We start from the raw sequence: 55,692 nt of genomic DNA on the forward strand, positions 1-55,692 counted from the left end.
TGCGTCTCGAACCACGGCCAGTCACAGAGCGACGGCACACGGTAGAAAGATCGGACTCGTTCTGCCCGACTCTGGTACGGCAATCGTTCAACTGCTACCAGTCGAGACTTCCGCCGCTCTGGTACTCCGTCACCTGGGTCTCGAAGAAGTTCTTCTCCTTGTTCAGATCGACCTGCTCGGACATCCACGGGAACGGGTTTGCTGTCCCGTACTGTTCCGGTAAGTCGAGTTGCTCGAGTCGACGGTCGGCGATGTGTTCGACGTATTCGGCGAACTGCTCGGCACTCATTCCGAGGATCTCGTCGGGGCACGCCTCGTAGGCGTAGATTTTCTCTAATTCGACAGCCTCGGTTATCAGGTCGACCACTTCGTCCCCGAACTCGTCTGTCCACGCGCCGGAATTCTCCGCCCGGATCTGGTTGATGAGATCGACCCCGAACCCGAGGTGAAGCGACTCATCGCGCATGATGTACTCGAACTGTTGACCGACGCCGACCATCTTGTTCTGGCGTTTCAGTCCGAGCATCATCGCAAACCCGGCGTAGAAGAAGATCCCTTCCATGATGACGTAGAAGCCGACGAGGTCACGGAGGAAGTTCCGCAGATCCTCGTCGGTCTCGATGGTGAACCCGCCTTTGTCGATCACCCGAGTAAGGTCGACCACGAATTCGTCTTTCTCCTCGATGGACGGGACGCGGTCGTACATTCCGTAGAGGTACTCCGGATCGAATCCGAGCGAGTCACAGCAGTAGATGAACGTGTCGGTGTGAATCGCTTCCTCGTAGGCCTGACGGAGCAGGTACTGGCGACACTCCGGTGCAGTGACGTGATCGTACACTGCCAGGACGATGTTGTTGGCGGTCAGCGACTCGGCCGTCGAGAAGAACCCGAGGTTCCACTCGACGAGCTGTCGCTCTGCCTCCGAGAGGGCGTCACCGTTCCACTGGGTGACGTCGTCTTGCATCGGGATTTCCTCGGGCACCCAGTTGTTGTTGACTCCTGCTTCGTAGTACTCTCGAGCCCAGTCGTAGTCGATCGGCAGTATCTTGTTCGGGTCGTGTTCGGCGTTGGTGTTGATGATCGGCATCGTCGTAGTGATTATGAGCGGGATTGGCTGTGTGGGTTATTGACAGGCATCGCACGTCGGATCCGCGACTTTGCAAAGGTCATCATCGTCGTCGGAACGACCGCCGTCGGTCTCGGCATTCGCCGACGAGGAATCACTCCGGTGTTGGGTCTTCCCGTACTCGGACAGATCGAGCGTCGACTTCTCGATCTGTGACGCTCCGAGGGTACGGAGATAGTACGTCGTCTTCAGGCCCAGCTCCCACGCGGTCTCGTAGACGTCCGTCAGAAGGGAGCCGTCGGTCGACGGGAAGAAGACGTTGTGCGAGACGGACTGGTCGATCCACGTCTGTCGGTGTGCAGTCAGTCGAATCTGGTGACGCGGGTCGATTTCGAACGCGCCGCGGTAGCGGTGTTTCAACTCGTCCGGGATGGCGTCGATCTCCTGAATCGACCCGTCGTGGTACTTGATCCGGTCGACCATCTTCTCGTTCCAGCAGTCCCGTTCTTGCAGTTCTTCGACGAGCTGATCGTTGATGATCGTGAAATCACCCGACATATTCGACTTCACGTACAGGTTCGAGTACAGCGGTTCGATAGACGGCGTCGTCCCGTTGATCGTGGAGACGGTCGCCGTCGGTGCGATGGCCATCGTGTTCGAATTCCGCATCCCGTGCTCTTCGACGTGTTCTCGAACGACGTACCAGTCGAGGGTTTCGTCGCGGTCGGTCGGAATATCTCGGCCACGTTCGTCCTCGAGGAGATCGACGGTATCCTGTGGGAAGAGGCCGCGGTCCCACTTCGAACCCTCGTAGGAGGGGTACGACCCCCGTTCCGCCGCGAGCTTAGAGGAGTTGAGAATCGCGTGGTAGGAGACGAACTCCTGCCAGCGGTTGGTTTTCTCCACCGCCGTTTCGGAGTCCATCGGAACCTCCAGTTGCATCAGGGCGTCGTGAAAGCCCATCGTACCGAGTCCCACGGGTCGGTGCTGCATGTTCGAGTGTTCGGCCTCGTCGGTCGGGTAGAAACAGAGATCGACGACGTTGTCGAGCATCCGCATCGCCGTCTCGATGGTGTCTGCGAGGTGCTCGCGGTCGAGCCCCGCAGCCGAATCCTCCCGCTCGGTCTCCGCAGAACTGCGTTCTGTCTCCCCGTCCTCCGAGACGTGGGTGGCGAGGTTCACACTTCCCAGGTTACAAACGGCGTGCTCGTCCGCACTCGTGTTGAGCGTGATCTCCGTACAGAGATTCGAGGAGTGGACCGTCCCGACGTGGTCTTGAGGAGACCGAACGTTACAGGGGTCTTTGAACGTGAGCCACGGATGGCCCGTCTCGAACAGCCGCGTGAGCATCTTTCGCCAGAGTTCCTCGGCGTCGATACGTTCGTACTGTCTGAGTTCGCCCTCGTCGGCCAGCTGTTCGTATTCGCGGTAACGCTCTTCGAACGCCCGGCCCGAGAGGTCGTGGAGGTCAGGAACGTCGTCGGGGCTAAACAGCGTCCACTGCTCGTCGTTTTCGACGCGTTTCATGAAGAGATCCGGGATCCACGCGGCCGTGTTCATATCCGGCGTGCGACGACGCTCGTCGCCGGTGTTTCGCTTGAGGTCGGTAAAGGCAGGGAAATCGAGGTGCCAACAGGCCAGGTACGCACACGCGGCACCGCGTCGTTTGCCAGATCGGTTGATGGCTGCCGTGACGTCGTTGCTGATCCGGAGGAACGGAACGACGCCGGTCGACTCTACACCCGTGCTCTCGATGAGTGCACCCGCCGACCTGATGTTCGTCCAGTCGTTGCCGAGCCCACCGCTCCACTTCGAGAGCTGTGCGTGATGTTTGTACGAGTCGAAGATGTTCTCGAGGTCGTCCTGTACCGTCGTCAGGTAACACGAGGACAGTTGGGGATGGGTCGAGCCGCTGTGGAACAGCGTCGGCGTCGAGGGAGTGAACTCCAGGTTCGAGAGGACGTCGTAGAACTCCTTGGCTCGCTCCTGTGGGTCGTCCTCCTCGATCGCCAGCCCCATCGCGACCCGCATCCAGAACGCTTGCGGGAGTTCGAGATGGTCGCCGTTCTGTTCGGTTTTGAGGAAGTACCGCTGGTACAGCGTCTCCATCGCCATGTACTCGAACTTCCGGTCGCGCTCGAGTTCGAGGTAGGCGGCGAGATCGTCCAGGTCGAATCGGTCGGTGAGGCGCTCGTCGAGGAGCTCGAGATCGACGGCTCGTCGGAGGTTTTCGACGAACGTTTCACGGTATGCGTCGTCGAGTTCGAATCCGGTCACGTCCTCGCCGAGTATCTCGCGATAGTATCGCTGGCGAAAGACCGCGGCTGCGACGTGTTTGAGCTTCGGCTCGCTCTCTATGCGCGCAGTCAACGCCTGGATGACTGCCTGGTATACCTCGTCGGGGGATGCATCTTCGTAGAGGTTGCGCTCGATCTCGGTAACGAGGTCGTCCCAGTCTGCTGTGCTAAGAGTCGTCTCGATGTCCGTACGTGCCCGGTCGACGATCGACCGGATGTTGGGGGTCGTTGTGGTGGATTGCTGGCTCATGTGTTAGGCGATCGGTCGTCTGCTGTCGCTGGGTCGGAGTCTTCGACTTCGGCATCGAGGACTGCATCGAGTTCCCGGAGGAACGCTTCGGGTTCGGAGAAGGCTCTGTAGACCGAGACGAATCGAATGTACGCGACCGTGTCGATATCGCGTAACCGCTCGGAAACGAGTTCGCCGACGAGACTCGACGAGACGATACGTGTCTCTCGATCCTGTAGTGCGCTTTCGATACCATCGACGAGACTCGTCACTGTCTCTTCGGAGACGTCTCGCTTCTCCACTGCTCGTTCGATACCTGCACGAAGTTTCCTCCGGTCGAACGGTTCGATGGCTCCGTCCCGTTTTTTCCACCTGGAGGGAGTCCCATTCCGGACGTTCGTCGGTCGTAAAACGAAACGAACACCGTCGACACTCGCGGCGTCGTCGAACCGAGGTCCCGTTAGCGCTGCTCTCGGTATCGATGACGCGTGTTCGACCGTCACCGCAGTCCGGGAAGTTCATAGTTGTCACTAGTCGTCCCTCCGGCGTTGTGGCCTCATAGGGTGTCAGTCTCGACCGCAACATATGCTGTCAGAGCCAGCTACATAAATTCTCCCAAACTAAATTGTAGTAGTACAACTAAACTTTCCTTCGGTCGGGTGGTCGGTCGGTGAACTACACACGTCGGGTGTCACAGAGTGAGGATGTCGCAATTGGTCCGCTGTTGGGTCGACGGCGTCTCGAGCGCGAGGGATGCCCGTCTTTTACGGACCACACTCGAACGTTCGCCGCCAAAGCTAGCTCGTCGTCGCTGCCGATCAGTCGCCGTCGACGCCGTCAGGTGGGCGGTCGAACACCTCGAGCACCGGCCCGGTTTCGCACAATCCCGGAAGCCGCCGGTCGTGTTCTGAGTCGGGGAGTTCGACGATCACGGTCGACGTCTCGAGCCAGTCGCGTTCGACGCGGACACCGCTCTCGTCCCACGCCTCGACGCGCCACAGCGGCGTCCGGAACAGCCGATCGTAGGCGACGATGGCGTCGTCGTCGACCCGATACTCGACGCCCACATACCGTAGCCAGTAGTCGACGTGGACCAACACGAGGGGAACGGCGACGGCGACGATCACGAGCGCGACCGCACCCGACCAAACGCCGCCGATCGCGAACAGGAGCGCGAAGACGGCGGGAAACATCCCGACGAACAACGTTGTGGGGTGGCGTTTGGCGTGAGACGTGGTCGCGAGCAGCCGGCCGCCGGCGGACGGGCGCACCCGTCGATGGTCGTCCGCCAGGGACGTATCGACCGCTTCGTGCGTCGGCGGTTCGATCGTCGACTCGAGGCCGACGCCGATCGACTCGCCGAACGCCGCCAGTCGGTCGCGATAGCTGCCGACGAGGTCGAACCCGAACTTGGCGAGGACGATGCCGACCAGCAACAGCGCGCTGGCGATCGTCGGATCGGCGTCGCTGATCGGCTCGTCGCTGGCGACCGACGGATCGGCCACCGCGGCGAAAACCGAGCAGCACAGTCCGACGAAAAACAACACCGCGCCGCGCCAGAACACGCCGTGGATCGCCGTCTGAGCGCTGTGCTCGCGATAGCCCTGCCGGTAGAAGTACTCGAGGGCCGTCCGGCCGCCCTCGCCGAGGAAGATCGCGAAGACGGCGAACGTCACCGCGTCGATGGCGTCGCCCTCGAGCGCCTGGGAGCCGACGACGCCGACGGTCAAGGTTCCCACGACGAACCAGACGACCGCGAGCATCGGAGCCAGGAGGGCGATCACCGGAAGCGTCGAGAGCTGTATCCCGACGCCGGTGAGGGGGATCGGGATCGCGGCGGTTCGGTCCGCGAGCGCGCCGACGATCAGCATCTCCGAGTCGAACTCCGAGGGACGACCGGCGAAGACGGCCCGGACGACCGCCCAGAAACTCAAGACGGCGAGTTCGAACCAGTAGATGGCCACGAGCGTCGCCGCGTTCCAGCCGAAGACGAGGACGCCGACCAGCGGAACGAGGTTCACGACGAGGACGGCGGACGCCTCCGCCGTGATTCCGCCGCGCACACGATCGATGACACTCATTTACGGATCGTTCGTAATGGTCAGCGTGTGGCGGAGGTGCTACGACTCATCGTCACCGATCAGCGTCACGTCCAGGCCGTCGACGCGCTCGAAGTGGTCGTCGCGTGTGACGACGGTTCCACCGGCATCACGAACGACGCCCGCGATGAGGGTATCGAGCGGCCCGATCGGTTCCCCGGCGCTGTGGAGTTCCCCGTCGATTTTCGCGGCCTCTGCGGCTCCGTCGATCGTCAACTCGATCGGTTCGACCCAGTCGAGATCGGAGCGGGCTTTCTCGAGGCCGTCGTCGCCGCGGGTTCGAACCGCGCCGATGAACGTCTCGTGTAACGCCGGGGTCGGCGCGAAGAGCGGCGTGTGTTCGTTCGACGCGAGGAACTCGCCGACGTACGCCTCACCCTCCAGATAGTCGATCAAGACGTTCGTGTCAAGACAGTTCATCGGCACGCTCCTCGAGGTCCCGGGTGTACTCCTCGCGGTACGATTCGACCTCGTCGCGAAGGCCGGTGTTTTCCCACGAACCGAACCCTTTCATCACGTTTCGGTTCTCTCCCGTGATTCGGAGAATCGTCTCCGTAAAACTTTCACCCTCCCGTTTGTGCTCTTTGAGGCGGTCGTACGCCTCCTCCGTGACGGTGATCGTCTTCGTCCCCATACACGTACTTGTACACGTAGAAAGTTATAGCTGGCGTCGGACGAGTGGACGAGCGGACTCGCCGTCTCGAGCGGACGGCGACCTTCTTCCGACTATCACCAGCAATTATATTATCCTACAGGACGACTGTCACGATGGAAGCCACGCGCTCCAAATTGGACGCGGGGGCATGCGTACGAAATGCCCCGGGTGCTAAGGACACCCGAGACGTGTGGCTTCCAAGCGTCCGCTTGGTTGCCATGTTTCCATTACTGGTACCGAGACAAAAAGGTCTCGCACGACAGTGTCGTATCGTCTCCGAACAGCCCGCGGTTCGCGATAGGGTCCGTGTTACTGGCGCATACACGGCTCGAGAGTGCCGTCCGTGGCGATTCCATAGGCAATGGCAGCGTCCGTGGACCTCGAGTCGACGCCACCGGGGGCGACGCCGATGAGTTCGAAGCGCGACGCGGCTCGCGTCGACCACTCCGGCGCGAGCGTCTGCGACCGGTGTGACGAGCCGGTCCGTGACGATCGGGTGATTCGCCTCTCCGCGAAGCCCTGTCCCGAACTCGCCGATCGGTACGAATCCGTGAGGCAGGTATACTGTCCCGACTGCGTCGCCGCGGTCGGCATGCTCGAGTTTGCGGCTGGAGCGCGGGCAGTATCGTCGACGAAGCCGAGCTAAGTCGCTCGAGTAGCGCCATGTGACTCGAGAGCAATCAGATACCCTGAACGTACCCAAACCGTCAAACGCCACACTCGAGAAGACGCGACACGGGTGAACCACCGGTGACCGGTTCCGACCGCGGTCCGACGCGTCGAACGCTTCTGCGAAGTGGCGTCGCGGTCGGCGCACTCGCGACCGCCGGCTGCGTCGGCTCCCTTCGCGGCCCGTCGGAGTCCGACGAGTTCGACGTCGAGACCGTTACCGAGGGGCTGAACCAGCCCTGGGGGCTCGCGTTCCTCCCGGAGGACCCCCGGCTGCTCGTCACCGAACTCGAGGGGCGGCTCTCGCTCGTGGACCGCGAGGACGGCTCGCGCGAGGAAATCGACGGGACGCCAGCGGTCCACGACGCCGGACAGGGCGGCCTGCTCGACGTCGCTCTCCATCCCGAGTTTCCGGACGAACGGTGGCTCTACCTGACCTACGCCGCGACGACCGACGCCGACGGCGACGAGTCGACGACCCACCTCGGTCGGGGACGACTCGAGCCAGAGGCAGCCACCCTCGAGGAGTTCGAGGTACTGTACGCGGCCGAGCCGTTCGTCGGGTCGAACGCCCACTACGGCTCCCGGGTCGTCTTCGGCCCAGAAGACAGGCTCTACGTCACCGTCGGCGACCGCCAGTTCGACGAGTTCGGCCCGGATCACGTCTCCCAGGACCCGACGAATGACCTCGGAACCACGCTTCGGCTCGAGGCCGACGGCTCGATCCCCGAGGAGAACCCGTTCGTCGACGACGAGGGCGGAGACGCGGTCTTCAGCTACGGCCACCGGAACGTCCAGGGGATGACGGTCCATCCCGAGACGGGCGAGATCTGGCAGAGCGAACACGGCGAGGAGGACGGCGACGAGATCAACGTCCTCGAGGCGGGCGGCAACTACGGCTGGCCCGTCGCGGGCTACGACTGCGAGTACGGGACGGACGAACCGGTCGGCGACGACCCCCGCGAGCGCGAGGACGTGATCGACCCGGTCTACTACTGGGAGTGCAACACGGGTGGGTTTCCACCCGCCGGCGCAACCGTTTACGACGGTGACGCGTTCCCCGACTGGCAGGGCGACCTGTTCGTCGGCAACCTCGCCGGCGAGTACCTCGGCCGCTTTGCCGTCGACGGCACGGACGTCGAGGAACTCGAGGCGCTCCTCGCCGACCGCGGGTGGCGGATCCGTGACGTCGCGGTCGCCCCCGATACAGAGTCACTCTACGTCGCGGTCGACGACAGTGACGCGCCGGTGGTTCGGCTCGTTCCACCGGAAACCGACGAGTGATACTCGAGGACGAGTCGTGACGATACCCGAGGGGAAGGCGGCCGCGTAGTCGACGGATCCGCTCGCTCGAGCGACAAGAACGACCATAAAACGTTTTCTTACCGGGGTGTCGACAGTGTGGGTATGAGTACACAGGAGCAGTCGGGCGCGGCCGCCTCGAGTGGAACGCGATCGCCCGACGCGGTCGTCGTCGGTGCCGGAACCGCCGGCTGTTACGCCGCGGCGACCGTCGCACGGGAAGGGTACGACGTCGTCGTCCTCGAGCGGAAATCCGAGGAGGAAGCGGGCCACATCGCCTGCGGGGACGCCCTGAAGGGTGCGGACGCGTTTCCGGAGTCAATTCCGAAGTCGCAGATCGAACCCGCGTTTACGAACACGGACGTCGACCACGGCCGCTTCGAGATCCCCCAGGAGGATACGGTCCTCGAGATTCCGGTTCCCGGCGAGTTGGCGGTTATCGACCGCTGGGAGTACGGGAAGCGGATCATCGAGGGCGCGGCGGATGTCGGTGCCGAATTCCACTACGACACCGTCGTCACGGCCGTCCGCCAGGCCGAGGACGGCCGCGTCACCGGCGTCGAGGCGATCCGGAAGGGAGAGCCGTTGACCTACGAGGCCGACGTCGTCGTCGACGCCGCGGGCTCGCTTTCAGTTCTGCAAGACGAGGTCGACTTCGGCGACTCGACGTTCGATACGAACGTCGACTACTCGCACTTCTGTTCTGCCTATCGCGAGATCGTCCACGTCGAGGAGCCGGTCGAGTGGTCCGACGCCCTCGTCTTCAAGCCGACCGAGCGCGCGGCGGGTTACCTCTGGTACTTCCCCCGCACAGAGACCGAGATCAACGCCGGACTGGGCTTCCAGATGACCGAGGAGCCGATGCAACTCGTCGAGGATCTCAAACGCGACCTCGAGGACCGGACGGAGTTCCGGGGCGCGGACGTCGAAGACAAACTCGGCGCGGCGTTGCCCACCCGCCGGCCGTACGACTCCGCGGTCCACCCCGGCTACGTCGCCGTCGGCGACGCCGCGGGACACGTCAACCCGACGACCGGCGGCGGCATCGCCGGCGCGGCCTACGCCGGCAAGTACGCCGCCGATCGGATCGTCGAAGCCCTCGAGACCGGCGATCCGAGCGAGGAGACGCTCTGGGCGTACAACGAGCACGTGATGGACCACTTCGGGGCACGGTACGCCGCGCTCGACGTCTACAACATCCTTTCGACGGCGATCGACGTCGACGATCTGATGGGGCTGCTCGCCGCGATGCCCGGCGAAAAGCTTGCAGAAGCGCTCTACTCGGGGAGTACGGACATCGGAACGAAGCTCAAACTCGAGGCGCTGCTCAAGAGCCGCGGCCACTGGGGAACGATCTGGAACCTCTACCAGACGAAACGCTGTGCCGACGACCTCCTCGCACACTACGAGAACTATCCCTCGAGTCCGGACGGCCTCGCCGCCTGGCAGGACCGACGCGACGAGTTGATGGACGCCGTCTACGAGACGACCGGGGCGGACCCGAAGTACTGACCTCGTGTCCTCGAGCTAGCGATGCCGATCTTTCCACCCGAACGCCGACCGACCGTGGACATCGTTACTCTCGGCGACGTCTCTGGAACGACGATCTCGACCGCCCGCCAGACGCTCGAGGGGACGTTCGGAATCGTCGCCAGACGTCGCCGTGGTCCGGATCCGGACCGCGTGTTCGATTCCGAGCCGTCGCCGCACACCGACGACGACCTCTTCGAGAGCGAAGCGCTTCTCGATGCGATCGACGACGCAAGCGAGGCCGATCTCGCGATCGGACTGACGGCCGTCGGCATTCGTCACGAGCGCCAAGAGCGGCTGTTCGGGCTGGGGTTGGTCGGCGGTCCGTGTGCGATCATCTCGACTTACTGCTTCGAGGAGAGCGAGAATCTGTTCGCCGAGCGCATCGAAAAGCAGGTGCGCAAACAGATGGGACGGCTGCTCGGACTCGATACCACGCACGGGGGCTGCGTGCTCGAGCGTGCGTCGTTTCTGGGCGCGCTCGACGAGACGGACTCGGAGTTCTGTTCGGAGTGTCGAGCGCGGCTGACCAACCCGGAGACCGCACCTGCCCCGCCGCTGTGGATCGTCGGCGACTCACCGGTGCTCGCGGAGAATTTCGACGCAGATGTCGAAGAGTCGAACGACGCGAGCGCCGCAGGCTCGCGAACCGACGACTCGGGGCTCGAACTTTCGCTTCGGACGCTCCCGCTCGTTCCGATCGGATTCGTCGCCATGGCGCTGTCACCGTTCGCACGCGGCGTGTCCCGATTCGCGGCGTGGGAGTCGACGCTCCCGCCGGAGACGCGACGGGTACTCCACGGCGGCTACCGGATCGTCCGGTTCTGGACGTTTGCCGCCCTGTTCGTCCTGCTCGCAGTTCTGACCCTGTACGCGGAACTCAGCCTCTACGCGCGAGTGCTGGGGACCAGCCCGGGGGCGGCAATCGTCTGGGGGATGATCGTCGTCGCCATCGGGCTGGGATTCTACGGCCAGTTGCTCGTTCGCTCGATGGTTGCCGGGGCGTACGAGGGACTCCTTCGCGGCTCGCAGTCGCCCGAAACGCGGAGACGCTGACCAGTCTGATGTGATACGCCGACTATTTGCGATGTGAGACGTTGATTAGTTTCGACTCGAGTCGCCGCCACTACAACAAAAATAGCGGCGCGATCCCGGAGAGCCAGAAGAAGACGACGAGTGAGACGGTCGCGACTACGAGACCCTTACAGACCGACCACGCGAGCGTGAATCGGCGTTCCCGAAGGAGCTTCGCCGGCGGTTTATCGGAGAAAAACGGCGTGACGTCGCCGTCGCGGAGGATCGTTCCCTTCGAACCGGCCGTCCCGCCGTCCGTCTCGAGACCGGTGTTCGCGTCGACGCGGCCGAACGCGTAGAGCTCGTCTCCCGGTTCGATCCACGCGAGGTCGAACGTTCGGTCGTACTGCATCCCTCGTTCCGGGAGGGTCCGCGTTCGCTCGAACGAGACGACCTGCTCCGGCGGGTTCTCGTAGCTCTCGACGGTTCGCTCCGCTCGTCGCTCCTCGGAGAGGTCGAACTCGGCGGCCTCGAGGGCCTCCGGCGAGACCTCGATCCGTCCCGATTCCGTCTCGAGGGAAAACGACGCGGCTCGCCGCTCGGAAAGCGGCCGGCGGCTCGAGCCGTACCCCGAGTCTCGAACGGACAGGTCGTAGGCGACGCAATCGCCGCCGATGACCGGCACCGCAAGTGGCGAGCCGGTCGAAACCGTTCCGGAGACGGCCGCCGGCCCGACGGCGACGGCATCGGGCGAAGACAGCGGCGTGTCGGTGATCGTCACCGCCTGGCGGTAGCGGGCGAACCCCTTCGCGACGGTCACCACGCCGACCACGATCCCGGAAGCAGACGCGATGAGGATGGCCGCGTAGAGAAAGACGGCGAGGATCACGCGTCGACCTCACTCAGGGGCGGCCCCGAAGCCAGCGGTTCCGTTTCGTTCGTCGCCTCCATCACCGCTCGATCCCGTTCCCGGCGGATCGTCGTCCCCGTCATCGCCCGGCGGATCGTCGCCCCCGTCCTCGCTCGAGCCGCCGACATTCGAACTCCCGTCGGAGTCGCTGGCGTCCGAACCCCCGCCAATCCCGCCGAACCGATCGCGAACATCGATTCCCTCGTGAGCGGTTGCCGAGGCACGAAACGGCTCGCGGCGCTCGAGTCCGTGTCTGGTCGCGACGAGTCGTTCGGGAAACCGCTGGATCCGGACGTTGTAGGCCGCGACGGCCTCGTTGTAGTACTCGCGACGGCTCTCCAGACGCCCTTCGATCGTCGTGAGGCTGTCCCGGACGTCGTCGAAACGGTCGGCCGACTGCAGCGCGGGCACGTCGTCGGCGACTGCGTAGAGGTCGTCGATCGCCTCCCGGATCTCGACGCTCGCCGCCGCGGCCTCGGCCGGTTGCTGGGCCTCGATCGCCCGCTCGCGGGCGTCGAGTAGCTCTTGGAGAACGTCCCGTTCGTGTTCGACGTGCTCGACCGCGAGGTCGATCAGCGCCCCGACCTCGTCGTGGCGTCGCTCGAGCAGAACCTCGACGTTCGCCCAGGCGCGGTCACAGCGCTCGCTGGCCTCGAGAATCGTCGTCTCGAGTCGGCCGACGTATCTGAGACCGCTGTAGCCGGCGATCGTGGCAGCGAATCCGAGGACGACCGTCGCAAACCAGACCATTTCGATAGTAATTCGACAGCTAGTACTTGAATTTTCTCGAAGTATTCGGGAGGGTATCGGTCGGCGTCGTCGACGGCTCGGTGTTCGCTCTGAAAGAGGCACATCGAGCCAACGGGTCGTCAGAGTCGAGCCCGCAGCCGGTCGATCCGTTTCTCCGTCGACGGGTGGGTGCCGAAGATCGTCCGCGAGACGAACCGCCGCGTTCGGTCGAAAAAGCGGTGTTCCTCCCACGGCGGCGGAACGATCGAGAACGCGCTCGCGAACTCGCGGGCCCGGAGATCCTCACGCGGCCGGCGCTCGAGATCACGATCGAGCGCCTCGAGCGCGCTCGCGAGGCCTGCTGGATCGCCGGTGATCGCGACCGCGCCGTCGTCGGCGGCGTACTCGCGTGCGCGGGCGACGACGCCGACGGCGAGGCGACTCGCCGCGCCCACGAGCAACGCGAACGGTTCGACGACCGGATTGAAGCCGTACCGACTGCTGGCTACGCGTGCGACCGCGCCCGGGGCTGCGAGCGCCGACAACACCGCCGCGTCTCGGTTCGCGACGTGGGCGAGTTCGTGGGCCAGCACCGCCTCGAGTTCCCGGTCGTCGAGGGACTCACACAGCCCGCGACTGAGAACGATCGTGGACGACGACGGCCGGTAACCGACGGAGAGCGCCGCCGGCGCAGCGGTCCCGGCGATGCGAACGTCGGGGGCCGGCAGGTCGGCCTGGCCGGCGAGTCGGGCGATCGTCATCTGCAAATCGCCGCGTTCGTCGTCGGCTGACCCATCGGCGAGGCGCTCGAGGTCGACGCGGTCTGCGAGATCACGGAGGACGGCGGTGTCGCCAGCGAACTCGTCGCGGACGGCGTTCCCAAGGTGGACGCCGACGAACGCCAGCGCACACACCGCGGCAAGGCCGACGGCGATCGTTCCTGTCGCCAGGACCGTCGCCGCAGCGTAGCTACCGGTCAGGCCCACGATAGCGATGCCGACGGCGACGGCGGATGGACGAGGGCCCGGCGCGGCCTCGAGACGAGCGACGAACCGCTGTGTTTCGTCGGCGAGCCCGTACCAGTCGCGCTCGCGGTCGTCGTCGGCCTCCGGCGCGAGTTCGACGAGCCGGTTACGGAGGGACTCCAGCAGACCGGGGGCGACGACCGCGGCGATACCGACGCCGACGACCGCGACCACGAGGACGGCGGCGAACAGCTCGGAGATGGCGAACGAGAGGTAGCCGACGACGAAGACGCCGAGGACGAGCCAGTCGCCCGTCTCGCTCCGATCGTCGAGTTTGTTCCCGTCGGTTCGAGATCGAACCCACGCGCGGGCGGCCCAGACGTACGAGATCGTGATCAGGTAGAAGAACCCGAGGACGATCAGCAGGGCGAAGACTGGTGCCGGAAGCACCGCTCCAACTACGGGCGCGGCGGCGAGAGCGATCACGAGCGACGAGAGCAACAGGGTGTACGCTGCCAGTTCGACGACGCCCTGCGTGATCGGACCGACGCTCACGGCGTCGTCGGCTCGAGCCCGCCGGATCGCGCGGAGGGAGAGCTCGATACAACACAGGGAGACGGCGGCGGCGGTGACCGCGACGACGGTGGCGACCGGAGTAGGAACGATCCCTTCGAGCACCGCAATCGTGTACCACACGAGGCCGTAGACTGGTACGCCGACGAGCGCGAGCGCGACAGCCACGACCGCGCCCAGAAGGGCGAGACAGAGTACCCCCGCGAGAGCCATTCGAAACCAGAGGCCCACACGGAGACGGCTCGAGCGGGTCACGAGTAGATCACCACCGGGCGGAGCGGGAGGCGATACGACGAGCAGGGGGACCAACAGGGGGCTCGCATCGTCCCGATATAGGCTCGCATCGCTCCCATATGTTTCGTCTCGAGGACGGTATATGCTGACGATCGAGGGGATGGGATAGCGGTTGAGAGACTGCGCTGTCGATCGAGGAACGATGGTAGCGACCGAGAGACTGTGCTGGCACTCGAGGATCCAAACTACGTCCGATTGGTGCCGATCCGCTCGATCGCACCGGTGAGGACGTCGATCCCGTGGCCGATACTCGGTTCGTCGACGTCGAACGTCGAGGTGTGGTGGCCGCCGGGGTGGTCGGTGCCGACGCCGACGTAAGCGGCTGCGCCGCCGTTTTGTTGCACCTCGCACATCAGGAACGTCGCGTCCTCGCTGCCGCCGAGTTCGTCGCGCTCGAGGACGGAGTCGACGCCGTTGATCCCCGCCGCGACGTCGGCGACGATCGAGACGAGTTCCTCGTCGCTCGTCGCGCTCGGCGCTTCGGCTCCGAGATCGATCTCGAGGTCACAGCCGTGCATCTCCGCGGCGCTCCGGAGGACCTGGCGGGCGTTCGATCGCACGTACTCCATCAACTCGGTCGTCTCGCCACGGACTTCGGCGACGATCCGGGCCTCCTCTGGGACGATGTTCGCCGCGCTCCCACCCTCGACGACGCCGGCGTTGATCCGGGTCGCACCGTCGCTGTGTCTGGGGATGCCGTACAGGTTCTGGACGGCCGTCGCCATCGCCTGGACGGCGTTTCGCCCCCGCTCGGGGTGGCCGCCGGCGTGTGCCGGTTCGCCGGTGAACGTCGCCTCGAGGTGCGAGACGGCGAGAAAGCCGTCGACACCCGCGACGACCTCGCCGGTTGGATGGTCGAGTCCGATGTGGACCGCGAGCAGGGCGTCGACGTCCTCGACGTGCTCACTTTTGGCCATCGATTTGCCGCCGCCGATGACTTCCTCAGCGGGCTGGAAGAACACCTTCAGCGTGCCCGAAAACTCACTTTCGGCGATCCGCTCTATCACGCCGATGCCGATCGTCGCGTGAGCGTCGTGGCCACAGGCGTGCATCGCACCGTCGTTCTCCGAGCGGAACCCCTCGGCGGCCGGCAGGTGGTCGGCGTCGTCGGACTCCTCGCGCGGGAGGCCGTCGATGTCGACGCGCAGTCCGACGGTCGGCCCATCTCCCTTCTCGAGGACGGCGACCGCGCCCGTGTAGCCGCCCTCGAGGCGCTCGAGGATTGCCCCGTCCGTGCCGGCCGCACGGGCCCGTTCGTACCACGCGGTGAGTTCGGCGTCGTCCGGAACGGCGAGTCGGTGATCGCCCGCGATGGCGTCTGGACCGACGTGGAGTTCGTCGAGGTCGACTCTGGACTCGAGTTCCTCGACGATCCGCGCCGTCGTGTAGAACTCCCGCCAGGCGGGTTCGGGCTTCCGGTGGAGGTCTCGCCGAAGCGAGACGAGGTCGTCTGCGGTCATAGCGGACCCAACGAATGCTTGGGGCATAAATGCCGTCGTCTCGAGAAACCATGGCGGCGGCCCTCGAAGTGTCGCGTCTGCGAGCGTCGCTCAGTTTCCGCGACCCGCGCCGTGGATCTGTTCGACTTCGGCCTCGATGTGTACCGAATCCGGAAAGTTCTGTGAGGCGATGTTCCGCGCGAGGTTGTCGTGGCCGTGGATCTCGAGTTCGCGGGTGAAGATCGTATACTCCCAGGCGGAAAAGCGCCGGTCGTCGTCGGCGTGAAGACGGCTGTGCTGGGGAACCGACCGCGTCTCGGGGGGGTGTGAGTGGGGTCCTTTCAGCGCTGCACCCTTTCGTTCCGCGGTCGATTTGATGTCGTCGACGATGCCGTCAAGTGCCGCGCGATCGCCGCTTTGAAGCGTGAGACGGGTGACGAAGGTCATGGTTACGGTGTCGAATCGTCCACGGCCGGCGCGTAAAAATCTGCTGTGATCGGGTCCGTCGTGTCAATCTTCGACCACTGGTGTATCCGAACGACGAACGGTCCGATATTCTCTTAACGTCGTGTCTATTAGTCTTGTCAATGGCAGTCGAAGCTACGAGCGCAGGCGCGATCCTCTTCCGCGACACGCGGGGCCGGCGCGAGTATCTTCTACTCAAGAGCCGCCCGGGCGACTGGGAGTTTCCGAAGGGCGGTGTCGAAGGAGGCGAAGAGCTACAACAGACGGCTATCCGCGAGGTAAAGGAAGAGGCAGGCATCGAGGAGTTCCGGCTCCTCGACGGCTTTCGCGAGGACTACGACTACGTGTTCGAGGCGAACGGCACGACGATTCACAAGACCGTTCACCTCTTCATCGCGAAGTCGTTCGAGGCGAGTGCGGAACTCTCGAACGAACATCGCGACCTGCAGTGGCGCGATTACGAACAGGCAGTGAACACCGTTACCCAGGACGGCCCCCGCGAGATCTTAGAACAGGCAGACGAGTTCCTCGACGAACACGAGGACGACGAAGAGTAAGAACCGACTCGAAGCGCGGTCGACGCGCGTCGGAAGACGCGTCTCCGGACGTTACCGCTGTTTGACGACGACCGTATCCGCAACCAGGTCGCCGACGCGCTGGTTCTCGTCAGTGACGAAGATCAGCACGATGCCGGCGATGTACATAAACGGCAGGTTGTCGACGATCAGCGCCAGGTTTCGCAGGACTGACGCACCGATCGTACAGTCTGAGCCGTCCGATTTGACGACGACGAGCCCCATCAGATACTTTCCGGGTGTATACCCGTACAACCCCTCGAGCAACAACCCGTAGACGATCACGGCGATCACCGCGACGAGCGCCAGCACCAGTCCGACCACGTCGTGGATCGCGAATCCGATGACCGGGAGAGCTACCGCCAGGAGCGTCATGATGATGCTGTCGATGATGAACGCGAGCATTCTGGGCCCGATTACGTCTCCGTTGGTTCCCATCCGCGGTGTTGGATGTTTTTCCATGTCTCAGCTATTTTATTCAAATAGTATATAATTTTATATCCCGTGGTGTTTGTTGTGTCCTCAGAGTACGGACGGATTGCCGCGACAGGTTACTGGAGGAGACCACGAGGCGAGAGCAGTCACACCGGTATGCCCTCTACAGATCCTCTCATACGGTTTACTGTACGTCATTTCCGGCGCAACCGCGACCCGGGCGGCGGTTGCAACGGTGGACTCGCTACACTCCTCCACCGAGACTCGTCTCACACGGTTCGACTCACCGCCGGTAAATCGGTACAGGAATCCGTATCAGACATCACTCGAGCATCGTGCGCTCGAAGAACGCGCGTACGTCGGCGGCGATCGATTGGCGCTGACCGACGAAGAAGTGATCGGCCGGGATCGCCGTCACCTCGTCGGTCCGGTCCGTCGCCCGCTCGACGACGGGTTCCCACTCCACCGTCGTATCCCGCTCGCCGTAGAGGATCTGGACCGGGATCGAAAGCGACTCGAGTGCGGGAACCGCCTCGAGGTCGTCCGCGAGCCGGGCAGCCGGTGCGAGCGCCGAAACCGCGTCCACGGCGTCGACGTCGGTGGACGCGAGCAAGGCTTGCGTCGCGCCGAAGCTGTAGCCGAAGACGCCGACCTGGTCGTACCGGTCGGCGGCCCACCGGACGGCGTTTCGGACATCCTCGCGCTCGCCGTAGCCGTCGTCCCAGGCCCCGTAGTCGAATCGGAGACAGGCGATCCCCGACTCACGAAGGGTGTCGCCGATTGCGACGAGTCGGCCGTCGCTTCGCGACCCGCCGTGTTCGGGATGTGGCGGACAGGCGACGACGATCGCCTCGGTGTCGGTCACCGGTTCCTCGAGCGTGGCGCGGACGTCTCGGCCGCCAGGGATCAGTACGTCCGTCATCGTCTGCCGTTGAACGCGGGTCGTAATCAAAGCCCGCAAACCGGAGCCGGTCGGGAGATCCTCCGTGAAGCAGAGCTGGCCGAGACATTACTTGCCACCTGTGCTCGAGGGACGATCGTACGGTCAGCTGTCCCGATTTCCCGGTGCAACCGCGAGCAGTCGAGCAGTCCTGTGATTGCACCGTTACTGACGTACAGTCGTCCGCATCAGTCGGTTCCGCAGGTGTCGATTCCGAACACCGCATTGACCGGGCACCGCTGGATGACCGCCGTCGCGAAGAGGTCACTCCCGCAGAGAAACGCGATGGTTCCGATCGTCCGATCCCGGTTTCGGTATCCGAACGCGAGCAACGTTACACCGATGACGAACCGAAGCAATCGCGCTGGCCCGCCGACGTTCTTGTCCATACCCTCGGTTCGTCCTCGAGAGCCGTAGTGGTTGTCCCGTCGATCACTGATTGCAACTGATCGACGGCCTCGAGCGTGTTTCAGGACAGATCGCCGCTCGACGAACTCCCATCCGAGAGGTTCGAGAGGCCGTCGTCTCGGTCGCACTCGAGTGCGGGCGCCGTGTCGTGGTGCTCGGAGTAGCCGTCGAACCAGCGGACGATCCGCTCGATCCGGTCGACGAGGTGTGCCGGTTCACCCGATCGGGAGAGTTCGTGGCCCTCCCGCGGATAGCGGACGAGCCGGGTGTCGACGCCGTGTTTCTGCAAGCCGAGGTAGAACAGTTCCGCGGTGTTCGCGGGCGTCCGGTAGTCCCGATCCGAGTGCATCACGAGCGTCGGCGTCTCCACGTCGGGGACGTTCGACACCGGCGATTGCTCCCAGAGGAATTCGGGTTCCTCCCAGGGGGTCGTATCGAAATCACCCTCGAGGAGGTGGAACGCGTCCGTCGAGCCGTAAAAGCCCGTGAGATCGTAGACGCCACGCTGGGCGGCCGCGGCTCGGAAGCGGTCGGTGTGGCCGACCGCCCACGCGGTCATGAACCCGCCGAAGCTACCGCCGGTGACGAACACCTCGGAGTCGTCGACGTACTCCCGCTCGCAAACGGTCTCGACGCCAGCGAGGACGTCCGCCAGGGTGACCCGACCCCAGTCGCGGTCGATCGCGGTCGCGTGGGCCTCACCGTAGCCCGTCGATCCCCGTGGGTTACACCAGAAGACGACGTACCCCCGCGCGGCGAGCGTCTGGAACTCGTGCCACATCGTCCCCGCCGTCGTCCACTGGGCGTGGGGCCCGCCGTGGATCTCGACGACCAACGGGTACGTCTCGCCGGGCGAGGCGTCGGCGTCGAACGACGGCGGCGTGAGGATCCACCCCTGAACCCGGTTGTCGTCCTCCTCGCGTCGGGTCCCGTCGCCGTCTCGTTCACTACTCTCGAGAGCAGTCGACTCCTCGCCACCCTCGTCGCCGACGTCGAACCACACCCCCTCGGGTCGACGAACCGCCCGGCCGTCGAGGTAGTCACCGTTCACTCGAGTCAGTCGGTGGGTCTCGGCGCCGCGGCGAGTCGTCACGAAGACGTCGCCGGGGTGGTCCCACTCGCTCTGGACGACCGCGACGGCGTCGCGGCCGACCGAAAAGTCCTCGACGGTGACGCCCTCGCCGTAGATCCGGGTCGGTTTCTCGCTCGCGTCTCCTGGCACCGACCACAACACCCGCGAACCCGTATCGGGCGTCGTGAAGTAGAGGGTCTCCCCGTCGGGAGCCCACTCAAACCGACAGCGGTGGCCGACCGTCCGATCTAGCGGCTCGGTCGGCGTCGTCTCCGTCCCACTCTCGCGGTCGTGAACGCGGATCTCCGTCTGGCGCATCGACGCCCGCTCTTCGGGGGTGTACTCGAAGGCGACCAGACCGTCGGTCGTCGCCTCGAGGCCCGAGAGCCAGCCGGTCGTCCGGGTGAACGCGTCCGTTTCGTCGCGCTCGACGTCGTGTTCGGCGAGTTCGTACGTCAACGAGTCGTCCGGCCGTTCGCCGACCTTGCTCGCGTAGTAGACCGTCCGGTCGTCCCCCCAGGTAGGGAGGACGTAATCGGCGTCGCCGTCGGTCAGACGGGTGATCGCGCCGTCACCGTTACTGTCGTCCCCGTCGCTATCGGCGTCCTCGCCGGTTCCGTCTCCGTCGTCACGGACCGTTCCCACGCCGGTCGAACTGCGCTCGGCCTCGAGCGCCCGCTCGACGTCGAGGATGTAGACGTGGCGGCGCCGGCCGTCGGCGTACTCGGTGTCGGCGCGGTAGATCATTCGGTCGATCACGCGGGGGTCCGGCGGCTCGAACTCGTAGTCGGGATCGACCGCGTGGTCCCTGCCAGTCTCGCGGTCGTCTGCCGTCACGCGCTGGGAGAACAGCAGACGAGAGCCGTCCGGACTCCACTCGAGGTCGTCCACGCCGCCGACGACCGCCGTCACTCGTCGCGCTTCGCCGCCGTCGGTGGGGAGAAGCCAGATCTGCTGGCGGTCGTTCTCGCCGCGCGTACTGACAAACGCTAGCCGCTCGCCGTCTGGACTCCACCGCGGCCGACTGTCGACGCCGTCCGTGGCGGTGAACTGGGTCGCCTCGTCGCCGCCGACCGGAACGACGTGGATCGTCGCGGCCGTCGTCGAGGCGTCCTCGGCTTCTCGCCGAACGAACGCGAACCGTTCGCCGTTCGGGGAGAGCTGGGGGTCGTCGGGGTGTACGATCTCGAGGGCGTCGATCGCCCGAATTCCGTTCATACCGACACACACCGTGGGTCGTCCGAAAGCGTTTTCGACGATCGTTCGCCGAAGACGGTGGCCCCGTGGCCATCACTGCCGGTTGACGATGCCGACGTTGAGTGCCGCGTTCGAGCACGAGAAGTGCCGGAGGGTCCCGGAATACCACAGGGTCCGCGACTCCCCACCCGGAACGTAGACGTCTGCACTCGAGGGAAGTCCGATCGGACTCGAAACGTACCGCTGGTCGGAGACCTGTCCGCTGACCTCGACGGTCACGCGACCGCCCGATCCCGGACACGCGCGTACCGTTACCGCGCCGGTCGACCAGTCGTCTGGTGTCAATTCCGCATCGCTGCAGCCTCGCGTCTGGACGGTACCGTCGTCCTGTGCCGAGGCCGTTCCCGCGAGTCCGACCGCACCCGCGAGCGCCCCGAGCAACGCGCGGCGGGGCGTGTTCGGTCCACCAGCCGCTCGGAAGTGATCTAGCGCGTTCATTGCTAGCACCACTCGAAGCTCCGACACCGAGGACCAAGTATTCCGGTTCCGATTTCTCGAACCGGTCTCACGACGAACGAATGTCGGTCGGTACCGGACCTCGAGGAGGGTTTTTTACGCGACCGTCCGAGAAGGGAATATGAACGTACGAGAGTTGACGGAACCGGACGAGCGCCGCGAGGCGATTCCGATCCTTCGACAGCTGTAAGCCGACCGGACGCCGGAGGACGTTCTCGAGTGGACCGGCGAGGAAGAGTACCGGCTGTTCGGGGGCTTCTTCGAGGGCGAGTTGATCGCCGTCGCCAGCGTCGTCGTCACGGACGTCCTCCACCACACCACTCACGCCTGGCTTTACGACCTCGTGATCGACGAACCACATCGTGGCGAGGGTCACGGAGCCGACCTCGTCTCCCACCTCGAGGTGTGGGCCGCCGACCGGGACCGCACTCACCTGACGCTCGCCTGCCCACTCGAGAAAACGGAGACGCACCGATTCTACGAGAAACAGGGGTACGAGAAGTGGGGGTACGTCATCGAGACCGAGCTGTGATCGCTCGCGTTCGGCCGAAGAATCGCTCTCGAGCGTGCCGTGAGCCGCGGGTTTAAGTCGGATCGAGCGGCCAGGCCGGCTATGGTCGAACTGGAGACGGAGACGGATCGCCGCGACGGCGTCACGCTCGTCAGGGGCCTCGTCACGAACACGCGAACGACGAGACAGCTGATTCGGCTCTCGAGCCGCCTCGACGGACCGACGTGGCCGCCACGGCGAGACGGAGCCAGGCCGGCGGAGTGGACCGACGGATGCTGGGAAGGCGTCGTCGAGCCGGGCCGGCGTCGCGGGTTCGGGTTCGCGACGCCGGCCGAGCCGATTCCGGAGCCGGTCGAACTCGTCACTGCGAGACGACCGGACGACGGCGAGCGCCGAGCGCCGGAAGCGGTGCTCGCCGATCTCGAGGATCACGCGCCGTCTCGACGGACCGTCGGCACCCCCACCGACAGATGATCGTCGCGGTCGCTGGCGGCAAGGGCGGCGTCGGCAAGACGACGGTCGCACTCAACCTCGCCCGCGAACTCGAGGCGGTCGCCGTCGACGCCGACCTCTCGACGGCGGACCTCCCACAGGGCGACGGACCGGGACTCCACGAGGTGCTCGCCGGGCGGGTCGATCCGATCGACGCGGTCGAACCGGTCGGGTCGACACGAGTCATCTCGTGCGGACGAACGCTCGTCGGCGCGCGGGCCGCCGACGTCTCCGAACTGGTACCGGCGGTCCGTCGACTCGAACGCAAGTCCGACCACGTCGTCGTCGACTGTCCGGCCGGCCTCGCACGGGACGTCGGCACCGTCCTCCACTGTGCCGACCTCACAGTCCTCGTGACGACTCCGGACCGATCGGCGCTGATCGACGCGTTCCGGACCCGAAAGCTCGCACTCGACCTCGAGACGCCGGTCGCCGCCGTCGTCCTCAATCGCTCGAGCGCCGAGAGCGAACGGATCACAGACCGCGTCGAGGCGACGTTCCAGGCACCGGTGATCGTTCTGGCGGAGCGATCGTCGATCGAAGACGCCCGGCGCGTCGGAAAACCCGTCCGGGACGTTCGCCCGAACGCGGCGGTACTCGAGGCGTTCGAGCGCGTCGCACGGACGATCGAGCGGTGTGACCGATCGGGGATCGGGTTCGGTCGGCGCTGACGTCGTGACCGCGTTCGATCGGTTCTCTCGTCGCTACCGGATCTCGCCCGGCTCGATTCGAGCGTCCGTCGCGGACCGCCCGAGATCGAGGTCCACCGTCTCGGTAAAGCGCCGCTCTCGTAGCTTCGGAAGCGAGAGCGCGTGTTCGACGCCGCCAGTGGTGGCGCCGGTAAAGGTTCGCAGCGTCGCAACGATGTCGACCAGCTGCATCGTCGTCGACCGATGGTCGGGAACGGGATCGTCCGACAGACAGTGGAGCACGGCGAGGCCGCCGGAGTCAGCGATTTCGTCGACGAGCGTGTTCAGAAACTCGAGGTAGGCCTCGTGGTCCGTTCGTTCGAGGGGATCCATCGAATCGACGACGAGGTTCGCGCCGTCGGGAAGCTTCGCGATCAGCTCCGTGGCGTCCTCGAGTCGGTTCTCACCCGTAATGCGTCGAACCGTCGGTGTGGCGCCATCAAGCGTCGGCTCGAGCGCTCGTCTGACGTTCCGTTTCGACCGGTTCGTCGTCAGATAGAGCGTTCCTCGCGTCTTCGCGACGTCCGCGAGGAGGTGTTCGGACTGGCTCGCCGGATCGGCGGTCAACGCGACGACCGAGCCGGCGGAGACGCCGCCGGCGAGTGCCGTATCGAGCGGACGGATCCCGGTCGGAAGCCGATCACCGTCGGATTCGACGTCGTGGCGGGAAATTTCTGCGGGTTCGTCACCGCGCAGTGTACCGGCGACGGCGTCGAACGCCTCACGAACTCCATCGGCCGCGAGGGGATCGTCGCGTTCGGGAATCGTCCCGAGGACGGGAACGCCGAGGCTCGACTCGACCGCGCCAGTCACGCCGTCGCTTCTCGTCACGACGGCGCCAGCGACGGGGATCTCGAGACGACGAGCCATCTCGATCGTTCGCCGCGATGCCCGTCGGCTGCGCTCGGTGTTCGTCGTTACGACGACGACCCGGTCGGCCGCACAGAGCGGGTCGGTGACGTCCGGTCCCGCACCGGACGGACAGTCGAGGAGGACGCGTGCGTCCACGCGAGCGAGGCGATCGAACGCTGCCTCGAGGTCGACCCGATCCGACGATTTCGGGGCGGTGAGGACGCTGGCGTCGACCTCCCCGGGCAGGGGGTGAGTTGCAGAGCTAACGTCGGAGCCGACGGCGTCCGCGATCGTCGGCGTTCGATCGACGTCGGCGACGACGTGGAGGTTCGGGAGCTGGCGATCCGCGTCGACGGCGATCGTCGGTTCCCCCGCGCGGGCGAACGCCTCGGCGAGGCCGGCCGTCACCGTCGTCTTTCCACATCCACCTTTCGCACCGGCGATGGCGATCATGCCGCCACTGGCCGCCCCTTCCCATTTGAATGTGCGGCCGCGTTTCGGAGTTGGTTCGACTGTCGTCGGCCGTTCGGTTCCGACGTGGCTCGTGTCCGCCCAACCGTTATGAACGAGGTCGTGGTCGATCGGGGTATGTCCCAGGAACTCAGGCAGGCCCGGACCGAACTCGAGAGCGCGGTCGAACGAGCGGACGACGACGTACGCGAGGATCTGCGCGAGACGGCCGCCGCGTTCGCCGAGTACGCGTCCGACGACGCCGATCCGGATCACGCCGTGTTCGACGAGCACCTTAACACGCTTCGGCAAGCCCGCAGACGAGCCACCGGTGACGTAGAAACCCAACTAGACCGGGCGCTCGAGCGAGCCGAAGAGTACCGCACGGGACTCGAGCAGGCCTGACGCGCTACTCGAGGCGATCTAAGACGGCATCACGTTCGTACGAAAGCGATAGCGAGCGCGAGCGACCGCGGCCGTCGACCTCCGTGTACTCGGCGTCGATCAGCCCGAGCTGGTCGAGTTTGTTGACGATTTCGGAGTAGCGCGTGTAGCCGAGGTCGGTCCGCTCGTGGAACCGTTCGTAGACGTCACCGGCCTGATCGCCGTCGTGGTGGGCGATCACCTCGAGCAGCGTGCGTTCGGTGTCGGCGAGTCCCGACAGCGACCGCGAGAGGTTGATGTACTTCGACTTCTCGTAGGCGTCCTCGACGTCCTGGCGTTCGACGGTGCGACTCGCGCGCATCTCGGCGTTCAGCCCGGCTCGCCGGAGCAGGTCGATCCCGACCCGGAGGTCGCCGCTGTCGGCGGTGAGGTCGGCGACGTACTCGAGGGTCTCTCGTGAGATGACGCCGTCGTTGAACCCGCGTCGGACCCGCTCGTCGAGGATGTCGACGATCTCGGGGCTGTCGTAGACGGGAAAGTAGACGTCCTCGGGGCGGAAGACGCTCTGGACCCGCGAGTCGAGTTCGTCGATCACGTCGAGTGAGGGATCGGAGGAGACGACGATGACGCCGATCTTCGCGCCGGGGTACTCCTCGTGGGCGCGCAACAGCGAGTACAGCGTATCGGAGGCCTCGTTCTCGTAAAAGAGGTAGTTGACGTCGTCGAGTGCGACGACTAACACCCTGTCCTCCTCGACGAGTTTTTCGGCGATCTGGCCGAACAGCTTCTTGAACGAGATCCCCGACGAGGGCGGCTCGTAGTCGAAGGTCCCCTCGAACAGCCGTGAGAACACCGAGTACCGCGTGGCGTTGACCTGACAGTTGACGCGAATGGTTCGGATCTCGCTGGTCTGGGCACCGATTTCGTCGAACAGTTTCTGAATCGAGGTGGTTTTTCCGGTCCCCGGCGGCCCCCGGACCATCACGTTCAACGGCCGCGAGCCCCGAACGGCCGGACGAAGCGCGTACGTCAGGCTCTCGGTCTGGCTCTCGCGGTGTTTGAACGTCTCGGGGACGTAATCGATCTCGAAGACGTGCTCGTTTCTGAACACGGACTCGTCCCACGACAACATCCCCCCCTCGGGGTCGTCTGCCATCACTTTCACCACGCTGTCGAAGCTACTTAGTTGTTCGCAGGGGACACGTCTTCGGCGAGTTCGACCCGGCGGTTCCGCGCTCGAGTTGGCCGGGTCGAACTGTCCGACGTGAACCGCCGTCGTAAACGGTCCGATATGTGCACGGCGAACTATCTCACAGCCACTTCCGTTCGAGTCGACGGCAACTCACTCGAACTTCTCGAGCAGCCGGTCGTAGAACTGCGGTGGCGACTCACCGGGAATCTCGCCGCCGTTGGCCGCGACGGACTCGCCGGCTTCGGTCGCCAACTTCTCGACGATCAACTCGGGCGTCGACCGGGCGAGGTGGTCTTTGACCGGCGAGCGATTCACCTCGAGTTCGCCGTCGACCAGCCCGACCGCTTCGATGCCGTCGACGGCTACGTCGAAGCCGGCCATCTCGCGGATCTCGCCCGCGAGGTGGGAGACGAACACCGCCGTCGCGCCGTTCTCCGCCAGGGCCTCGAGGATACCAGCGATGATCTTTGCCGACGCGCCGGGTTCGGTGATGCTCTCGAGTTCGTCGACGAGGACGAGCGAGCCCGCGCCGCGTTCGGCGAGCGTGGCGAACTCCCTGACCGTCGACTCGAACGCGCCGGCATCGAGCGTCCCCTGGGTCTTCGCGTGGTAGTGCAGCGCGTCGAACCGGCGCAACCGCACCCGGTCGGCCGGAACGGGGAGACCCATGTGCGCGAGGACGACGACGCTCGCGACCAGATCCAGCGTCGAGGTCTTCCCGCCGCTGTTGACCCCCGACAGTAGGGTGACCCCCGAGACGTCGTAGTCGACGGGATCGATCGCCGACCGCGGCTCGTCGAGCAACGGGGATCGACCGCCCTCGATCTCGAATCCAGCGTGGGGAGGGGCCGTATCCGATTCGTCGTCTCGGTCCCAGCCGAACGCCGGCATCGTACAGCCGAAGTCGTCGGCGAAGCGCGCGACCGCGAGTTCGACGTCGAGTTCGAGTGCGTCCCGGACGAGTCGACGCACGGCCCCGCGCTGGTCGGCGAGGTCGGCCGCGAGGTCGCGTTTGAGCCGACCCGCCCGGCGTTCTTTCGCTGCGGTCAGCTCCTCGCGCAGCCGGGAGAGCGGTTCGTCCTCCCGTTCGACCGGAAACGTCGGCTCGTCGCCGAAGATCCGGCGGGCGATCTCGGCTTCGCCCTGATCGAGCGAGAGCGCCTCGATCAGGTGCTCGCGAGCCGCCTCGACGGCTGCCGCGTACTCGTCAGCCAGCTCCCGCGAGAGCAGCGAGTCGATGCCCGCGCCGCGTTCGACCAGCGAGAGCAGGTCCGAGCCCTCGATCGTCACGTCCTCCTCGCGGATCGCCTCGCGCAGGTGGTCGTTTGCGACGCTCTCGGCCGTGCTGACCGCCGCGTCGAGGTCGTCAACCGCCGTCGCGAGCCGGTCGAGTTCGTCGTCGCCCGCAACCGTACCGTCCGCCTCGAGCCGAGAGAGGGCGTCCTCGAGCGCGGCCAGATCGCAGTCGGTCTCGAGGTTCGCGGCGCGGTGGACGGCGACGGCCGCCGCGATCGGGTCGTGGTTTCGCGCGAAAAAGGCCAGCGGACGCTCTGGGACGATCTCGGCGGGGTTCTCGAGGGCGTCGGGTCTCACCCGGACGTCGCCCTCGACGGTGACGCCGGCGAACGACTCGTCGATGGCGATCACCGTCGAGTACCCCCGGGCGAGTTCGGCCAGCCCCTGGGCGTCCTCGACGACCTCCACGGAGAGTTCCGGAATCGCCTCGCGGGCCTCGCTGTACCGTTCGGCGTCGGTCGTCGCCAGACACCGCTCGCGGACGCGGACGTCGCCCGGCTTCTCGAGCGGTTCGACGCCACGGAGCGCCTCGAGGATCGCGTCGTCGGGGTCGCGCTCGAGCGCCTCGCGGGCGAACTCGCGGACCTCCTCGATTCGCGATCGGCGCGAACTCGGGTAGAACGTCTCGAGGCGCTGGGCGGCGTAGTCGGTGACCGTCCGCTCGGCGAACAACCCGAGCAGATCGCGGTAGATCTCGCGGGCGCGATCAGTCGCGAGAAACCCGCCTGGATCGTCGTGTTCCCGACGAATCGCGCCGCGGGCGATCCTGGCCGCTCGTCCCTGGGGGATTCCCGGCGCGCTCGCGATCGTCGCCACGTCGCCGGTCCGCAGCGCCCGCTCGGGGTCGTCGAGTTCGGCCAGCGCACGGGCCGTCTTCTCGCCGACGCCCGGAATCGACTCGAGGTCCATCTTCTCAGGCAGCGTATCAAACCGAGACGAGAAAAAGCTCCCGCCCCGCTTTTGCCGCTCGAAGTAGTACCGGAAAACGTGTCAACCAACGCACTCGAGTACCACGAACGGACGAAACACTCGCCGAAGAGCGTCCGGTCGGGCGGTCGCGGACTGAACTTCGAGAACAAGCCCACGCCCTACAAGGAGTACGTCGATCGGCCGTCGGTCGCGATGGCCGATCGAATTCGTCCGCCCCAACAGCCGGCGCTCTCGGCGATCGCTGAGCCGACCTCCGACGGCCGCCTCGAGAGTGCCGGGGCGAGCCGGGACGGAACCGAACCCACGAAACCCGACCTCGAGGCGCTCACGACCCTCTATTACTACGCCGCGGGTATCACGAAGACGATCGAGCGCGGCGGCCGCCCGATCCCGTTTCGGGCTGCGGCGACGACGGGAGCGCTCTACCACGTCGACCTCTATGCGGTCTGTACCGACCTCGAGGGGCTCGCGGCCGGCGTCTACCACTTCGATCCTCGGACGCTGTCGCTCGACGTGGTACGCGAGGGCGAGTACCGGGACGTCCTCGCGAGGGCGACGAATCACGAGGGCGTCGCGGACGCCCCGCTGTCGATCGTCGCCACGTCGACGTGGTGGCGAAACGCCTGGAAGTACGGGGATCGAACCTTTCGCCACGCGTTCTGGGACTCGGGAACGACGCTCGCAAATCTGCTTTCCGTCGCCCACGCCCTCGAGTACCGCGCCGAGATCGTTACCGGCTTCGCCGACGAGCCGGTCGCCGACCTGATCGGCGTCGATCCGGCCCGCGAAGCGCCCCTCGAGATCGTCCCGATCGATGCCGGCGATGGCCTCTCCTCGAGCGACGGCGCTCACGGCGTCGATCCGATCGACCCCGAGACCGCCCCGCTCTCGCCGAACGAACGGGAGTTCCCGCTGATCTACGACGCCTGGGCGGCCGGAACGGTCGCAGACGGTGATGACGCCAAATCGTGGCGGTCCGGCCGATCTGCAGATGAAACGGCACCCGTCGGCACGCGAGAACCCGGCGACGGGGAACGGGTTCCGCTCGAGCCGGTCGGCCACGAGACGGCCTCGAGTCGCCCGCTCCACCGGACGATCCGGCGTCGCGGTTCGTGCCGGGAGTACGACCGCGAGCCGATCAGTTTCCGGAAACTGTCGACCGTGCTCGATCGCGCCGTCCGCGGCGTTCCGATGGACGTTCCGCGCGGCGGCCCACTCGGGGACAGTGCCGACGGCGACGGCACGGACGGCGGCAAACCGTCGCTCTCGTTCGTCGACCCCTATCTGATCGTCAACGGCGTCTCCGGACTCGAGTCCGGCAGCTATCGCTACCATCCCGAAGCGGGTGAACTCGAGTTGCTCCAGGAGGGAGAGTTCCGGCGGGAGGCGAGTCACCTCGCGCTCGACCAACGCCTCGGCGGCGACGCGGCCGCCTGCATCTACTTCCTCGCGGATCTCGAGGCGGTCATCGACGCGTTCGGTGACCGGGGGTATCGGGTCGCACAGCTCGAGGCGGCTGTCACGGCGGGTCGGCTCTATCTCGGAACGTACGCCTACCTGGAACTCGGCGGCACCGGCTTGACGTTCTACGACGACGTCGTCGCCGACTTCTTCGCACCCCGGAGCGAGGGACAGACGCCCATGTTTCTCTACACGATCGGGCGGCCAGCCCCATAATTCAGTTACTGAACGACACTTATATTCGGTCAGAAGATATCAGGTTGTATAGGATCTATAGTGAATAAAACCGGTAGCAGTTCCTCGTTGGTCTCGAAATTCGTGCTCTTGGCTATCGAGGTTCTAAGCGTTCTCCCGATCGTGCTCTCTGCTGGTGTTGTCGTATACCTGTCGGCGGACGCTGGAGTTCATCATCTGGACAGGAAGTTTGTTGTCTATGTCATTCTTATTTGGACGGCAATCGGTTCGATCACTATTCTCGTCGTGGGTGGAGTGTCGATGATTCGGCACGTACACGGCGGCTTTACGGTGAGCCAACTCGTCGTCAGGTTGCTGCTCGTATTCATTGGAGGATTCCTGCTCATTGCTCTCGCTGTACAGGGGTACTTCGACCAGAGTACGGTACGGGGCCTGATTTACGCAGGGGGGATTCTGGTTATCGGTTCGTCCATCGGCATCACTGTCCACGTTCTGGTCCAGGCTGTGAGGATGCTCTCAGAATTATGATCGTCGCACCGTCGTTCGACGGATCACCTGCTCATACTGTCGGATACAACGACGTGAAGACGATCGGTCTACTGGGGCCGCCACTACGGGTGATGGCCCCGAATTCACGATCGTCGTCGTACTGACTGCTGTCCAGGAGTATCAGACACTCGTTCGGAGACCGCTCAAGGCATCACGCTGCACCGGTGTACACACCGCACAGCTCACGGGTCACTGCGTTCGCCGTTCCGCGGTTCTCCCTCATGGTTCGAAAATCGAAGATTTTCGTCATCACGAACGACCGCTGGTCGTTCGAACGACTCCGTTCGCTCCGAACCGCGCTCGCTTCGAACCGCGCTTCCATCTGGCGATCAGGTGTGCAATGACGTGGGGTGGCTCCAGCAGCGTCGACAGTCGTCCGCGAGCCCTTGCGCGAGACGGCGGTGGCGTTATCCCGTTGGCTCCGGTAGGACAGGTATGGTACTCAAACGACTACTCGGCTCGAAGGCGACCCGGTCGCTGACCGTCTTCTCGGTGCTCGCGGAGGCGAAACGGGCGTTCGCTCGCGGCCGCCGAACGCGCGGGCTCCTGTTGCTCGGCGTCGCCGTACTCGCCTGGAAGTGGACCGTCGTCGGACTGGTCGCACAGGGGCTGGTAGGCGTGCTCCGTCGGGGTGGCTCGAGCGCCTCGAGTTCGGCGTAGACTCGAGCCAACGGACAACTGACGCACAGATCGAAACCAAAATTCGACACTCGGCCATCGTCGTCCGATCAGCCGCCGTTTTGGCCGCCGAATTCCGCCTCCTCGAACTGCTCGTTCGCCAGTTCGTCGATCACATCATGGCTCTCCGCTTCGTTCTCGCTATTCAGATAACTCGAGTGAGCACCCAGGCTCGCGACCGACACCCAGGACCGCCCGGTAGCGTTTTTCCGCCGGAGACCGTACGACGATCCGATGAGTTCGCCGGCGCTGACCGTCGTCCGCAACGAGGTCGATTCCGACTGCGAGTACCACTGTGACGCCCTCGCGAGCAACGTTTCGGGCGCTCGCGAGGTCGATTACCCCGCGGGCGAGCGGCCGAACCTCAAGGCTGTCGACGGCGTCGTCCTCACCGGAAGCACGGCGGGGGTCTACGAGCGCGACGATCGCCCCTGGATCGACGAACAGGAGGAACTCGTCCGAGAACTCGTCGAACGAGAGATCCCGACGCTGGGCGTCTGTTTCGGCCACCAGATCGTCAATACGGCACTCGGCGGGACCGTCGAACACGTCGGGACAACCTGCCGGCCCGTCGCGGTCGAGTTCGCCGACGACCCGCTGTTCGAGGGTGTCGACCCGGTCGTTCCCGTCGCCCACGGCGATGTCGTGACCGAGCCTGCCGAGGAGATGGCGGTGATCGCCTCGACGGACTACTACCCGGCGTTTGCCACACGTCACCGCGAGGCACCGCTGTGGACCGTCCAGTTCCACCCCGAGTTCACGGCCGACCACCGCGAGCGCCTCGCGTCCGAGTACGATTGGACCGAAGACGAGTACGGGTTCGAGGCGATGAACGCGACGCGCGTCTTCGAGAATTTCGAGCGGATCGTCGCCGAACGGACGGCGACCCCGGAGACGAAACGGTAGCACTCCGTTGGGACGATACTCGCTCGTCGACTACGCCTCCCGATACGTGTGCTCGACCCCACGAACGTCGTCGATCGCCGTCTTCACCGCCCGAAGCGTCGCGTCCTTCGAGAGCGTTCCCGTATCGATCACCAGGTCGTAGACCGAGAGATCGGTAATGTCGATTCCGTAGTACTCTCGATACCGGTCGGCGTCGCTTCGCTCGCGCTCGCGAAGTTCTGCGGGCGTCTCCTCCCGGTCGTCTAGCCTGTCCGCACGAACCTCGAGGGGTGCGTCGAGCCAGACTGAAAGCGTCGCGCGGCCGTCCGCGTGCCAGCCCGCGAGCCGGGATTCGACGACCAGTCCCTCCCCCGCTGGCTCTCGATTCCCCTCGAGGTGGGCGTCGATGGTGGCCTCGAGTCGACGATCCAGTTCGCGGTCGATCGAGGGGTCCGACTCGGCGACGGCGGTGAACTCCGAGGCGGACATGTCGCGCTCGGCGGCGAGTTCTCTGAAGACGTCGCCCCCGTTTATGACCTCGTAGCCGTACGCCATCGAGAGCAGTTCGGAACACGTCGTCGTCCCGGCCGCGGGCGGCCCGGATAGCGTGACCAGTGGCGAGGTACCCATGCTACCAGTACGTGGTCGACGCCGTTATCGTTTCCCTCGGTGACAATCGGTGCCGCGCGGGGGAAGAAAGAACGGCCCGGCTCGCGTTCACTCGTCTTCGATTGTAACCGACTCGTCGACGCGGAGTCGTTTCCCGCGGTCGGTCTCTGGAGTCCGCGCGATGATCATCAGCGTGTAGTAGTGGTCGAAGGCGTCGGCGTCGGCCCACGCCGGAAACGTCTCCCGGCGCTTCTCGACGAATCGCTCCTGAAACGCCTCGATCGGGTCGCCCGTCTCCGGATCGCGGGCGGGAACGACGCAACGACCACAGGGCGTCACACCCTCGAGTCGAACGTCGCCGGCCTCGAGCGCCGGTGCGTCGTCGCCGACGATCCGATCCTCCCAGAACGCCGGCACGTCCGAAATCTCGACGTTCGCGCGGAGCCGTCGCCGTGCGCCGTCGACGGACATCCCGTCGAACCACGAGGCGACCTCGCGGAGGGAGGCGGTGCTGATCACCGACGGTCCCATCTCCCGGCGGTCGACGAAGCCCAGCGAGCGATCGCGCTCGAGCGTCAGGTCCTCGTCGACGTAGTCGCCGAACCAGACTTCAGCCCGCTCGCGGTCGGCGTCCGACTCGAGGTTGAACCGCCGAGTGTCGCCGCCGGGTGCCTCGACGACGAGTTCGCGGGTATCGGGGTCGAAGTCCGTCGAGAGTTCGTGGATTTGCGGTGTTCGCTTGCCGTTGATCACCCCGCCCTCGCCGTCGAACAGGGCGAACTCGCGGTCGTACGAAAGCGTCCCGCCCTCGAGGACGGTCGCCGCCTCGAGGTCGATACCGTCGAGTCCCTTGACCGGATAGACGGTGAGCCGGTCGATTCGTGCCATCGGCTCTGTCTTTCCCATCAACTCACGTATAGCTACTCGTTCGGATGCAGTTCGTCTCGTACGGACTACGATGCGTCGGTCTCGACCGACCGCGCACCGACGGGCGATCGACCGGTACTCAGTCGCCCCAGACCGTATCAGTACTTGTGTTCGCTAGGAGCGAGCTCGAGGGCGTCGTAGAACGCCCGGTCGATTCGGTCGCGATCCGACTGCCACGCGTCGAACGCGGCGCGGTCTGCCGGGTAGGCGTCGTACTGCCGTTCGTACTCGGAGACGTAGCGGCGGGTCGTTCTGACCCCGCGGACGGCGTCGTACAGCTCTCCCGCGCTCACACCGAGTCGGTCCAACGTTCCCTTTCGATACTCCGAGACGAAGTTCTTCAGCACGCCGGTAGCCACGAGCGCCTTGCTCGAGAGGTTATCGACCTCCCTGGCGGTGCCGACGATCTCCCGAAGCTCCGCCTCGGGGAGCAACGCGGTGACGGCCCGGAGGACGCTCACGTCGATCGAACTCGCGGCGACGTTGTAGGCGTCCCACGAGGCGAGTTTCGCCGCCTCTCCGTGCTCGCGGTACAGCCAGCGGTTGTGCTCCCACAGGCCGTCCTCGGAGACGTCGCCGTCCTCGATAGCCTGGACGGCGGCCCGCCCGGCGGAGTAGCCGGAGTAGGCCGCGCCGCGGATGCCTTTGCCCGTGATCGGATGGGTCGTCCCCGCCGCGCCCCCCGCGGCCAGGTAGCCGGGCGCGACCATCGAATCCAGCGGTCGACGGAGCGCGATCGACGATCCGAGTTTGTTCTTCCCGTCGAACTTCTCGGCGACGTCCGCATCCTGAAACTCGGGGCGGTTCTCGACGTCGCGGCGCAGGCGGTCGACGAGCGGAATCGGCTCCTTGTTCATCTGAAACCCCAGGCCGACGTTGATCTGCGTCGGCGTGCGCGGGAAGTACCAGATGTACCCCAGTTCCTCGAGCGGTTTCCCGACGATGGCGTCGTGATACGATACCGGCTCCTCGGTCTCGATGATCTCGCGGTAGGCCGACCCGAAGTGAGTGTAATGGGGCATCTCGAACGTCGAGTCACCGGGCGTATCGAGCCCCTCGAAGTCGACCATATCCTGCAGGATCGACTGTGCGCCCGCGGCGTCGACCACCACGTCACACTCGTAGGTAACCGGCTCGCCCTGTCGAATCGCCTCGACGCCGGTGACCCGACCGTTCTGGAGCACCTCGTTGACAACCGTGTCGTAGTGTTGCTCGACGCCGCAGTCAGCGGCCTGCTCGAGCAGTCGCTGGCCGAACTCGTAGCGGTCGACGACGTTACTGCTCGTCTCGTAGGGCAACACCTTTCGGACGTCGAGTTGTTCGTCCCAGAACTCGATCCGGTCGATGTTGTTGTCGACGAGCACCGACTCGTCGTCGGCGATTGCGTCCATGTCGATCGGCCCCGGATAGTCACTCGGGTTTCTGGGACTTTTGATCGCGTCGCCGCAGGCGATGAATCCGCCTCGTTCACGTGGTTTCCGCTCCAGTTGGACGACGTCGAGTCCTGCGGCCGCTGCGGTTGCCGCCGCGAAACAGCCCGCTATTCCGCCTCCGACGACGACCACGTCGTGTTGGTTGTCCCCCATTGGGTTCCGTCTATGGGTTCGAAAATGGGGAACCTAACTCTTGCTCTTGCGGTGAAGCCGTCGAAGCGATTGCCCGATCGCGTCTGGTCGAGTGGAGCAGATCGCGAGAGTGCGTCGGACGGTCGTCGTCCCCGCTCGACGCGAGAGGAGAATCGGAGTCCCGCCGTATCTCACCAGCGGTGGTGGACGTGCTCGGAGACGAACTCCTCGTAGACGTCCCTGACAGCGCCGTGGACGCGGTTGGAGAGCGGGTCGAGCTCCGACGCCGTCGCGTTGGCCCGGACGTGTTCCGGCGACGTCGTGCCGGGGATAACCGTCGAGACGGCCTCGTGGTCAAGTATCCACCGGAGCGTTAGCTCGGCCATGGTCAGCCTCTCGGGTACGTGGGGCTCGAGCGCCTCGACGGCGTCGTGGCCCGTCTCGTAGGGGACGCCGGCGAACGTCTCGCCGACGTCGAACGCCTCGCCCTCGCGGTTGAAGTTGCGGTGGTCGTCCTCGGGGAACGTCTGGCCGCGCTCGAGGGCACCCGTGAGCAGCCCCGAGGCGTAGGGCACTCGGACGATGACGCCGACGTCTTCCCTGCGAGCGCGCTCGAAGAACAGCTCCTTCGGACGCTGGCGGAACGGGTTGAAGATGATCTGGACGGTGTCGATCACGTCGTACTCGATCGCCTTGAGCGCCTCCTCGACGCGCTCGACGCTCACGCCGGCGTTCGCGATCCGATCCTCCGCGACGAAGCGCTCGAGCGCCTCGAACGTCGAGGGCTGGTAGTAGGCGTCAGTGGGGGGACAGTGCAACTGGAGGAGATCGAGCGTCTCCTGGCTGAGGTACTCGTGGCTTCGGTCGACGAACGGCGAGAGATCGTCGTAGGCGTACCGGTCGGCCTCGTGGGGGTCGAGGCGGCGACCTGCCTTCGTGGCGACGAAGACGTCGCCGGAGACGTCACGCTCCTCGAGAACGTGGGCGATGTGGCGTTCGCTGCGGCCATCGCCGTAGACGTCCGCGGTATCGAGGAAGTCGATGCCGGCGTCGAGAGCAGATCTGACGACCGCTCGCCCGGTCTCGTCGGAGACCTCGCCCCAGGAGCCGCCGATGTTCCACGTGCCGAGGCCGACCTCCGAAACCGTCCGTCCCGTCGAACCGAGTCGTCGGTGGTTCATGGTGGTTCGTTTCAGCGAGACGACCGTATGCCTTGCCCTGGAGGCAACGCGTGGGCCGCACTCACCCTGATACGGATTGCTGTAACTATTTACCGGGGCAACCGCAAGGCGAGGCGCGGTTGCCCCGATAAGGACTTACAGCAGTCAGTATGAATCCAACCCGTCGCCGCCGTTCGTGTAAATCGGAGACCCGTAGTCGCGACGGCGATACTGGAGTGATCGGATGGAACTAGCGAATTAGCGAGTAAAACGGGCTAAAAAGCGGTTTCTGGGAACCGGTCGTCACCTGCAGGCTACACTACTTTGCCACCGTTCCCGGTAAGGACGGTCGATGAGTCACACAGACGATACCGACGAGACCACATCGGTCGAGGTCGGTGCGGTAAACCAGCTGTTTCAGGACGTGACGTTCCCACTGACGACCGAGGAGCTACTGGTGGAGTTTGCGGACGTCGAGATCACCTATCCGCACGAGTCGGACACGTTGCGAACGATTCTCGAGACCTCGGGCCACGAGACCTACGAGAGCCAGAACGAACTCGAGCTGGCCGTTCTCAACGGTGTCAGGCGAGACGCCGTGGGACGACCGCACTACAGTGATCGCGGGGACAGCCCCCACGACACCGACGAGGTCATGCGGACCCAACAGTCGTTCTGAACGCATCCTCGCCGCCTCTCGCAGATCAACGAGACCACGTCACGAAATCCGTTGACGGCCCAAGAGGTGCCCCTCTACTGCCGCGAGCGGATCGAACGGGCGTTCGACGCCCTCGGTGCGGAACCCGATATGCGACCCGATCCGGAATCGGGGTCAGACGATTCCCGTGATGAAGGCGATCCCCATTCCGACGAGGACCACTGCGGTGATCGCCGGTAGGTACAGGGTAAGCCGTTCGATCCGATCGCGGTGGCGTTCATACCCCCCGATCAACAGCAGCGTCGGGACGACGATTGCGACGATGACGGCAATCGAGTAGACGAGCATCAACTCGAGACAGGCCGCCGTTCCGACACAGATCGCCAGAATCTGTACCGGTTCCTCGTGAGCGAACCCGAGCAGGAGCGCCGTCGTTCCGAGCGCCATCAGGCCGCGCTCTGCGTGTTCTTCGCTCAAGTGCTGGTGGCCGCTGCCCGGTAACGCGTGACGAATGCGCGCGAGCAGTCCTGGATCGGCGTGAGCGCCGTGGTGTTCACCGCCGTCGGTGTGGTGAGGATCGTGGGCGTGTTCGCTCACCGTGTGTTCGTCGGCGTGGTGGTGAACGTCGTGTTCGTGGTGACTGTGTTCGTCGCCGTGATCGTGGCTGTGTTCGTCGCCGTGATCGTGGCCACCATCGTGTTCGTGTGCGTGGCCGTGCCCGCCGTTCCGATACTCGTGAATCCCGAGAAGAATCAGGAGCGTACCGGCGACGTATCGAAGCCACGGACCCTCCGCGAAGGCGGCGAATGCGCTGAACCAGAAATACGCGAACACGAGCGCGACGCTGCTGACGAGGTGACCGATTCCGAGGATCAACGCGGCGATCAGCCCGTACAGGAAGCGCCGATCACGGTTGAGCGCGTACGTCGCCGCGATCGGCCAGCCGTGGTCAGGAAGAACGCCGTGGACGAACCCGATGAGAACGACGCCAGCCACGAGCCCCAAATCCATACCGAACTACCCGATTTGGAGCCTCTTACGGGTTGTTATGGGCGGAATATCCCATTCGTAATACGGCTACTAAGAGTTGGTAACTCGAGTGGAGACAGTAACAAGCGTTGGTTCGAAACGGGAAGACGTTGTGAACTCATCGGGAGTATCGGAGACGCTCATACGGTTTCCTGTCAGTCAGTACCGGCACACCCGCGACCCGGGTGGTGGGTTCGCCGGGACATCCGGACAGGAATGCGTATCAGAGAGACGGAACACGGGAGCGAACGACGTGAACGAGTCGAGGACCACGAAACACTCGGTTGGCGACGATACAGCGTATCATAGGGATTATCGTAGGAGTTCATCGTTTCCCAGTGAAGAACCGAAAGACAGTGCCGAAAGAGAGGATTCGAAACCGGTGGTTGGCTACGATAATCCCTATCAGTTCCCGTCGCCGTACTCGTACTCCTTCTCGGGATCTCGGACCCCCTCGGTTCGCGAACCGACCCACGCCCCGAGGGCAAGCCCGTAGACGAGGTGACCGGCGTGAAACAACGCGAGTTCGTCGCCCTCGAGTCGGATATCGAGGAGCTCTTTCAACATAACCTGGGAACCGAACGCGGAGAGCGCCATTCCGTAAACCGACCCCCAGACCAATCCGCGTTGTTCGGCTTCGATCGAGCGTTCGGCGTCCAGAAGCGCGAAAAGGCCGCCGAAGAGGGCACCCGCCTGCACGCCGTAAAGGACGTGTAAGGCGAGTCCGGCGATCGGGTGCTCCTCAGGATCGCCACCGGAAACGTACTGCGCCCAGAAGTTCGCCGACGGCGGCAGGGACCGCATGATCGGCAGCCGGAACGCGGTCATGATGAGTGTCGCGACGAACCCGGCTTGCAGCCCGCGGACGGTCGCTCGAGCGGCGTGTTCGGCGCGCGATTCGGCCTCGATACTCGGAGGAGGGTCGTCGGCTCCGCGGGACGACCGCAGTCGTTGGAATCGATCGGATACGGACATCGTGGTCTCGAAGGACGACCTACTACGGAGTCGGACTTAACCGTCGGGGATGACGATTACGGCACGACCGGGTCAATCCGACGGACAGCCAAGGTGATTCGACGGACGGACGCCTGCGGCCGTCGGAACGGGCCACGACCGTGGCAACCTGACGGGAGACGGGGAGTATTTACTACGAGTCGTGTAACACCCACTATGAATTTCGGACTGCTCAGTACGGCAGGGATCGCCCGGAAGTCCTTCCTGCCGGCGATCGAGGCGACCGACCACGGGGTGACGGCGGTTGCCTCCCGCGACGGCAATCGGGCACGATCGTTCGCCGAGAAGCACTCGATCGACGCACACTACGACGAATACGAGGCGGTGTTCGACGCCGACATTGACGCGGTCTACGTCCCGCTTCCGAACGCACACCACGCTCGATGGGCGAAGCGGGCGGCCGAAGCCGGCGTCGACGTCCTCTGTGAGAAACCGCTGGCCGCCGCCGCCGCCGAAGCCCGCGAGGTCGTCGACTACTGTGCCGAGCGCGACGTAACGCTGATGGAGGGATTCATGTACCGCTACCATCCTCGAACCGAGCGCGCGATCGAACTCGCCGACGAGGAACTCGAGGACGTCTGTTCGGCGACGGCGGCGTTCAAGTTCCCGCTGTTCGGTGCCCCCGACGACATTCGCCTCTCGTCCGAACTGGCCGGCGGCAGTTTGATGGACGTCGGCTGTTATGCCGTCTCGGCGGTCCGGCAGTTCCTCGGCGAACCGGACCGGGCGTACGCGTTTACGGCCGACTCGAAAGACGCGGGCGTCGACACCGAACTCGCGGGAGTCCTCGAGTACGAAAGCGATGCGTCCGCACGCGTCGCCTGCGGATTCGACACACAGACGGTCCAGCGCTACCGCGTCGAGGGGGCGAACGGCTGGATCGAGGCCAGAGACGCGTTCAACCCCTCGAGTCAGCCGGTCGAACTCGAGTACCGAATCGACGGTCGCCACGGCGTCGAGACGTTCGATCCCGTCGATCAGTACCGACTCGAGATCGAGGAGTTCGTCGCGAGCGTCGAGGCGGGCCGCCAGCCCCGAACCGGCGGGGCGGAGGCGATCGCAAACATGGCGGTTATCGATGCGCTGTCCGAGAGCGCCGAGAGCGATCGACCGGTCGAGGTCTAATCGACGGGCCCGGCTGTCCGGTTGGCAGCAAGCGGCTACTGTCGGATAACGCATCTGTTGGCATCCGTTCCGGCGGCTACCCACGACGGGGCCACCCTCTCCGAACTCGAGTGATATCTCTTCGATCGGTCGGAACGACGAAGTTCGCTCGTACGCCCGTCCAGAATATAACCTTATTAGAGACGAAAAACCTTCCACTGATGATATTCCTGAGTTATCAGTCGGGAATATTGCACAATACGATATGAACGTGACTATTGGAAAGATATACCCCATCGATGGACGCCGACGTGCCGCCCGAGTGGGACACCGAAGCGTGTCGGGCGTACACCCCCGCCGACACGGATCGAGAACTTCAGTATCGAACGTATCGTCACGTCTCGGGTGATCTCCGTCTGAAAGTCGCTCCAGCTTCTCTCAATGGTGACGACCACCCAGGATACACGCTGACGGCGACGTGTTACCCCGGCCTCGATTTCGCCGAGACGCTCCAGGTCAGAACCGTCCTCACCTTCGATCGGTGTGAACACATCACTCGCACGTTTATGGACCTCTTTGCCGCACGCTACGACGGCCCAGGGTCGCTCGAGGACGCCGTCGACTACGCCTACGAGCGGACACGAGATCACCGGTGACGTGGTTGGAGATCGCGTGTGACAGCAGTCCGTATCAGACGTATTCAATCCGAGGCCTACTCCCGACCGACCCACTTCAGAATCAGCAACGTCCCCTCGAACAGACAGATCATCGTGATCGCGACGAGAATCGGTGCCATCCCGGTCGGATCGAACGCGAACATAAACGAGAGACCGAGAAAGCCCGCCCAGAAGTACAGTCGCTTGTCGGCGAGCCACCGTCGAGTCGTGACGCCCATCATGATCGCGAGCATAATGAACAACGGGATCTGGAAGACGACCGCAAGCAAGCCGGTGAGCGTGATGATCATGTCGAACGTCTCGCCGAGTGCGTACGCGATACCCGCACTCCCCTCAGCGTAGAACGTAAAGTACTGGAAGAGAATCGGCAAGACGAGTACGTACGAAAACAGCATGCCGACGCCGGCGAGAACGACACTCGTCGGTACCGCCGCGAGGTAGTACTTGCGCTCGTTGGGGTACAATCCGGGACGCATGAACAGATAGCACTGATAGACGAACACCGGGAGCCCGATCAGGATACCCAGTAGCGCCGAGAGCTTGATCCGGGTCAGCCACAGCTCGAGCGGGTGATAGACGTGTGGTGGCGGCACCTGGTCGATCTCGTACGGGAAGACGTTGAGCCAGATGTACTCGATCGCCTGCGAGGCAAACAGCAGACCGATCGCCGTTCCAGCGGAGGCAAACAACAAGACGACGGCGAACCGAAGCACCATCTCCTCGATGTGATCCGCCAACGGCATCTCCTGGTCGTCCGGCGGCGTCGAGATTCCGCCAACGTCGTTGTCCGGGTCTGGAAACTCCGGATCGCCCGGCTCCGGTTCGTGACCGCCGCCGACGACGCCCTCTCCGTCGGTCTCGAGTGGAGGGTCCTCGTCCGCCGCGTCGTCCGTGGTCGTCGGTTCGGTATCCGCCGGCTCGTCCGCCGCGTCGTCCACTTCGATCGGCTCGTCCGCATTTGCATCGGTTTCCGAACGCGGCGGCTCGTCGGGGGTTTCGCGTGACTCCGCGGGAGTCTCCAACTCCCCCTCCTCCGGCGGCTCCTCCGACATCTATCGAGATATAGATAGGCCGCCAGTTATAGGCCTTTTTCTTACGAGCACTGAGAGAGAGTGACAAGGGAAGGGCGGTTCGTTCGCCCGAACAGTCGTATCCTACTCGAAAGGTTGATAACCGGATGTCAGTTACCCAGAGACAGGAAATGAGTTCTGCCGTCGGTGAGGATACCATCCAGACCGTCGCGGCGGGTCGGGAAACCCTCGGTGCGCTGCTCTCGAGCGTGCAGACACATCTGCAGAAGGTGTTCATCGTCTTCGTGATCGGCTTCATGGGCTCGTTCTACGCTCTGCGAATCTGGATCTGGGACTTCCTCGAGGCGACGGCAAAAGCCGAGATGCAGCCGTACGTCGCCGATTCCACAGACCTCATCACGCGAACCCCGTTCGAGGTCATCCTGTTACAGGCCAAAATCGGCATCTTTGTCGGGATTCTCGTCGCGATTCCCGCCCTGCTGTATCTCTCCAGAAACGCGTTGCGACGACGCGGGTACGACAGTGTCGTTCCCATCTCGAAGCTGTATCTGGCGGGGTTCGCGACGAGTGCGATCGTCCTGTTCTGTGCCGGCGTCGTCTACGCCTACGGGATCTTCTTTCCGTATGCCTTCGACTTCCTGGCGTCGAACGCCGTCCACGCGGGCGTCAAACCTAGCTTCGGCATCACGGAGTTCACCGAGTTCATCGCCCTGTTGACGCTGTCGTTCGGGCTCGCCGCCCAGCTTCCGTTGCTCATGGGCGTGCTTTCGTACACCGAAATCGTCCCCTACGAGACGTTCCGGGACAAGTGGCGCCACGCAGTCGTCGGCGTCACCGTCTTCGGCGCGCTGTTTTCCCCGCCGGATCCGTTTACGCTCATCATGTGGGCGATGCCGATGGTCGCGCTGTACATCTTCAGCCTCGGTCTCGCCAAGGTCGTCACGAACGTGCGTCGACGCGGCGCCGCCGAAACCGACGGCAACGGCGCCGAGCACATCAAGTGGCTCGTCCTGCGGTTCGCTGCCATCCTGACTGTCGTCGCCGTCGCCACCGCATCGGTCGTCAATCAGGGCGGCTTCCAGTATATGGAAGAGTCGGTCTACCCCCACTTCCCGGCGATCGTCCGGCCGGACAACGGCGGCAGCCTCGAGGCGATCGCCCTCGAGTACGGCCTACTCGGTGACGCCGCGGTTGGGGTCGCCATCGCCGCTGGCGTCGGCCTCCTCATCTTGCTCGGCTACACGGTCCGCGTGTTGCAGGCACCGGTGTATCCCCGCGAGGACGACATCCGGCAAGCGGACGACCCCGACGACGTCGACTTCGAGACGCTCGCAGCCGACGACGTCGAGGACGTTCCCGCGCCAGTCTTCCTCGCGATGGACGAAGAGGAGGCCCTCGAGTACTCCCGGGAAGCGATGTACGACGACGACCGGGAGAAGGCGAAGGCGATCTTGAACCGGTTCGACACGCTCCAGGAGGAGGCCGCCGAGGCGGAGGCTGCCGGAGACGGCGACTCGGACGTCGGCGATGCGAGTTCCGGTGGACCGGCCTCGAGCGCCCAGGCCGACGACGAGGACGACAGTGTCTTTGCGAGCACCGCCGCTGGGATGCTCGATCCGTTCACCGAAGAGGAGACGACCGAAGACGACATCGGCGGCTACGCTTACGACATCGCGTTCGTCTTCAACAGCCTGACCTCGAAGATGTTCCGTATCGTCGGCCTGTTCATGATCGTCATGGGCGGGACGTTCTTCTGGCTCTACAGCGGCGGACTCGGGCGGGTCCTCGAGACGTTCCTGGCCCGCGTTCCGGACGAAGTCCTTCGGGAGGTCGCGCTCCGAAACGGCGTCGACCCCGTCGGGCTGACGTTCCAGGAACTCGTCATGCAGATGGACATCGTCATCGCGCTCCACCCGGTCGAGGTCCTCATCTTCGAGGTGAAGGTGAGCGTGCTGGCGGCGATCGTCGCCGTCTTGCCGTTAGTGTTGTACTACGCGTGGCCGGCGCTGAAAGAGCGCGGGCTGGTCTACGGCGACCGGCGCATCTTCGTCGTCTGGGGCGGCTCGTTGCTCGGGGGCTTCGCCTTCGGCACCTACCTCGGGTTCTTCTGGATCGCACCCGCGGTCATCTCGTATCTCGTCTCCGACGCGATCACCAACGGGATGGTCGTCTCCTACCGAATCAGTAGCTTCTTCTGGCTCGTCATCTTCACGACCGTCGGCATCGGCTTCCTCTTTAACATCATCGTCACGATGGCGCTCTTTCACGTCGGCGGCATCGTCAACTACCGCTCGATGCTCGCCCACTGGCGGCCAGTCGTCGTCGGCGTCTTCATCGTCGCCGCCGTCGCCAGTCCGAAGGGGATCCTCACGATGTTGTTGTTCGCCATCCCCATCGCGCTGACGTACGTGCTCGGACTCGCCGTCCTCTACGTGCTCACCGCCGGCGGGCGACTGTTCGGCGGTAGCGGCGGCGGCCCGACACTCGACGAAGGACTGCTCGGCCGGTAACTCACGGCGCGTCGCACGACACCGCCGTCCTCGAGACGGGGCGAATTAAGCCCTTCGCGTTCGAACCCCCGCTATGCCAAAGATCAGCGTTGAGATTCCACAGGAATTACTCGACGACCTCGACGACCACGTCGGCGACGACGGCAAGTACGTCAACAGAAGCGACGCGATCCGTGCCTCGATCCGCAAGAACCTCGATATCTTAGACGAGATCGACGCGCGTCACAACCGCCTCGAGACGGAGGAGTAGCCGACGACCGAAAACCGCCGGATCCGCTACTCCCGGTCGACTCGCTGGGCGAACCCGAAGTTCGGCTTGATGTCCTCGACGCGGACCGTGACGGTTTCGCCCGCCTCGGTCGCCGGAACGAACAGCCGATACCCCTCGACGGAGGCGATACCGTCGCCCTCGTTTCCGACGTCGACGATCTCGACCTCGAGTTCGTCTCCTTCCGCGAGAGGGGCGGTGATCCGCCCCTTTCCGATGAGGTAGATCTCGGAGGACTCCTTTCGCGAGGCGTCCGGACTGGTCGCGCGCACGTATTTGAACTCCTCCTCGAGATCCTCCCGGAACGCGTCGACGTCCGGCCCGTCGAAGACCTTCACGACGAAGTCGCCCCCGGAGTCGAGCAACTCGAGTGCCGTCTCGAACGCCTGGCGCGCGAGGTGGAGCGACCGGGCCTGGTCGAGGGAGTACTCGCCGGAGACGTTGGGTGCCATGTCCGAGACGACGGCGTCGACCGGACCGCCGTCTCGAGCGGCCGACTCCTCGTCGGTATCCGAACCGGCCGTCCCGCCTGCGGCCTCGACGACGCGCTCTCTGGTCCGTTCCTGGGTCATGTCGCCGCGGATCGTCTCGACGCGGGCGGCGAGGTCCTCGTCCTCGAGGTCTTTGATCCGCTGGAGGTCGACGCCGATCACGCTCCCTTGGGGGCCGACCTTCTCGGCCGCCACCTGAAGCCACCCGCCCGGCGCGGCCCCGAGGTCGACGACGGTGTCGCCGCCGGAGATCACGTTCTCGAGGTCGTCTAACTGTTTGAGCTTGTAGGCCGCCCGACTGCGATAGCCCTGCTGTTTCGCCTTGTTGTAGAACTCATCACGGCCCGTCATACGTCTCTCACCAAACTCCGTGATCTGTTTCGCGCGGAAACTACCGGTGAATCTGCGGTCATACGGGGACGGACGCCGTCGAAGCGGAAATGGACATCGGATGGCGTCGCTAAGCCAACGATTAGCATGCCAGGTAGGTTAATTCTGTAGGCCGACTGTTTAAATACAATAGTGGAATCAGTACCAGTCGAAGGTAATTACCAATCGTGCAGACCGATTCGTTTATGACCTGTCCGGAATGCGATGGTCGATTGCGGAAACGAGGCACCGAAACCGTCTGTGAGAAGTGCGGTCTTGTCTCCGAGGAGGATGCAATCGATCGGGGTCCCGAGTGGCGATCGTTCGACGACGACGACACTGACCGACGACGGACCGGCGCACCGCTGACCAGATCGAGACACGATCGAGGACTGTCGACAGAGATCGGATACGCCTCGGGCTCGGATTCCTACAGTTCCCGACTGACCGGGCGAAAACGACGACAGATAGCCCGCCTCCGGCGTGAACACAATCGCGCACGGGTCTCCTCGAAAGTCGAACGAAACCAGATCTACGGGTTCGCCGAGATCAGACGTGTTCACGCACTGCTCTCGCTTCCGGATACCGTTCGCGAGGAGTCGTGTTCCCTGTTCAACTCAGCCCAATCCGAGGGACTACTCCAGGGACGATCACTCGAGGGATTTTCCGCAGCCTCGATTTATGCGACCTGTCGAATGTGTTCGATCCCCCGAACCATCGACGAAATCGTCGACGTTGCCCGTGCAGACGAGAACGAACTCAAGGCGGCATACAACGCGTTGAATCGGGAGTTAGGACTCCCGACAGGGCCGATCGATCCCAGCCAGTATCTACCGAGATACGCCTCGAAACTCGATCTCGAGACGAGTGTCGAACGGCGGGCCCGTGAACACGTTCGGACGCTGCTCGAGGAAGGGTCGATCGGTGGACGTAATCCGAGCGGCGTTGCAGCGGCCTGTCTCTACAAAGCTGCAGGGGGTGAAAACGACCCGTCATCGATCACTCAGGCTGACGTCGCCGACGTCGCTGGCGTTGCTCCGGTGACGATTCGGTCGACCGCTGCGGAGCTCGAGGAGCGCTAACCGCGCTTCGAGCGGATATCCCGTACGAATCGACCGTCCCCCCGCGGAAACGTCGGCGATCGATCGAACGGCTGCATAGTGACTGAGACGCTATCGGATAATTTTGAAATACTACTGCTCTCGTACGAATACCCCCACTAATTCACCAATATATCCCGAGAGCACTGGTCGACCGGTACCGATACGCCAAATAACTACTACTGATGAGAAAGTATACTCAAAAACGATTGAAGACTGAACAGCAAGCTATACCAGTACGGGACGTGAATCCTCGGGTGATGCCCACGGTAGAATACCTCAACTACGAAGTAGTGGACGACAACGGCTGGGATATTTACGACGACAACATCTTCGAGGAGGCCGCCGAACAGGGTCTCGACGACGAGGACTACGGAACGCTCGAGGTTAACGAAGGCGAGTACATCCTCGAGGCCGCCGAGGCGCAGGGCTACGACTGGCCCTTCTCGTGCCGTGCCGGTGCCTGTGCGAACTGTGCGGCCATCATCGTCGATGGGGAGATCAACATGGACATGCAGCAGATCCTCTCCGACGAGGAAGTCGAGGAGAAAAACGTCGTCCTGACCTGTATCGGGTCGGCCGAGACCGACGAGGTCAAGATCGTTTACAACGCAAAACACCTCGACTACCTGCAGAACCGCGTTATTTAAGCGTACTGTGGCCACCAGGCCACTGCAACCATTTCTGTCGACATCATCCGTGAGTGATAACTCGACGACCGCAGTGAGACGTCGGTCTCGAGTCAGGGAGAGGAGATCGCGTCCGAATTAGAATCCGAAGATCGGAACGAACCGGAACGTAAGAAACGCCCCGACGGTCGAGATGATCGGGACGACGTTTTGCATGAGGATGACACGGGCAGTCGTCGACGGATCGAACAGGTCCGAGGCGCTCGGAATATCCTCGGGGTCTTCCTCGCCGATCTCGGGGGGGATTTCGCCCTCTTCCTCGGCGGTGAGTGCACCGACCGAAACGGGAGTTTCTTCGCCTCGAGCGGCGTCGGAGATCGTCGTCGTCCGCGTCGCCCGGCCCCAGCCGAGTCCGATGATGCTCATCGTGGCAATGACAACGAAGCTGGCGGGAATGCCGATGGTCGAGAGGCTGATGACGATGCCCGAACTGACGACAGCGACGACAATCGCCGCCGTCAGCGGCAGATTGGTGATGTCGTTGCCGAGGGTATCGAGGGTTCGCCGGGCGATCGTGAAACAGCCGATCGCGACGGCGGCCGAGCCGATCAGGACGAGGAGGATCATGTCGATGGAGACGCCGGCGACGGCGTCGACCGAAATGACGTTGCCCAGTCCTAGGAGGCCGACCATGTCGACGTCGGCACCGTAGATCGGTGCGATCGCGTTCGCGATATTGCTCGTCCCCGAGGAAAAGCCCATCAGACAGCCGATGGCGACGACGATGAACGCGCCGGTGATCTCGCGTCGATCGGCTCCGTCGCCGAATTGCAGTCTGGGTACGACGCCCGAGCGATCCACGGTAATCATCTCGTGGCCGTCACGGCTGGCTTCGATCGCGATCCACTCGTTGATCTGTGGATAGAAGTACCGGCCGACGACCCCGGCGACCCAGAAGCCGATGATCGGGGCGACGACCCACCAGATCACGATCTGTCCGAGCACTCCGAAGTCGAGTTCGCCGGTTGCAAGCCCCAGTGCGGCGATCGCACCGACTGCCGTCATCGACGTTGAGGCGGGGACGCCGGCGTAGTTGCCGAGAAACAACGCGCCGCCGATGAAAAAGAGGACGGCGACGTTCGACCGCAGGGTAAAGATCGCGGTGTCGTTGACGAGGTCTCGGCCGAGCGTGTCGACGACAGCCGGTCCGATCGTGATCGCACCGACGAAGAAAAAGACGGACATCAACGCCGCCGCCATCAGTTTCGTGATGACGTTGGCTCCGACGGCAGGTCCGAACGCTGGCCCTGTGGTGGCACCACCGATATTGTAACCAACGAAGGCCGCAACGAGCAATCCCACGATAAGCAGTACTTCTGTCACAGCCGATAACCACGCGATCCAACGGTAAAAACGCGCCTATCTGCGAGTGATGGGGACTGCTGTGCCGGTCGGGCCGCGACCCAGGCACCGGTCCCGCCGGAGCTGATACGGATTGCTGTAACGGTGTACCGCCGCACCCTGGACCCGTTCTGCCGGTGCGGCGGTACTGACAGACAGCAGACCGTATGAACGGACCGCCGGAGAGTGTCGGTGTGCGTCCGGGCCAATCGTGACGTCTACAGATGAGCAAAGACGAGTTCCTCGGGGATCGTCCGGAAATCGGAAATTTCCGTGACTGAGCGAAGCTCCGCGATGTCCGCGAGACCACCGATCTCGCTTGATGACGAGAGACGAAGTCTCTCGACCCACTTGACCCCGAGGCAATTCACCAGACAGGGCTGAATTACGCGTGGGCCCGTTGCTTTCCTCCCGCTATGTCTCGAGTGTCATACCAAACGATTTCAACTGGACTCCCGTACGGACCAGTAGCATGTACTCCAATCGGGAACGCAGGTTACGAACGGATGGAGAACGGATCGAACCGGTCCATCACCAGGTTCGAAATGGTCGTATCGGTCGGCGTCAAGAACGCATCTCGAGCCGAATAGGTGACGAACGACGATGTTAAATCCGGTTCGCGTCGACGCAGCGGTCGACCTTGCTTACGGAGCGTTGATCGCCATCTCGATCGTCCTGATCGTGACGCTCGATACGAACGTCGGTATCGCGTTTGGGGTCGGCGTGTTTGCGTCGTACGTCGTCCACGTCGTCTGGAAGATGGCTCGGTTCGATCCGGACTGGATGACACAGACAGTCGAGGAGACGGTCGGTGAAACGGTCGAGAAGCAAGTCAGCGACGTTCAGTCGCAAGTCGAGGAGACGGTCGGTGAAACGGTCGAGAAGCAAGTCAGCGACGTTCAGTCACAGGTCGAGGAGACGGTCAGCGAGACAGTCGAGAAGCAGGTCAGCGACGTTCAATCGCAGGTCGAGGAGACGGTCGGTGAAACGGTCGAGGAGACAGTTAGTGAAACGGTCGAGGAGACGGTCGGTGAAACGGTCGAGGAGACAGTCAGTGAAACGGTCGAGGAGACGGTCGGTGAAACGGTCGAGGAGACGGTCGGTGAAACGGTCGAGGAGACAGTTAGTGAAACGGTCGAGGAGACAGTCAGTGAAACGGTCGAGGAGACGGTCGGTGAAACGGTCAAAAAGCAGGTCGACGAAGTCCAAGCGAAGGTCGACGCCGTCGACGAGCGCGTCGACCGCCGTCCTCGAGAGGACGAAGTCGAGGAAATGGTCGAGGGAGAGTCAGAAACGTAACGCCCGGTCGGGAACGACGAGTTAGCGGACGATCGTCACCGGAATCGGCGCGCGTTTCGATACCGTCTCGGCGACGTTTCCGACGAGAAATCGACGCGTCGATCGACCCCGGTCAGACCCGTGAGCACCGATTACAACCGTGTCGTAGTCGTCCGCACGGTCGATGACGTTCCGAGCGGGATGACCGATACCGACGATCGTTTCGATCTCGCGGTCCCGATCGTCGGCGATCTCGAGTGCGCGGTCGAAGACGGGTTCGGCGCGTTCGGCAGCGGCCTCGCTAATGTCCTCTTCGAGCGTGAGCCCTACGGCATCGCCCATCATCATCGATGGGACGCCGACGACGTGGAGGACGGTGACGTCGGCATCGGGGTGGTTCTCGAGTGCGTACTCGAGGGCGCGACCGGCGTGCTCGGAGTCGTCCATCGGGACAAGAACGTTCGAGAGCATGGCTCGTGATAGGATAGCCGGAAACGTAAGTACCCCTACCGTCAGGCGACGCCCGGAACGAGTGTGAAGAACCCGTAGGCGAGAGTGGTGGACATCGACGGGCCGATAATCCACATCGAGACGTACTTGATCACCGCTCGGGGGTTGAATAGATCGCTCCCGTGAAGCACTTCGTCGGCTTCTTCTTCACCGATCGGGGGTGCCGGTTCGTCTTCCTCCTCCTCGGCGACGATCGCGCCCAGTTCAATCTCGCGATCCTCCATCTCTGGGTCACGGGTGACGGCCTCACGGAACGTGATCGGGCGGGTCGCCCGCCCCCAGCCGATGCCGACGATCGTCATCACGGTCGCCATCACGAGACTGATCGGGATGCCGATCCAGGAGAGGATCGTCGTGATCGTGGAGGCAGTCACCATGACGAAAAGCGCCGCGAGCAGCGGGATGTCGCTCAGTTCGCCGCCGACCGAATCCATCGTCCGGCGGGCGATGGTGAACCCGCCCAGACCGATCGCGACCGTGGCGATGATGACTGCGGTGTTCACGTCCAGTCCGGCTTCACCGACAAGCGGCGCAGCGGCGTTCGGAACGTTACTCGCTCCGGCGCTGAACGCCATGTAACAGCCGATAGCGAGGACGACTACCGTAATCTCGATCTCCGCCCAGGTCGTATTTGGCCCAAGCGCCGGCTTCGGAACCGCTCCCTGTCGATCGAGGGTCAGCAACGGCCCGTCGGTTTTCTCGATCGTCACTCGCCGGTTGACTTCCGGATAGATGTATCGTCCGATGATGCCGCCGATCCAGAACCCGATGATCGGCGTGACGACCCACCAGGAGATGATCTCCGCGATCGTCGCGTAGTTGAGCGTACCGGTTGCCAGCCCCAGTCCGGCGATTGCGCCGACGGTCGTCATCGATGTCGGGACGGGAACGCCGAAGATGTTGGCGACGAGGATTCCCAGGCCGATGAAAAAGAGGACGGCGACACCTGCCGAGAGCGTGAGATCGGTCGTAATAATGCCCTCACTGAGGGTCTCCATCACGTTTTGACCGACGGTAATGCCGCCGAGAAAGACGAAGACCGTCATGATCGCCGCCGCAGTCGTCTTCTTTACGATGCCGGCACCGACCGATGGCCCCCACGTAATCCCCGTCGACGATCCGCCGATGTTGAATCCGACGAAGACCGAGGCGACGATACCAACCAGTAGAAGCGTTTCGACCATCGACAACTAGTACGACTGTTCGGATAAAGTAAGTACTGGAGTTACCTGCACCGTCTCTGTCGGTTATCCACATCCTAACCGCCTCGTTCATGCTCCCGTGACCAGACTGTCCTCCCAGCGACCGCGGTTCTCCGTACCACTCGAGGGCCACGTTCACAAGGGGTCGCGAAACCGTCGCCTTTACTCCCGTCGGACGCACTCACACGCGTATGAACGACTCGAGCGAGAACTCCATCGGCGAAAACGGATTCGACGTGATTCCGGCGGTCGACGTACAGGACGGCGAGGTCGTCCAGCTTGTCCAGGGCGAGCGCGGAACCGAGAAGAGCTACGGCGAACCCGTCGGGGCCGCCCGACGGTGGATCGACGCCGGCGCGTCGTCACTCCACCTCGTCGACTTAGACGGCGCGTTCGAGGGCGAACGGGAAAACGCCGAAGCGATCGATTCCGTCGTCGAGGAAGTCGACGTTCCGACCCAGCTCGGCGGCGGTATCCGGACCGCCTCGGACGCCGTCGACCTGCTCGAGCGCGGCGTCGATCGCGTCATCCTCGGGACGGCGGCGGTCGAAGAACCCGAAATCGTCGCGGAGATCAGCGAGGAGTACCCCGGTAGCGTCGTCGTCAGTCTCGACGCGAAAGACGGCGAGGTCGTCGTCGAGGGGTGGACCGAAGGGGCGGGAATCTCGCCCGATGACGCCGCGAACCGATACGAGGAACTGGGCGCAGGCGCGATCCTCTTTACGAACGTCGACGTCGAGGGAAAACTCGAGGGCGTCGCGACCGAGCCTGTCCGGGAACTCGTGGAGGCGACTGAAATCCCGGTGATCGCGAGCGGCGGCGTCGCGACCCTCGATGACGTCCGGGCGCTCGCCGACGCCGGTGCGGCGGCCGCCGTCGTCGGGAGCGCACTCTACGAGGGCCAGTTCACGCTCGCGGAGGCACAGGACGCACTCGAGGACTGACCAGGGTCGGCTGGTCGGTGGCGGTCTGATTCTGGTGGGTCGACGACTCTCGTCCTGGCAGGACGCTGGCGTTCTGGCCCCGGCGTCTCGATCTCGAGCGCTCGGGGCCGGAGTCACGTCGTGGGTGCGAACCGCGGCCCGTACGTTCGGGTCGCGTAGACGATGAGCGGCACGCCGACCGCGGTCGGGCCCAGCCACCGGACCAGCGGCGGGATCATCGTCAAATTGACCGTGATCGTGGCGGTCACGGTCGCGATGTAGGCACCGCCCATGAAGCCGATATGCCAGTTAATCCACGGCGTGCGTTCGCCGGGTGGCGATCGAAACTCGAGCAGGGTGAATACGGCGAACCCGGCACCGATCCCGCCGAAGACGGCCAGCGCCGGTGCCAGTCCCGGGGGACCGGTGACCGTCTGCCACCCGCCGAAGACGACCATCAGGCCGCCGACGGCCAGCATCGAGCCGTGTCCCGAGTAGTCAACCGGCGTCGGTGCGCTCAACCCGGCGCGTCGGCGGGCGATCACGCGGTAGCCCCCGAAGACGAGATAGCCGCTGAAGACGGCGATCGCCAGGAGAAACCAGTTCTCCGTCCACACGGCCAGTGGAACCGCTGTCACGACCACGACGGCCATCGACAGCGCGTACGCCTTGCCGGCGGCGTTGTGGCGACGGCCCCCTTTTTTGGTGACGATCGCAGCGAGTCCCGCGGCCAACGCGAGGACGCCCGCGAGGACGTGAATCCAGAGGGTCGGGTCGGCGAACCACCAGTCTGCGCTCGAGTCGATCACGCTGTCATCACCGTCTCTCCTATCGGTTGTCTTCCCGTCGTCTCAGTGTCCATACTTCGATCTGGGCGAACTCCACCGAATAGCCTTCCCCAACACGTTGGGGTCGGTCGAGAGACACGCTCGAGCAGACGGAGCACTACGAGGGGGCGAAAAACGTTGGTGGGTTCCCCCGTCCTCGAGGACGATCGGATGATCACCGCATCGTTGCGTATTCGCCTATCGAAGACGCGTGGGTCGCCGAACTCTCTCATACGGTTTACTGTAAGTCATTTCCGGCGCAACCGCCGCCCGGGTCGCGGTTGCGCCGGTAAATCGTTACAGGAATCCGTATCAGTCGTTTCCCGACACGACGTTTCGGTTGCTCGCGGGAACGCAGACGGACGAGACGGCCGTCGAAATGGGTGAAGTCGTCGCCGACGATCCTCACGAAGTCGCGGACGCCGTCGCCGCCCACCCGTCGATCGTTCGGTACAGCCGTCTCGAGTTGACCGAGGATCGATCGCGAAGTACGAGACGACCGATACGATGCTGTACGGATTCGTCGAGGAGACGTCGGTCCCCTACGAACTCCAGTCGCTCGTCGAATCCGGGACGTCGGCGGCGTTGTTCACCGACAGACAGCGCGATGTCCTCGGGACGGCGCTTCGCGAGGGCTACTTCGACGTGCCGCGAAACTGCACGCTCGCGGAGCTCGCGGCGGATCTTGGGATCGACAAGTCGACGGCGAGCGGGATCCTTCGACGCGGCGAGCGACGGATCGTGGTGCAGGCACTGACTGGTGCGACCGGCGAACGGTTTCGCGATCCGAACCGCAGGGGGTGATCTCGGCTCGAGCCCGCGTCGAGAGACACGACGGCGAACCAGCCTACGAGCGCCAGAACGCCGGCAACAGCAGGACGAGGACGGGGACGATCTCGATGCGGCCGATCCACATCATGACGATCATGACAGCTCGAGAGCTGGCAGGGAAGCCGGCGTAGTTGTCCATCGGCCCGGCCATCCCGAACGCGGGTCCGATGTTGAGGAAGATGGAGGCGGCGGCACCGAGCGCCTCGAACTCGCCGACGAACTGACCGGCTCGAGCGGCGTCGACGACCAGGAAGATGGTGAGCACGAAGAAGATGACGATGGCGAGCATGACGTAGCCGAAGATGTCGTTGATCGTCTCCTCGTCGACGACGCCGCCGCTGACCCGAAGCGGGCGGACGGCGTCCGGGTGAACCGCAGTGAAGAGGTTGCGTTTGAACGCCTTGAGGACGACTAGCCAGCGCAACGACTTGATCGAACAGGTCGTGCTGCCGGCCATCCCGCCGAGGAACATACAGAGGAACAGCATGTGTTTCGCGCCCGGCGTCCAGAGGTTGAAGTCCGTCGAGGCGTAGCCGGTCGTCGTCACCAGCGAGACGACGTTGAACAGGCCGTGGCGGATCGTCGGCTCGAGTCCCTTGTCGATCTCCGGATCGAACGCGAGGATGGCGACGACGACCGCGCCGAAAAAGACGAGCGTGCCGAGGTAGAATCGAAGCTCTTCGGAGCCGAGGGGGCGTTCGAACTCCCCCTGAGTGATGTAGTAGAGGAGGACGAAGTTGGTCGAGCCGACGATCATGAACGGCATGATCGACCACTGGACGATCGGGGCGAAAGCACCGACGCTCTGGGGCTCGGGCGAGAATCCGGCGGTAGCGACGCTCGTCAGCGCGTGTGAGACGGCGTTGAACAGCGTCATGCTCGGGGCGAGCCCGAGCAGGTGAAGACCGTAGAAGACGACCACCGCCAGCACCGTGATGCCGACGTAGATGGTCCAGATGAGCCGCGCCGTCTCGGAGATGTGCGGTCGAAGCTTCCTGACGTTCCTGGTCTGCGTTTCGGTCTCCATCAGCTGTGCACCACCGACCATCAGGTGCGAGAGCAGTCCGATCGCGACGATCAGAATGCCGAGTCCGCCGAGCCACTGGATGAGTTGCCGCCAGAGCAAGATTGCCCGCGACTGGTGCTCGAAGTCCCAGCCGTTCATGATCGTCGCGCCGGTCGTCGTCAGGCCGCTCATACTCTCGAAGAGGGCGTTGACCGGCCCGTCGACGACCCCGGCAAACGACGACTCGCCGCCCGAGCCGAGACCGGCGAGGAAAAACGGGATCGCGCCGACGAACGCGACGCCTAACCAGGTCAACGCGACCATCAGAAACGACTCGCGTTGCCCGAGTTCGCGCTCGGCACTGAGCTGCTCGAGGCCGATCCCGACGACGATCGTCACCGCGATGGCGACGACTAAGGGGACCGGATCGTCGCCGTCGAGCAACGCGAGCGCAGCGGGGGCGAGCAGCGGGACGGCGAGCCACTTCAGTACCGTCCCGGTGAGACTACAACTCGAGCGCCAGTCGACGCGTACCCTCATCGATTACCGAGTGTCGTCGCGGGAGTGAAATAACTGACTCGGAGTCGGTTCGCCGCTGGCGTCGGAAAATCGATCCCGCAATCGGGCTCA

General features: G+C 64.2%; 56 protein-coding genes and 1 pseudogene (1 of these 57 only partly in view). 23 read left to right on the plus strand and 34 right to left on the minus strand.

Going from position 1 to position 55,692, the window contains the following annotated elements; genetic code table 11:
• Positions 1-94 precede the first annotated feature (94 nt).
• From GRS80_RS17100 to GRS80_RS17125, 6 genes are all read right to left on the minus strand, one after another.
• The gene (locus GRS80_RS17100) at positions 95-1,087 is read right to left on the minus strand and encodes a ribonucleotide-diphosphate reductase subunit beta (RefSeq protein WP_160048610.1); all 993 of its coding nucleotides are present in this window, start codon (positions 1,085-1,087) and stop codon (positions 95-97) included.
• Between the two features lie 36 nt (positions 1,088-1,123).
• The gene (locus tag GRS80_RS17105; RefSeq protein WP_160048611.1) at positions 1,124-3,613 is read right to left on the minus strand and encodes a ribonucleoside-diphosphate reductase subunit alpha; all 2,490 of its coding nucleotides are present in this window, start codon (positions 3,611-3,613) and stop codon (positions 1,124-1,126) included.
• Entirely contained in the window at positions 3,610-4,095 is a 486-nt protein-coding gene (locus tag GRS80_RS21145; RefSeq protein WP_343161626.1) for an ATP cone domain-containing protein, read from the minus strand. Before GRS80_RS21145 ends, GRS80_RS17105 begins: the two co-directional genes overlap by 4 nt.
• A gap of 315 nt (positions 4,096-4,410) precedes the next feature.
• Positions 4,411-5,673: a DUF6498-containing protein gene (locus GRS80_RS17115; RefSeq protein ID WP_160048612.1), complete on the minus strand. Its 1,263-nt coding sequence runs from the start codon at positions 5,671-5,673 to the stop codon at positions 4,411-4,413.
• A 39-nt stretch (positions 5,674-5,712) separates the two neighbouring features.
• Entirely contained in the window at positions 5,713-6,111 is a 399-nt protein-coding gene (locus GRS80_RS17120; protein ID WP_160048613.1) for a type II toxin-antitoxin system VapC family toxin, read from the minus strand.
• The gene (locus GRS80_RS17125) at positions 6,098-6,325 is read right to left on the minus strand and encodes an antitoxin VapB family protein (protein WP_160048614.1); all 228 of its coding nucleotides are present in this window, start codon (positions 6,323-6,325) and stop codon (positions 6,098-6,100) included. Before GRS80_RS17125 ends, GRS80_RS17120 begins: the two co-directional genes overlap by 14 nt.
• Positions 6,326-6,707: 382 nt before the next feature.
• Here GRS80_RS17125 and GRS80_RS17130 point away from each other — a divergent pair, with 382 nt between their 5' ends.
• The 4 genes from GRS80_RS17130 to GRS80_RS17145 all read left to right on the plus strand — a co-directional run bounded on the left by GRS80_RS17130 (position 6,708) and on the right by GRS80_RS17145 (position 10,903).
• On the plus strand, positions 6,708-6,992 hold the full coding sequence (locus GRS80_RS17130) for a hypothetical protein (RefSeq protein ID WP_160048615.1): 285 nt from the start codon (positions 6,708-6,710) through the stop codon (positions 6,990-6,992).
• 104 nt (positions 6,993-7,096) lie between these two features.
• On the plus strand, positions 7,097-8,299 hold the full coding sequence (locus tag GRS80_RS17135; protein ID WP_343161627.1) for a PQQ-dependent sugar dehydrogenase: 1,203 nt from the start codon (positions 7,097-7,099) through the stop codon (positions 8,297-8,299).
• 123 nt (positions 8,300-8,422) lie between these two features.
• On the plus strand, positions 8,423-9,829 hold the full coding sequence (locus GRS80_RS17140) for a geranylgeranyl reductase family protein (protein ID WP_160048616.1): 1,407 nt from the start codon (positions 8,423-8,425) through the stop codon (positions 9,827-9,829).
• A 21-nt stretch (positions 9,830-9,850) separates the two neighbouring features.
• Entirely contained in the window at positions 9,851-10,903 is a 1,053-nt protein-coding gene (locus GRS80_RS17145; RefSeq protein ID WP_160048617.1) for a hypothetical protein, read from the plus strand.
• 70 nt (positions 10,904-10,973) lie between these two features.
• Here GRS80_RS17145 and GRS80_RS17150 read toward each other — a convergent pair whose 3' ends face one another.
• The 5 genes from GRS80_RS17150 to GRS80_RS17170 form a co-directional block, all read right to left on the minus strand.
• Positions 10,974-11,750: a hypothetical protein gene (locus GRS80_RS17150; RefSeq protein WP_160048618.1), complete on the minus strand. Its 777-nt coding sequence runs from the start codon at positions 11,748-11,750 to the stop codon at positions 10,974-10,976.
• Positions 11,751-11,759: 9 nt separating this feature from the next.
• Positions 11,760-12,521 (minus strand): LemA family protein, encoded by a 762-nt coding sequence (locus GRS80_RS17155; RefSeq protein WP_160048619.1) that lies wholly within the window; start codon positions 12,519-12,521, stop codon positions 11,760-11,762.
• A gap of 119 nt (positions 12,522-12,640) precedes the next feature.
• Entirely contained in the window at positions 12,641-14,293 is a 1,653-nt protein-coding gene (locus GRS80_RS17160) for a M48 family metalloprotease (protein WP_343161628.1), read from the minus strand.
• 224 nt (positions 14,294-14,517) lie between these two features.
• Entirely contained in the window at positions 14,518-15,792 is a 1,275-nt protein-coding gene (locus tag GRS80_RS17165) for an amidohydrolase (protein ID WP_160048620.1), read from the minus strand.
• A 90-nt stretch (positions 15,793-15,882) separates the two neighbouring features.
• The gene (locus GRS80_RS17170) at positions 15,883-16,218 is read right to left on the minus strand and encodes an uS10/mL48 family ribosomal protein (RefSeq protein WP_160048621.1); all 336 of its coding nucleotides are present in this window, start codon (positions 16,216-16,218) and stop codon (positions 15,883-15,885) included.
• Positions 16,219-16,358: 140 nt separating this feature from the next.
• On the opposite strand from GRS80_RS17170, the gene GRS80_RS17175 reads away from it, so the two are divergent.
• Entirely contained in the window at positions 16,359-16,793 is a 435-nt protein-coding gene (locus GRS80_RS17175; protein ID WP_160048622.1) for a bis(5'-nucleosyl)-tetraphosphatase, read from the plus strand.
• 51 nt (positions 16,794-16,844) lie between these two features.
• On the opposite strand, the gene GRS80_RS17180 is transcribed toward GRS80_RS17175, so the two are convergent.
• From GRS80_RS17180 to GRS80_RS17200, 5 genes are all read right to left on the minus strand, one after another.
• Positions 16,845-17,273 (minus strand): RDD family protein, encoded by a 429-nt coding sequence (locus tag GRS80_RS17180; RefSeq protein WP_149080200.1) that lies wholly within the window; start codon positions 17,271-17,273, stop codon positions 16,845-16,847.
• A gap of 295 nt (positions 17,274-17,568) precedes the next feature.
• Positions 17,569-18,168, minus strand: coding sequence for a CocE/NonD family hydrolase (locus GRS80_RS17185; protein ID WP_160048623.1), 600 nt, complete (start codon positions 18,166-18,168; stop codon positions 17,569-17,571).
• A gap of 206 nt (positions 18,169-18,374) precedes the next feature.
• Positions 18,375-18,575: a DUF2892 domain-containing protein gene (locus GRS80_RS17190; protein ID WP_160048624.1), complete on the minus strand. Its 201-nt coding sequence runs from the start codon at positions 18,573-18,575 to the stop codon at positions 18,375-18,377.
• An 80-nt stretch (positions 18,576-18,655) separates the two neighbouring features.
• Positions 18,656-20,884 (minus strand): S9 family peptidase, encoded by a 2,229-nt coding sequence (locus GRS80_RS17195; RefSeq protein WP_160048625.1) that lies wholly within the window; start codon positions 20,882-20,884, stop codon positions 18,656-18,658.
• A gap of 72 nt (positions 20,885-20,956) precedes the next feature.
• Positions 20,957-21,361, minus strand: a complete 405-nt coding sequence (locus GRS80_RS17200) for a hypothetical protein (protein WP_160048626.1) — start codon at positions 21,359-21,361, stop codon at positions 20,957-20,959.
• Between the two features lie 235 nt (positions 21,362-21,596).
• Between GRS80_RS17200 and GRS80_RS17205 the strand changes: the two are divergent.
• From GRS80_RS17205 to GRS80_RS17215, 3 genes and pseudogenes are all read left to right on the plus strand, one after another.
• Positions 21,597-21,911: pseudogene (locus tag GRS80_RS17205) on the plus strand (GNAT family N-acetyltransferase); the annotation flags it as partial.
• A gap of 81 nt (positions 21,912-21,992) precedes the next feature.
• Positions 21,993-22,364 carry a hypothetical protein gene (locus tag GRS80_RS17210; RefSeq protein ID WP_160048627.1) on the plus strand — a complete coding sequence of 124 codons (372 nt, stop codon included), beginning with the start codon at positions 21,993-21,995 and terminating at the stop codon, positions 22,362-22,364.
• Entirely contained in the window at positions 22,361-23,053 is a 693-nt protein-coding gene (locus GRS80_RS17215) for a P-loop NTPase (RefSeq protein WP_160048628.1), read from the plus strand. Before GRS80_RS17210 ends, GRS80_RS17215 begins: the two co-directional genes overlap by 4 nt.
• A 33-nt stretch (positions 23,054-23,086) precedes the next feature.
• Here GRS80_RS17215 and GRS80_RS17220 read toward each other — a convergent pair whose 3' ends face one another.
• On the minus strand, positions 23,087-24,376 hold the full coding sequence (locus GRS80_RS17220) for a MinD/ParA family protein (RefSeq protein ID WP_160048629.1): 1,290 nt from the start codon (positions 24,374-24,376) through the stop codon (positions 23,087-23,089).
• Between the two features lie 135 nt (positions 24,377-24,511).
• Here GRS80_RS17220 and GRS80_RS17225 point away from each other — a divergent pair, with 135 nt between their 5' ends.
• Positions 24,512-24,778 (plus strand): hypothetical protein, encoded by a 267-nt coding sequence (locus GRS80_RS17225; RefSeq protein WP_160048630.1) that lies wholly within the window; start codon positions 24,512-24,514, stop codon positions 24,776-24,778.
• Between the two features lie 4 nt (positions 24,779-24,782).
• On the opposite strand, the gene GRS80_RS17230 is transcribed toward GRS80_RS17225, so the two are convergent.
• Both GRS80_RS17230 and GRS80_RS17235 read right to left on the minus strand, forming a co-directional pair.
• Complete coding sequence (locus tag GRS80_RS17230; RefSeq protein WP_160048631.1) at positions 24,783-25,913, minus strand: ORC1-type DNA replication protein; 1,131 nt, start codon at positions 25,911-25,913, stop codon at positions 24,783-24,785.
• A 186-nt stretch (positions 25,914-26,099) separates the two neighbouring features.
• Positions 26,100-28,154 (minus strand): helix-hairpin-helix domain-containing protein, encoded by a 2,055-nt coding sequence (locus GRS80_RS17235; RefSeq protein ID WP_160048632.1) that lies wholly within the window; start codon positions 28,152-28,154, stop codon positions 26,100-26,102.
• A 78-nt stretch (positions 28,155-28,232) separates the two neighbouring features.
• On the opposite strand from GRS80_RS17235, the gene GRS80_RS17240 reads away from it, so the two are divergent.
• The 3 genes from GRS80_RS17240 to GRS80_RS17250 all read left to right on the plus strand — a co-directional run bounded on the left by GRS80_RS17240 (position 28,233) and on the right by GRS80_RS17250 (position 31,040).
• The gene (locus GRS80_RS17240; RefSeq protein ID WP_343161629.1) at positions 28,233-29,852 is read left to right on the plus strand and encodes a SagB/ThcOx family dehydrogenase; all 1,620 of its coding nucleotides are present in this window, start codon (positions 28,233-28,235) and stop codon (positions 29,850-29,852) included.
• An 87-nt stretch (positions 29,853-29,939) separates the two neighbouring features.
• Complete coding sequence (locus GRS80_RS17245; RefSeq protein ID WP_160048634.1) at positions 29,940-30,359, plus strand: hypothetical protein; 420 nt, start codon at positions 29,940-29,942, stop codon at positions 30,357-30,359.
• Positions 30,360-30,815: 456 nt separating this feature from the next.
• Positions 30,816-31,040, plus strand: a complete 225-nt coding sequence (locus GRS80_RS17250; RefSeq protein WP_160048635.1) for a hypothetical protein — start codon at positions 30,816-30,818, stop codon at positions 31,038-31,040.
• 68 nt (positions 31,041-31,108) lie between these two features.
• Here the strand turns inward: GRS80_RS17250 and GRS80_RS20985 are convergent, their stop codons facing one another.
• Entirely contained in the window at positions 31,109-31,243 is a 135-nt protein-coding gene (locus GRS80_RS20985; protein ID WP_255455300.1) for a hypothetical protein, read from the minus strand.
• Positions 31,244-31,292: 49 nt separating this feature from the next.
• Between GRS80_RS20985 and GRS80_RS17255 the strand changes: the two genes are divergently transcribed.
• On the plus strand, positions 31,293-31,964 hold the full coding sequence (locus GRS80_RS17255; RefSeq protein ID WP_160048636.1) for a type 1 glutamine amidotransferase: 672 nt from the start codon (positions 31,293-31,295) through the stop codon (positions 31,962-31,964).
• A 30-nt stretch (positions 31,965-31,994) separates the two neighbouring features.
• On the opposite strand, the gene cmk is transcribed toward GRS80_RS17255, so the two are convergent.
• The 4 genes from cmk to GRS80_RS17275 all read right to left on the minus strand — a co-directional run bounded on the left by cmk (position 31,995) and on the right by GRS80_RS17275 (position 36,225).
• A complete protein-coding gene (cmk, locus tag GRS80_RS17260) occupies positions 31,995-32,573 on the minus strand; it encodes a (d)CMP kinase (RefSeq protein WP_160048637.1) in 579 nt (192 codons plus the stop codon).
• 87 nt (positions 32,574-32,660) lie between these two features.
• On the minus strand, positions 32,661-33,440 hold the full coding sequence (locus GRS80_RS17265) for an MOSC N-terminal beta barrel domain-containing protein (RefSeq protein WP_160048638.1): 780 nt from the start codon (positions 33,438-33,440) through the stop codon (positions 32,661-32,663).
• A 137-nt stretch (positions 33,441-33,577) separates the two neighbouring features.
• Entirely contained in the window at positions 33,578-35,065 is a 1,488-nt protein-coding gene (locus GRS80_RS17270; RefSeq protein ID WP_160048639.1) for a geranylgeranyl reductase family protein, read from the minus strand.
• A 170-nt stretch (positions 35,066-35,235) separates the two neighbouring features.
• Positions 35,236-36,225, minus strand: a complete 990-nt coding sequence (locus GRS80_RS17275) for an aldo/keto reductase (RefSeq protein ID WP_160048640.1) — start codon at positions 36,223-36,225, stop codon at positions 35,236-35,238.
• Positions 36,226-36,556: 331 nt separating this feature from the next.
• On the opposite strand from GRS80_RS17275, the gene GRS80_RS17280 reads away from it, so the two are divergent.
• Entirely contained in the window at positions 36,557-36,883 is a 327-nt protein-coding gene (locus tag GRS80_RS17280) for a hypothetical protein (RefSeq protein WP_160048641.1), read from the plus strand.
• 153 nt (positions 36,884-37,036) lie between these two features.
• Here GRS80_RS17280 and GRS80_RS17285 read toward each other — a convergent pair whose 3' ends face one another.
• A complete protein-coding gene (locus GRS80_RS17285; RefSeq protein WP_160048642.1) occupies positions 37,037-37,873 on the minus strand; it encodes an ABC transporter permease in 837 nt (278 codons plus the stop codon).
• A 423-nt stretch (positions 37,874-38,296) separates the two neighbouring features.
• A complete protein-coding gene (locus GRS80_RS17290) occupies positions 38,297-38,866 on the minus strand; it encodes a DUF6789 family protein (protein ID WP_160048643.1) in 570 nt (189 codons plus the stop codon).
• A gap of 195 nt (positions 38,867-39,061) precedes the next feature.
• Between GRS80_RS17290 and GRS80_RS17295 the strand changes: the two genes are divergently transcribed.
• The gene (locus GRS80_RS17295; protein ID WP_160048644.1) at positions 39,062-40,030 is read left to right on the plus strand and encodes a Gfo/Idh/MocA family oxidoreductase; all 969 of its coding nucleotides are present in this window, start codon (positions 39,062-39,064) and stop codon (positions 40,028-40,030) included.
• Between the two features lie 278 nt (positions 40,031-40,308).
• The gene (locus GRS80_RS17300; protein WP_160048645.1) at positions 40,309-40,665 is read left to right on the plus strand and encodes a hypothetical protein; all 357 of its coding nucleotides are present in this window, start codon (positions 40,309-40,311) and stop codon (positions 40,663-40,665) included.
• Between the two features lie 56 nt (positions 40,666-40,721).
• On the opposite strand, the gene GRS80_RS17305 is transcribed toward GRS80_RS17300, so the two are convergent.
• A complete protein-coding gene (locus GRS80_RS17305) occupies positions 40,722-41,738 on the minus strand; it encodes a twin-arginine translocase subunit TatC (protein WP_160048646.1) in 1,017 nt (338 codons plus the stop codon).
• A gap of 149 nt (positions 41,739-41,887) precedes the next feature.
• Between GRS80_RS17305 and GRS80_RS17310 the strand changes: the two genes are divergently transcribed.
• Together GRS80_RS17310 and GRS80_RS17315 are read left to right on the plus strand one after the other, a co-directional pair.
• A complete protein-coding gene (locus tag GRS80_RS17310) occupies positions 41,888-44,227 on the plus strand; it encodes a twin-arginine translocase subunit TatC (protein ID WP_160048647.1) in 2,340 nt (779 codons plus the stop codon).
• Positions 44,228-44,300: 73 nt separating this feature from the next.
• Entirely contained in the window at positions 44,301-44,477 is a 177-nt protein-coding gene (locus GRS80_RS17315) for a ribbon-helix-helix protein, CopG family (protein WP_160048648.1), read from the plus strand.
• Positions 44,478-44,503: 26 nt separating this feature from the next.
• Here the strand turns inward: GRS80_RS17315 and GRS80_RS17320 are convergent, their stop codons facing one another.
• Complete coding sequence (locus tag GRS80_RS17320; protein WP_160048649.1) at positions 44,504-45,337, minus strand: 23S rRNA (uridine(2552)-2'-O)-methyltransferase; 834 nt, start codon at positions 45,335-45,337, stop codon at positions 44,504-44,506.
• 224 nt (positions 45,338-45,561) lie between these two features.
• On the opposite strand from GRS80_RS17320, the gene GRS80_RS17325 reads away from it, so the two are divergent.
• Both GRS80_RS17325 and fer read left to right on the plus strand, forming a co-directional pair.
• Positions 45,562-46,437, plus strand: a complete 876-nt coding sequence (locus GRS80_RS17325; protein ID WP_160048650.1) for a transcription initiation factor IIB family protein — start codon at positions 45,562-45,564, stop codon at positions 46,435-46,437.
• 278 nt (positions 46,438-46,715) lie between these two features.
• Entirely contained in the window at positions 46,716-47,105 is a 390-nt protein-coding gene (gene fer, locus GRS80_RS17330) for a ferredoxin Fer (protein ID WP_160048651.1), read from the plus strand.
• Between the two features lie 117 nt (positions 47,106-47,222).
• Here fer and GRS80_RS17335 read toward each other — a convergent pair whose 3' ends face one another.
• On the minus strand, positions 47,223-48,467 hold the full coding sequence (locus GRS80_RS17335) for an inorganic phosphate transporter (protein WP_343161630.1): 1,245 nt from the start codon (positions 48,465-48,467) through the stop codon (positions 47,223-47,225).
• A 621-nt stretch (positions 48,468-49,088) separates the two neighbouring features.
• Between GRS80_RS17335 and GRS80_RS17340 the strand changes: the two genes are divergently transcribed.
• Positions 49,089-49,784 carry a hypothetical protein gene (locus GRS80_RS17340; RefSeq protein ID WP_160048652.1) on the plus strand — a complete coding sequence of 232 codons (696 nt, stop codon included), beginning with the start codon at positions 49,089-49,091 and terminating at the stop codon, positions 49,782-49,784.
• Positions 49,785-49,805: 21 nt separating this feature from the next.
• Here GRS80_RS17340 and GRS80_RS17345 read toward each other — a convergent pair whose 3' ends face one another.
• Both GRS80_RS17345 and GRS80_RS17350 read right to left on the minus strand, forming a co-directional pair.
• A complete protein-coding gene (locus tag GRS80_RS17345) occupies positions 49,806-50,234 on the minus strand; it encodes a universal stress protein (RefSeq protein ID WP_160048653.1) in 429 nt (142 codons plus the stop codon).
• A gap of 41 nt (positions 50,235-50,275) precedes the next feature.
• Positions 50,276-51,457 (minus strand): inorganic phosphate transporter, encoded by a 1,182-nt coding sequence (locus GRS80_RS17350; protein WP_160048654.1) that lies wholly within the window; start codon positions 51,455-51,457, stop codon positions 50,276-50,278.
• 209 nt (positions 51,458-51,666) lie between these two features.
• Here GRS80_RS17350 and hisA point away from each other — a divergent pair, with 209 nt between their 5' ends.
• Positions 51,667-52,419, plus strand: coding sequence for a 1-(5-phosphoribosyl)-5-[(5-phosphoribosylamino)methylideneamino]imidazole-4-carboxamide isomerase (gene hisA, locus GRS80_RS17355; protein WP_160048655.1), 753 nt, complete (start codon positions 51,667-51,669; stop codon positions 52,417-52,419).
• A gap of 113 nt (positions 52,420-52,532) precedes the next feature.
• Here the strand turns inward: hisA and GRS80_RS17360 are convergent, their stop codons facing one another.
• Positions 52,533-53,207: a hypothetical protein gene (locus GRS80_RS17360; RefSeq protein WP_160048656.1), complete on the minus strand. Its 675-nt coding sequence runs from the start codon at positions 53,205-53,207 to the stop codon at positions 52,533-52,535.
• 525 nt (positions 53,208-53,732) lie between these two features.
• On the opposite strand from GRS80_RS17360, the gene GRS80_RS17365 reads away from it, so the two are divergent.
• Positions 53,733-54,029: a helix-turn-helix domain-containing protein gene (locus tag GRS80_RS17365; RefSeq protein ID WP_235019776.1), complete on the plus strand. Its 297-nt coding sequence runs from the start codon at positions 53,733-53,735 to the stop codon at positions 54,027-54,029.
• A gap of 43 nt (positions 54,030-54,072) precedes the next feature.
• On the opposite strand, the gene GRS80_RS17370 is transcribed toward GRS80_RS17365, so the two are convergent.
• Positions 54,073-55,602: a TrkH family potassium uptake protein gene (locus GRS80_RS17370; protein ID WP_160048657.1), complete on the minus strand. Its 1,530-nt coding sequence runs from the start codon at positions 55,600-55,602 to the stop codon at positions 54,073-54,075.
• A gap of 87 nt (positions 55,603-55,689) precedes the next feature.
• Positions 55,690-55,692: the end of a hypothetical protein gene (locus GRS80_RS17375; protein WP_160048658.1), read on the minus strand. 264 nt of this gene lie beyond the right edge of the window; the window shows 3 of its 267 coding nt (coding positions 265-267); the start codon falls outside the window, past its right edge; it ends in the stop codon at positions 55,690-55,692.

Source organism: Natrialba sp. INN-245 (assembly GCF_009807105.1).
Lineage (GTDB): Archaea > Halobacteriota > Halobacteria > Halobacteriales > Natrialbaceae > Natrarchaeobius > Natrarchaeobius swarupiae.

Bases quoted from the DNA above. Each gene is read 5' to 3' on its own strand.
- GRS80_RS17275 (WP_160048640.1), bottom strand. From the start codon at position 36,225: ATGAACCACCGACGACTCGGTTCGACGGGACGGACGGTTTCGGAGGTC.
- GRS80_RS17190 (WP_160048624.1), bottom strand. From the start codon at position 18,575: ATGGACAAGAACGTCGGCGGGCCAGCGCGATTGCTTCGGTTCGTCATC.
- GRS80_RS17170 (WP_160048621.1), bottom strand. From the start codon at position 16,218: ATGACCTTCGTCACCCGTCTCACGCTTCAAAGCGGCGATCGCGCGGCA.
- GRS80_RS17195 (WP_160048625.1), bottom strand. From the start codon at position 20,884: ATGAACGGAATTCGGGCGATCGACGCCCTCGAGATCGTACACCCCGAC.
- GRS80_RS17145 (WP_160048617.1), top strand. From the start codon at position 9,851: ATGCCGATCTTTCCACCCGAACGCCGACCGACCGTGGACATCGTTACT.
- GRS80_RS17140 (WP_160048616.1), top strand. From the start codon at position 8,423: ATGAGTACACAGGAGCAGTCGGGCGCGGCCGCCTCGAGTGGAACGCGA.
- GRS80_RS17270 (WP_160048639.1), bottom strand. From the start codon at position 35,065: ATGGGGGACAACCAACACGACGTGGTCGTCGTCGGAGGCGGAATAGCG.
- GRS80_RS17125 (WP_160048614.1), bottom strand. From the start codon at position 6,325: ATGGGGACGAAGACGATCACCGTCACGGAGGAGGCGTACGACCGCCTC.
- GRS80_RS17325 (WP_160048650.1), top strand. From the start codon at position 45,562: ATGACCTGTCCGGAATGCGATGGTCGATTGCGGAAACGAGGCACCGAA.
- GRS80_RS17305 (WP_160048646.1), bottom strand. From the start codon at position 41,738: ATGTCGGAGGAGCCGCCGGAGGAGGGGGAGTTGGAGACTCCCGCGGAG.
- GRS80_RS17250 (WP_160048635.1), top strand. From the start codon at position 30,816: ATGGTACTCAAACGACTACTCGGCTCGAAGGCGACCCGGTCGCTGACC.
- GRS80_RS17225 (WP_160048630.1), top strand. From the start codon at position 24,512: ATGTCCCAGGAACTCAGGCAGGCCCGGACCGAACTCGAGAGCGCGGTC.
- GRS80_RS17315 (WP_160048648.1), top strand. From the start codon at position 44,301: ATGCCAAAGATCAGCGTTGAGATTCCACAGGAATTACTCGACGACCTC.
- fer (WP_160048651.1), top strand. From the start codon at position 46,716: ATGCCCACGGTAGAATACCTCAACTACGAAGTAGTGGACGACAACGGC.
- GRS80_RS17215 (WP_160048628.1), top strand. From the start codon at position 22,361: ATGATCGTCGCGGTCGCTGGCGGCAAGGGCGGCGTCGGCAAGACGACG.
- GRS80_RS17280 (WP_160048641.1), top strand. From the start codon at position 36,557: ATGAGTCACACAGACGATACCGACGAGACCACATCGGTCGAGGTCGGT.
- GRS80_RS17290 (WP_160048643.1), bottom strand. From the start codon at position 38,866: ATGTCCGTATCCGATCGATTCCAACGACTGCGGTCGTCCCGCGGAGCC.
- cmk (WP_160048637.1), bottom strand. From the start codon at position 32,573: ATGGGTACCTCGCCACTGGTCACGCTATCCGGGCCGCCCGCGGCCGGG.
- GRS80_RS17120 (WP_160048613.1), bottom strand. From the start codon at position 6,111: ATGAACTGTCTTGACACGAACGTCTTGATCGACTATCTGGAGGGTGAG.
- GRS80_RS17265 (WP_160048638.1), bottom strand. From the start codon at position 33,440: ATGGCACGAATCGACCGGCTCACCGTCTATCCGGTCAAGGGACTCGAC.
- GRS80_RS17230 (WP_160048631.1), bottom strand. From the start codon at position 25,913: ATGGCAGACGACCCCGAGGGGGGGATGTTGTCGTGGGACGAGTCCGTG.
- GRS80_RS17155 (WP_160048619.1), bottom strand. From the start codon at position 12,521: ATGGTCTGGTTTGCGACGGTCGTCCTCGGATTCGCTGCCACGATCGCC.
- GRS80_RS17365 (WP_235019776.1), top strand. From the start codon at position 53,733: ATGCTGTACGGATTCGTCGAGGAGACGTCGGTCCCCTACGAACTCCAG.
- GRS80_RS17175 (WP_160048622.1), top strand. From the start codon at position 16,359: ATGGCAGTCGAAGCTACGAGCGCAGGCGCGATCCTCTTCCGCGACACG.
- GRS80_RS17345 (WP_160048653.1), bottom strand. From the start codon at position 50,234: ATGCTCTCGAACGTTCTTGTCCCGATGGACGACTCCGAGCACGCCGGT.
- GRS80_RS17115 (WP_160048612.1), bottom strand. From the start codon at position 5,673: ATGAGTGTCATCGATCGTGTGCGCGGCGGAATCACGGCGGAGGCGTCC.
- hisA (WP_160048655.1), top strand. From the start codon at position 51,667: ATGAACGACTCGAGCGAGAACTCCATCGGCGAAAACGGATTCGACGTG.
- GRS80_RS17320 (WP_160048649.1), bottom strand. From the start codon at position 45,337: ATGACGGGCCGTGATGAGTTCTACAACAAGGCGAAACAGCAGGGCTAT.
- GRS80_RS17185 (WP_160048623.1), bottom strand. From the start codon at position 18,168: ATGACGGACGTACTGATCCCTGGCGGCCGAGACGTCCGCGCCACGCTC.
- GRS80_RS17340 (WP_160048652.1), top strand. From the start codon at position 49,089: ATGTTAAATCCGGTTCGCGTCGACGCAGCGGTCGACCTTGCTTACGGA.
- GRS80_RS17180 (WP_149080200.1), bottom strand. From the start codon at position 17,273: ATGGAAAAACATCCAACACCGCGGATGGGAACCAACGGAGACGTAATC.
- GRS80_RS17295 (WP_160048644.1), top strand. From the start codon at position 39,062: ATGAATTTCGGACTGCTCAGTACGGCAGGGATCGCCCGGAAGTCCTTC.
- GRS80_RS17165 (WP_160048620.1), bottom strand. From the start codon at position 15,792: ATGACCGCAGACGACCTCGTCTCGCTTCGGCGAGACCTCCACCGGAAG.
- GRS80_RS17100 (WP_160048610.1), bottom strand. From the start codon at position 1,087: ATGCCGATCATCAACACCAACGCCGAACACGACCCGAACAAGATACTG.
- GRS80_RS17310 (WP_160048647.1), top strand. From the start codon at position 41,888: ATGAGTTCTGCCGTCGGTGAGGATACCATCCAGACCGTCGCGGCGGGT.
- GRS80_RS17285 (WP_160048642.1), bottom strand. From the start codon at position 37,873: ATGGATTTGGGGCTCGTGGCTGGCGTCGTTCTCATCGGGTTCGTCCAC.
- GRS80_RS17200 (WP_160048626.1), bottom strand. From the start codon at position 21,361: ATGAACGCGCTAGATCACTTCCGAGCGGCTGGTGGACCGAACACGCCC.
- GRS80_RS17220 (WP_160048629.1), bottom strand. From the start codon at position 24,376: ATGATCGCCATCGCCGGTGCGAAAGGTGGATGTGGAAAGACGACGGTG.
- GRS80_RS17300 (WP_160048645.1), top strand. From the start codon at position 40,309: ATGGACGCCGACGTGCCGCCCGAGTGGGACACCGAAGCGTGTCGGGCG.
- GRS80_RS17210 (WP_160048627.1), top strand. From the start codon at position 21,993: ATGGTCGAACTGGAGACGGAGACGGATCGCCGCGACGGCGTCACGCTC.
- GRS80_RS17130 (WP_160048615.1), top strand. From the start codon at position 6,708: ATGGCAGCGTCCGTGGACCTCGAGTCGACGCCACCGGGGGCGACGCCG.
- GRS80_RS17370 (WP_160048657.1), bottom strand. From the start codon at position 55,602: ATGAGGGTACGCGTCGACTGGCGCTCGAGTTGTAGTCTCACCGGGACG.
- GRS80_RS17105 (WP_160048611.1), bottom strand. From the start codon at position 3,613: ATGAGCCAGCAATCCACCACAACGACCCCCAACATCCGGTCGATCGTC.
- GRS80_RS17235 (WP_160048632.1), bottom strand. From the start codon at position 28,154: ATGGACCTCGAGTCGATTCCGGGCGTCGGCGAGAAGACGGCCCGTGCG.
- GRS80_RS17350 (WP_160048654.1), bottom strand. From the start codon at position 51,457: ATGGTCGAAACGCTTCTACTGGTTGGTATCGTCGCCTCGGTCTTCGTC.
- GRS80_RS17255 (WP_160048636.1), top strand. From the start codon at position 31,293: ATGAGTTCGCCGGCGCTGACCGTCGTCCGCAACGAGGTCGATTCCGAC.